Origin of the sequence: Clostridium estertheticum (assembly GCF_018861295.1) — a bacterium.
Lineage (GTDB): Bacteria > Bacillota > Clostridia > Clostridiales > Clostridiaceae > Clostridium_AD > Clostridium_AD estertheticum_D.
This window is the reverse complement of record NZ_JAHLDM010000002.1, coordinates 57,672-115,342: the sequence shown is the minus strand read 5'-3', so window position 1 is coordinate 115,342 and position 57,671 is coordinate 57,672. Positions and strand designations below refer to the sequence as shown.

Genomic DNA, 57,671 nt, shown 5'->3' with positions numbered 1-57,671 from the left:
CACACACAAAATTTCATTATGAAATTGATGGATAAAAATATGTCATCTGCAACTATAAATAGGAAAGTATCATCATTAAGCGCTTTGTATAAGTGGTTATTAAAGTACCAAGATAATTCTACAGGTATTCATATAATAGAATATAATCCATTTGGAAATCTCAAGGAAGAAAAACCAGTGATAAATAATAAAGAAACTGAGTTTTTAACAAAAGAAGAGTGTAAAATTTTATTAAGCAGTATAGATACATCCACTATATTAGGACATAGGAATAAAACGATATTAGTGCTTGCGTTAACTACTGCACTAAGAAAATCTGAAATTATAAATATTAAAATAAAACATGTTACTACATACACTGGTTATAATGTAGTAAAGGTGAGAAGAAAAGGCGGTAAAGAAGATATAGTAAAACTACAACAAAACGTTCTTACTATGATTAATGAGTATATTAATTTGACTAAGAGAAATAAGGTAACTAGTGGTGAGGAATATTTATTTATTGGTCATTCGACCAATGGGAAGAATAATGAAAAGTTAAATGCAAGCACTTTAAATTATATGATAAAAAAAGTGTGTAAAAATGCAGGTATAGATAAAGATTTACGGGTTCATTCTACTAGGCATACAGCAATAACACTCGCAATACTTGCAGGGGCTACGGTAGAAAAAGTTAGGGATTTTGCGGCACACAAAAATTTGGCAACTACTAATAGGTATATTCATTCAGTAGAAAAATTGAAAAATAATGCTGGAGATCTAATAGATATATTTTAATGACTTTTTAATTATTATAATGGAACTAAATATATCTACTAATAGCCATGTATAAGCAGGAAAAACATTAGGCTTCTATTTACACCTTTGACTTAGCTTTTCACTTTAAAGAAAGCGTAGATACTGTTTAAATGTGCAATAGGAGGTTAAGTATATATACGAAGGCTAAATTCGTGTAATTTAATATAAATTGAAAAAATTATAGGTAGAAGAAAATAGGAGTAGAAGAAAATATGAAAATAGGATATGCATGTATACCATTAACAATAAATGAAAGAACATCAAGAGGACTTACACTAAAGAAATTTTCAAAAGACATTTTTTTAGATGTGGTAAAACAAAATATAATAGGGTTAAAAAAAATTTTAGAAAACAATGAGAAACTTAATATAAAACTATTTAGAATAAGCTCAGATATAGTTCCACTTGGAAGTCATAGTATTAATGAAATTGAATGGTACAATTATTTCAAAAATGAATTAAATGAAATAGGCGAATTTGTAAAGAAGTGTGGTATGAGAGTTTCAATGCATCCAGGTCAATATACAGTGCTCAACGCTTTGAAAGATGATATTGTAGAAAATGCAATTAAAGATTTGGAATATCATAGTAAATTTTTAGATTCATTAGGTCTGAATTCAAGTAATAAAATAATACTTCATATAGGTGGAGGGTATGGCGATAAAAATGCAGCTGTAAACAGATTTATTGAGAATTTTAAAATATTATCATCTTCTGTTAAAAATAGACTTGTAATTGAAAATGATGGAAAAATATTTAATATTGAAGATGTTCTTTATGTGAGCAGTAAAATCGGTATACCAGTTATATTCGATAACCTTCATCATGAGTGTAACCATCAAAAAGATGAGTCTATAAAAGAAATAATGAATAAAGTAATAAAAACATGGAAAGAGAAAGATGGTAATGTAAAAGTTCATTATAGTCAGCAAAATTCACAAAAACAGGTAGGAGCACATTCAAATACTATAATGGTGAAAGCATTTTTAGAATACTATGATGAAGTAAAAGAGTTTAATCCTGATATTATGCTAGAGGTGAAAGATAAAGATGTTTCGGCTATAAAATGTAATCTCATAATTAATAACATAAATAATATAAATAAGAAAAACAATTCTACAATTATGGAAAAACAATGGGCAAAATATAAATATGTGTTGATGGAAAGAAATTATAAGTATTATAAAGAATGTAGCAAAATGGTAAAAGAAAAATGTAGTCTTAAGGAATTCTACGAGTATATGGATGAAGTAATAAATATTGATGTAGAAGATGGAAGCTTTATAAATACTGCAGAGCATGTTTGGGGGTATGTTAAAGACGATGTTACTGACAAAGAAAAAGTGCATTTTTCAAAACTTCTTTTGGATATGCAGCATAAAGAGAAGGCGAAGCTTTATTTAAGAAAACTATGTGATAGATATAATGCTGAATATATTCTTAATTCCTATTATTTTCATTACTAAAAGAACGTACGTTTGTATAGAAACTATTTTTATTGTCAATAATCTTAACACGTTATTTAATTACACAGTAAAAATAAAACTTATATTAAGTGTCGATTAATTAGCTAATGCAAATTATTAAGAAAAGAGGAGATAATTAATGAATACTGTATCGATCATTGGCAGATTAACAAGAGATTTGGAACTTAAAAGCTTTAATGAAGGAAAAGGGTTTTATACTAGATTTACATTGGCAATTAATAGGGTGCACCATAAAGATATGCAAGCAGAAGCTGATTTTATTAATATTGTCGCATGGAGTGGTTTGGCAGAAACTTTATGTAAATATTTAAAAAAAGGGAGTCGAATTGCTATAACAGGGAGACTTTCAAGTAGTAGTTATGTAGATAAAGATGGAAATAAACGATATAGTACAGAAGTTGTAGCTGAGGATTTTAAATTTTTAGATAATAAGCAGCAAATTGTATAACTTACATAGCATTATTACTGTGGTATAATTTATAAACAGTAATAATAAAAAGGTGAGGTGTTTTAATGAAAACTATAGTTGTAGCTGGAGGATGTTTTTGGGGTGTAGATGCTTATATGTCAAAAATAGATGGTATCGTTGAAACTAAGGTTGGGTATGCCAATGGTATAAAGAAGGACCCTACGTATGATGAGGTTTGCAGCGGAAACACCGGTCATGCAGAAGCTTGCTTAATAAGTTATGATGAAAAGGTGGTATCACTCGAAAAAATATTAAATAAGTTTTGGGCAGTAATAGATCCTACTGCTATTAACAGGCAAGGAGCTGATGTAGGTAGTCAGTACAGAAGTGGTATTTATTACTCTGATAAAAGTGATTTAGATATTATATTAAACACAAAAGATAAAATTCAAAGTAAATATGAGAAGATTATAGTTACTCAGATACAACCTCTTTCTTGTTTTTATGATGCTGAAGATTATCACCAAAAATATCTACAGAAAAATCCGGGAGGATATTGTCATATTGATTTAAATGCTAATTAGTACAAAAATATAAAAACAAGGTTGTGTAAAATATACACTTCCTTGTTTTTAATAATTTTGGTTACTATTTATTGATAAATAAAACTATCTATAAATTTAAAGAGTCTTTGTACATTTTTAGTATATCTTCTTTTCCTACAGGGGTGGGATGATTTTTTAATTTATCTTTGTTTAATGTCATGTTTTCCGCATAGGAACATATATCTTTATAACTTACGTTATCTATGCTTCCAAGCATATCATTTAAAAAGTCACCGAGTTCATCTAAATTTTCTATAGTTAATAAATATAAAATTTTTCTGACTCTGTGTTTATTTTCAGAAAATTGCAAATATGATTTTAAGAGCACTCCGTTTGCCATTCCATGTGGTATATTATGAAAATATGTAAGAGCATAACCCATTCCATGTGGAAGGGATGTGCCCGATTGTGCAATTACCATACCAGCTATGGTAGAGGCCAACATTAATTTTTCTCGAACAGCATAAGTAAAATCTTTTTCTTTTATCATATTTAAACATTCACCAAATAATTTCAAACCTTTTTCAGCTAGTGCATCGCTTATTGTATTTGATTTCGAAGATAAATAACCTTCTATTAAGTGAGATAATGCATCGATAGAAGTATTAATAGTTATTTTCTCCGGTAAAAACATTAAATATTTTATGTCTAGCATGGCGTAATCAGGAAATACTCTTTGACATATGCCATGTTTGGTTTTTAGTTTATTATCTGTAAGAATAGCATATGGTGTTGTTTCAGTTCCTGTTCCAGCTGTTGTAGGTACTGCAATCACAGGTATAGATTTAAGGCTAGGACTATCAAATAAATTATGAATTGTAGCATTTGTGTTATTTATTAACACACCAGCTGCTTTTGCAGAATCGATGGGAGATCCTCCACCAATACCTATAATAAACTTGGAATTTTGTGTTCTTCCAAGTTTTGAAATCTTCTCTACAGTTTCTAAAGAAGGATTTTCTTCTACATCATTAAAAACCTCGTAGACAATGCCTTCTTTATCTAATGCATTAGTAACATCTTTTAATGAACCGTTTTTGATTGATGAGGTCTTGCCGGTTACAATCAAAGCCTTTTTTCCATAAGAAGAAAATAGATTACTGTTTTTTAATATTACTTCTTTATCTAATATTATTTTTGTTGGCATATAGTAATTAATAAAATTCATTATATATCCTCCTTTTAGAATATTACATTCTGTATATATTATAACATTATGAACGTTATAATATATTATGATCTTGATTTTATATTTTTTTGTTTATTAGAATTAATTATAATTTATATTTTTATAGATTTATTTCCTTGGAAATATATTACAACCACTATCACAATTATAAAAGTAAAATGAAAAATGATTTATCAGCAATTGATTTTTTATTAATATACTTATATAATCCTTTATGAAGGCTTATTTATATATATTTCAATTTAAATTTTAAATCGTGTTTTTTATTTAGTAACAGATTATAAAATTGTCTTAAAATTATTTAACAAAAGAGTACATAAATAATTTTATAATAGAAAATTTATATTTATATAGTAACTAAAAATAAAATTAGGATGTGTTATAGTGGAAGAACGTTTGCAAAAATTTATGGCAAGATGTGGTGTTGCATCACGAAGAAAGTGTGAAGAAATAATTACTGCTGGTAGAGTAAAAGTAAATAATTTGGTAGTTTCAGAGCTTGGAAATAAAATTGACCCTGAAAAAGATAGTGTAGAGGTAGATAATAAAATTATTAATATAGAAGAAAATAAAGTTTACATTGCATTAAATAAACCAGAAGGGATAGTATCTACTGTAAAAGATGAGAAAGGCAGAGAGACTATTTTAGATTTAGTAAAGACAAAAGAAAGAATATATCCTATAGGTCGTTTAGATTATGATACATGTGGATTAATTATTTTGACTAATGATGGAGATATCTATAATAAGGTGATTCATCCAAGGCAGGCTATTAATAAAGTCTATATGGCAATACTTGAAGGTTGCCCAAATGAGGAAGAAATAGATACATTCTGTAATGGGGTGGATATTGATGGATATATTACTGCTAAGGCCGGTTTTGAAATTACTAAAAGAATCGGATTTAATTGCAGGGCTACAATTACAATACATGAGGGTAAGAACCGTCAAATTAGAAAAATGTGTGAGGTTATAGGCCATCCAGTTATTGCATTAAAAAGAATTTCTGTTGGCAATATTTTGCTCGGAAATATGGAAAAGGGAGAATGGAGAAATTTAACTTTTGATGAAATAAATTATTTGAAGAATTTATAATCTAAGGAATCATTATATGATGTATCTGAATAAGAAAATATTATACAAATGAATAATTCGTTGAAAATATCTTCAAAAGATGATAAAATGAAATAAAAAATTCATTTTATTATCTTTTGAAATTTTTATTTCATTTATTTGGATTAATATAGGAAGGATTGAGTTGATTATGGTAGATAGCAAACAAGATTTGATGAGGACTATTCAAATTAAATTTCCACGTTTAAGTAAAGGTCAGAAATTAATAGCAGAATATATTCTAAAACACTATGATAAAGCAGCATTTATGACAGCAGCTAAATTGGGAACTAGTGTAGGAGTAAGTGAATCTACTGTTGTAAGATTTGCTAATGAATTAGGGTTTAGTGGTTATCCTAAACTACAGAAAGCTCTTCAAGAATTAATTAAAAATAAATTAACTACTGTGCAAAGAATTGAATTATCAAATGATTTTATTACTCAGGAAAATGCGTTAAAAGGTGTATTAAAAGCTGATATGGAAAATATTCGCGCTACACTTGAAAAAATTAACCATAAAACTTTTGAGGATATAGTTAATTCACTATTTAAAGCTAGAAAAATATACATAATTGGACTTAGAAGTTCAGCAGCACTTGCAGAATTTTTAGCATTTCACTTAAATCTTATTCTAGATAATGTTAAAGTAGTTGCTTATGGTGTTAGTGATATATTTGAGCAGATGCTTTATGTTAATGAACAAGATATAGTTATTGGAATAGGGTTTCCTAGGTATACAACAAGAACAATTGAAGCATTAGCTTTTGCTAAAAGTAAGAATGCAAATGTTGTAGCAATTACAGATAGTTTATTATCTCCTTTAGCTACTAGAGCAGATTACACATTAATAGCTCAAAGTAATATGGCGTCATTTGTTGATTCTTTAGTAGCACCACTTAGTGTAATAAATGCATTAATTATTGCTGTGGGCTTACGAGAAAAAGAAAAAATTTCAAGAACATTTTCTACTTTAGAGGACATATGGGAAGAATATCAAGTTTATTCTTTTAAAGATAAGGATAGGGAATGAAAGATAAATTCTTAATCAAATGGTTTGAAGAGAATCCTTTCATTGGGATTCTCTTTTGAGGTTGTGTTTTACATATAAAGAAAATGAGTTTAAATGTATTATAATAAATTTTAAATGTAAATATTATAAGGGAGTGATTGTGTGGCAAAAGTAATTATTATTGGAGGAGGACCAGCAGGCATGATGGCAGCTGTTACGGCTTCATCAAAACATGAGGTGGTTCTCATTGAAAAAAATGAAAGATTAGGAAGAAAACTTTATATAACAGGTAAGGGTAGATGCAATATTACAAATGCTAAGGATATTGGTGACTTTTTTGAAAATATACCATGTAATCCTAATTTTTTATATAGTTCTTTATACTCCTTTACGAATGAAGATACTATGAGCTTTTTTAAAGAACTAGGAGTTAACCTTAAAGTTGAAAGAGGGGATAGAGTATTTCCTGAGTCAGATAAATCTTCAGATATTATAAAAGCTTTTGATATTGCATTAAAAAGTAAAAAGGTTGAAGTGTTATTAAATTCAAAAGTGAAAAGAATAGTTCGAGATAATCAGAAAGTTATTGGTGTTGAACTCGCTTCTGGAAATAATGTATATGGAGATTATATTATATTATGTACTGGTGGGTTATCATACCCACAAACTGGTTCATCAGGTGAAGGATTAACTTATGCTAAGGTTTTAGGACATAATATAATTAAACCTAAAGCATCACTTGTACCAATCGAGCTTGAGGAGGATTGGATTAAGGATTTACAAGGACTTTCTCTAAAAAACGTAGAACTTAATATTACAAATAGTAAGAATAAGAGCATATATAAAGAGTTCGGAGAAATGATTTTTACTCATTATGGAATTTCGGGACCCATTGTCCTAAGTGGAAGTTGTTATGTAAAAGAAGGAGAAAAATTAAAAGCTTTTATTAATCTAAAACCAGCATTGAGTGAAATTCAACTTGATAAACGAATTCAAAGCGATTTCTTAAAGTACGCAAATAAAGATTTTAAAAATTCATTAACTGATTTACTCCCTAGTAAACTTATTAATACAATTATTCAATTGTCTAATATTGATGAAGATAAAAAGGTGAATTCTGTTACTAAAGAGGAAAGAAAAATTTTAGTTAATTTACTTCAAAATTTACCGCTCACTATTAAGAGGCTTCGCCCAATTGATGAAGCAATTATAACTAGTGGTGGGGTAGACACTTTACAAATAGATGCTTCTACTATGAAATCAAAACTAATAGACAATCTTTATTTTGCAGGCGAAATGATAGATGTAGATGCATATACAGGAGGTTATAATCTTCAAATAGCATTATCTACAGGATTTTTAGCTGGAAATAGTGTAGGGGTAGATTAATCATACTTAAAAGAGTGTTTTAATTGATGGAGGGTGAATTATAATGGAAATTTCTATTGCTATAGATGGACCTGCAGGTGCAGGAAAAAGTACAATAGCCAAAATGATAGGTAAGAAATTCAATTTAATGTATATTAACACAGGGTCAATGTATAGGGCAGTTACATTAAAAGCTATGGATGCAAATATATCAGAAAATAATGTTCATGATTTAGTTAAATTAGTGGGATCTTTGGAAATGCATTTTGTAGAGGATCGTTTATATGTTAATAATGAAGATTTAACAAATATGATAAATATGCCAAATATAAGTAACAATGTCTCAAAATATGCAGCTGTTCCTGAAATTAGAGAAATTCTTGTAAAATTACAAAAAGACATAGCAAAAAAGTTTAATGTTATTATGGATGGACGCGATATTGGTACAGTTGTATTAAAAGAGGCTCCTTTTAAATTTTATTTAACTGCTAGTAGTGAAGAAAGAGCAAAAAGAAGATATGAAGAATTAATGTCAAAAGGTATAGAAGTTGATTATAATACTATTTTAAATGATATTATTAAAAGAGATTTTATTGATACCCATAGAGAGGTTAATCCACTTACAAAAGCGTCAGATGCTGTAGAAATAGATTCTTCGGATTTAGACATTGATGGAGTAGTAAATGTAATAGTATCTTATATTAATTCAAATATTTAAAAAATACTTTATCTATTGAGGTGAAAAAATGAAAGAAATAACACTTGCAGATTCAGCTGGTTTTTGTTTCGGAGTTAAACGGGCAGTAGACAAGGCTTTAGAAATAAAGGGAAAATATAATAAAAAAATATATACACTTGGACCACTTATACATAATAATGATGTTGTAAACTTTTTAAAAGAAAATTTAATATATCCAATAGAACTTGAAGACATTACAAGTTTAAAAGATAATGACACAATTATTATAAGATCGCATGGTGTATCTGAACAAACATTAAATATTTTAAAGAAAACTAATCTTAACATAGTAGATGCGACATGTCCTTATGTAGAAAATATTCATAAAAAGGTAAAAAAATATTATGATTTAGGATATCATATAATTATTGTAGGAGATAAAAATCATCCTGAAGTTATTGGAATTAATGGATGGTGTAACGACTGCGCAGTAATACTTAAAAGTGGTATTGATATTGAGACTACCGCAAATAAAGTATGCGTAGTAGCTCAAACAACCGAAAGGCAAGCTACTTGGGAACATGTATTAACTAAAATTATAAAGGTTAGTAAGGAAATAGTTGCATTTAATACTATTTGTAGTGCAACAGAAGTGCGCCAAAAATCTGCAGAAGAACTTTCAAAGAATGTTGATGCTATGGTTGTTATTGGTGGATTTAACAGTTCAAATACTACAAAGCTTTATGAAATATGTAAACAAAATTGTGAAAATACAATTCATGTAGAAAACCTATTAGATATATCAGATGAATTTATAAAAGATAAAAATGTTAAGAAAATAGGGGTAACAGCAGGGGCATCAACACCGGATTGGATTATTAAAGAAGCTATTTCAAAAATGAATTAGAAAAAAACGTGTAGCATAAAATTATGTATACACGTTTCTTTACGATTTGTAGTCCGAAATAAGTTATTCATAAAGATCTTAGAAATTATGCATCTATTTTTAGAAATTACAGAATACTAAATTAAAAATAATAATATAATTTAATAGTACTAATGTAGGGAGACAAAAATAAAAACTTATTTAAAAATAAAAATTAATGGAGTAAAGCTAAATGTATAAGTCAATAGGTCTAACTTTAAAAAACATTAATAATTTTCGTGAAATCAATAAATTTAATACTAACTTTAGTTTATCAAATAAAGATTTTTTTGCTCTGTATGATAACAGTAATATTATTCAAAAATTATTTATGAGAAAGAATGTAAATCTACTAATAGAAGACAATAATTATATAGGATATATATGGTTTGAGAAGCAAAATAAATATCATAGCTGCATAAACTCAATGAATGTAATAGAAAATGGTAATTTGATTTATTTTTATAAAAATTTAATTGGATCAGTTATAAATAATAGTTTACTAACTTATGAATGCGAAGATAACAAAGTAAATATTGATATTTTAAGTAAGTTAGGATTTAGCAGGACTAAGGGATTTCGGGAACTCGAAAAACAGTGCTCTGAACATTTTAATGCCTTTGTGACCAGTGAAATTACTTTTTCTATAGTAAAAACAAATAAAGATGAAAAATTACGTTGTTTATTACAAAATGAAATATTTAAAAATGATGACAGAATTCCAATAGATATAGAAGATATATATTATGATGAGGAACAAGAATATTATTTTGACAAAGGCGCAATATTCATTAAATGCAATAATGAACCTATTGGTTATGGTCAGATTATAGTTGAAGAAAAATCAGCAATAATAGTAAATTTCGGTATAATAAGGAAATATAGAAATCTAGGATATGGAAAAATACTTTTAGAGTATTTGCTAAATATAGCTATGGATAACAATTTTTCTAAAGTATCACTTCGTGTTGATGCAGATAATATTGTTGCATTTAACTTATATAGCTCTCTAGGGTTTAGGATTAAAAAAGAATTTTATACATGGCAAAAACTAAAACTTAAAAATACGAAAGTGGATAGATGATGTATATCTATCCACTTTCGTATTTTTAATTATTTATTTAATTCAACATATTTCTTGATTGCTATACCCAAAATTTCCATAGCATCTTTTAATGCGGTAGTATTTAAACAATATGATAATCTAATTTCGTTTACTCCAAGTCCCTTCGTTGCATAGAAACCTTGCGCAGGTGCAACCATAACAGTCTTATTATTATAATTAAAATCTGTTAATAACCATTTAGCAAAATCTTCAGCACTTTTTATAGGAAGCTTGGCCACTATATAAAATGCTCCAGTTGGTTTCTCACAAACGACACCTGGTATTTTTAATAAGTATTTGTACAAAATGTTTCTTCTTTCCTCATATTCTTTTTTTACCTCTGTAAAATATGATTTAGGAGTGTTAATTAGGTTTGCAGCAGCTACTTGCTCAATAACCGGTACGCATAATCTAGATTGACCTAATTTAAGCATCTGGGCCATAAGATATTTGTGCTTTGATGCAACTAAGCCAATTCTAGCACCACAGGCACTGTAGCGCTTAGATATACTATCAATCAATATTACTTTATCTTCGATATCTTTCATGTATAAAGCAGAAGTATATTTTAAATCATCATAAACAAATTCTCTATATACTTCATCAGATATTAAAAATATATCATTTTCTTTAACAATATCTGCAAGCATTCTTACTTCTGCTTCGGTATATACTACCCCTGTAGGATTTCCAGGATTTGATACCATTATTGCTCTAGTTTTCTTTGTAATCTTGCTTGTAATCTCCTCTTTGCTAGGTAAATGAAAACCGTCTTCAGCTTTGGTGATAAATGGAATGACTTTAACTGAAGCTAAATCGGCAAGCCCATTGTAATTTGTATAAAATGGTTCAGGAATTATAATTTCGTCACCTGGGTCACAAATAGCCATAAAAGCGAAAAGGATAGCTTCAGAACCTCCATTAGTTACTAGTATTTCACTTTTATAGAGTTTTATATTCCATTCGAGATAATACTTTATAAAGCTTTCAATTAATGGATCCATTCCTTGGGAATTTTCATACTTAAGCACTTTATCAGTGAAGTTATTGATTCCTTCCATAAATGTAGAGGGAGTGTGTATATCAGGTTGACCTATGTTAAGATGATATACACTTATCCCTCTTTTTTTTGCATCTTCCGCAAAAGGTGCTAGTTTACGAATTGTTGAAAATTGCATTGATTCCAGTCTATTAGATAAATTCATAATATTTCCCCCCATCCCAAATTAAAAAACTAACTAAACTCTTTTACAATGATTTCGACAGGAGAAGAGGATGCTTTTATATTTATCATATTGTTGTTATGATTACACATACAAAAATAACTTCTATCTCCTATACAATTAAACTGCATATGTCTATCCTTAATGTTTTCATTCTTTTTTGCATCATACATATTAAATCACTCCTTTTAGGTAGGTTATCCTAAAAGCTGAAATTTATTAAAAAAAGAAAAAACCAAGTAATAGAGCATTTACATAATTAAAAACACACAATAACATGTATATTATTTGATATATTATAACACAAAATTATCAATTAATATTCTATTCTGATTTATTCATATATTTAAAGGGAAATAAATTTATGATTAATTATATCCAATTAGTAAAAATGACTTTAAAAAAGTTTATAAATTATATATAATGATAGATAGTGATATTTTTTTATAAAGGAGAATGAACTAATGAATGAAACAATTAAATACTATATAGAAACCTGGGGATGTCAAATGAATGAAGAAGATTCAGAAAAATTATCCGGTATGCTAATACCAGCGGGGTATAAAAAAACATTGGATAAGGGATCTGCTGATATAATTATATTTAATACTTGTTGTGTTAGAGAGAACGCAGAACAAAAGGTTGATGGAAATATTGGGGCTTTAAAAACAATGAAAAAAGAGAATCCTAAGCTTGTAATTGCGGTTATTGGATGTATGATGCAGCAAGATGGTATGGCAAAACATATAATTACTAAATTCCCATTTGTAGATATTATTATTGGGACTCATAATGCATATAAATTTCCAGAGTATTTAAAAAGAATACAGAGCGGAGAATCATCTATTGTTGAAATTTGGGACAAGGAAGAAAATATTATAGAAGGAATTCCAATAGAAAGGGAAAATACTTTAAAAGGTTTTGTTACAATTATGTATGGTTGTAATAATTTTTGTACTTATTGCATAGTACCTTATGTAAGAGGACGCGAACGTAGTCGAAAGCCAGAAGATATCATTAATGAAATAACAGCTATGGTTGGACAAGGGTATAAAGAAATAACCTTACTTGGTCAAAACGTTAACTCTTATGGAAAGGGATTAACTCCTGAAATAAATTTTGCTCAGTTACTTCGTAAAATCAATAAAATTGAAAATTTGGAGAGATTAAGATTTATGACGTCTCACCCAAAGGATTTATCTAATGAAGTAATAGAAGTTATTGCCGAGAGTGACAAGATTTGTGAACATGTTCATTTACCAGTACAATCAGGTTCATCTAATCTTTTAAATAAAATGAATAGACATTATGATAGAGAGCAATATTTGGAGTTAGTAAAAAACATTAGAAATACAATACCTAATGTAGGAATAACTACTGATATAATAGTTGGATTTCCAGGAGAAACCGAGGAAGATTTTGCGCAGACTCTAAGCTTAATGGAAGAGGTTAAATTTAATTTAGCGTTTACTTACCTTTACTCTAAAAGAAAGGGAACACCAGCAGATGAAATGTTAGATCAAGTACCAGAGGACGTTAAGCATGAGAGGTTCAATAGATTAGTAGAAGTTGTTAATAGAAATTGTGCAGAAAAAAACAAAGCATGCGTAGGGAAAATTGTAGAGGTACTTGTCGAGGGGTATAGTAAAAAAGATGAAAGTAAATTGACTGGTAGAACTAGAAATGGGAAAGTAGTGAACTTCGAGGGAAATGGCAATGTTGCCGGCGATCTCGTATCAGTGTTAATAACAGATTCACATTCTTTTTCACTTTTTGGTGAGGAAATATAAACTAACAAAAAAATTATAGTAACTAATTTAATATCTGTGATTATTTATAAAGATTCAATTTATGTGCTTAAGGCAATTTATATAATCACAGAGAAAAACAAAGGGGAATGGCAATGGCATTAACTCCAATGATGATACAATATTTTGAAGTAAAAGAAACATGTAAGGATTGTATTTTGTTTTTTAGACTAGGTGATTTTTATGAAATGTTTTTTGATGATGCACAGCTTGCAGCAAAAGAACTCGAACTTGTGCTTACTGGGCGTGATTGTGGGCTTGAAAAAAGGGCACCTATGTGCGGAATACCACATCATGCAGCAAACATATATGTAGGAAGGCTAATTGCAAAAGGATATAAGGTTGCTATATGTGAACAAGTAGAAGATCCAGCGCTCGCTAAGGGAATCGTTAAAAGAGAAGTAATTAAAATAATCACTCCAGGAACTTACACTGATTCTGGGTTTTTAGAAGAAACTAAAAATAATTATATTATGAGCATATATATTAATAAAGAGAATAATTTTTGTGGTTTATGTTTTTGTGATGTATCAACAGGTGAATTTACGTGTACTGAGACTAAACTTAACATTGTCACCATATTAGATGAAATTTCAAAGTTTACACCAAAAGAAATTATTGTCTCAGAAGATATAGCTGATGAAATACTAAAGGTTATAAAAGAAAGATTTAATGTGTCATATTCTGCATATCCTAATGACTTTTTTATTATTAAAAATGATAACATAATAAAAAATCAATTTCATAATTATAGTGAGAAAACTTTCTCACAAACTTTAATAAGTAGTATTTCAGGGCTACTTAGTTATATTATAGATACACAAAAAAAATCGCTTTCTCATATAGATACTATAGAATACTATGATATTTTAGATTATGTAAGTTTAGATGCAAATTCTAGGAGAAACTTAGAGCTAACAGAAACTTTAAGAGATAAAACTAAGAAAGGTTCTTTATTATGGGTGCTAGATAGAACTAATACTGCGATGGGAGCTAGAAGACTACGTAAGTGGTTAGATCAACCTTTAATAAACAAAAAGTCTATAGATGAAAGATTAGAGGCTGTAGAAGAAATTAAGAATAATACAACGCCCCATGAAGATTTAAAAGATGTGCTTGTTGATATATATGATATAGAAAGGTTAGTTGGAAAAATTTCTTCGAAAAACGTCAATGCCAAAGAATTGATTTCTCTAAAAAACTCTATAGAAAAAATACCAAAAGTAAAATCAATTATATCAGTGTTAAATAGTAAATTAATGAATAAAATATATTTAGAATTGGATGATTTGCAAGATATACATAATATATTAGATAAGTCTATTATAAATAGTCCAGCTATTTCCATTAAAGAAGGGAATATTATTAAGGAAGGTTTTAATAGCGAGATAGATGAGTTAAGACTTGCTAAGGCTCATGGTAAGGAATGGATTGCTACTTTAGAAAGTGATGAAAAAAGAATAACTGGAATAAAATCACTAAAAGTTGGGTACAACAGAGTGTTTGGTTATTATATTGAAGTAACTAAATTAAATATTCCATCTATTCCAGAGGGTAGATATATAAGAAAACAGACTTTATCTAATGCAGAAAGATATATTACTCCTGAACTTAAGGAAATGGAAGATAAGATTCTTGGTGCACAAGATAAGCTAGTAAATATAGAATATGAGATATTTACAGGTATACGAGAAGAAATTGAAAAACATATAGAAAGAATGAAAAACACAGCAAAGCTAATATCAGAAATAGATTGTTTAAGTTCACTTGCTACAATTGCTTTAGAAAACAATTATACCAGGCCTAAGATAAATAAAAAGGGCATTTTAAACATAATAGGCGGAAGACACCCTGTAGTTGAAAAAATGATGCCTACGAATACTTTTATTGAGAATGATACATATATGGATGAAAAGGATAACCAATTATTATTAATAACAGGGCCTAATATGGCAGGTAAATCTACATATATGCGTCAAGTAGCCTTAATAACTATTATGGCTCAAATGGGAAGCTTTGTTCCTTGTGCGTCAGCAGACATATCAATCTGTGATAAAATCTTTACAAGAATAGGAGCATCTGACGATCTTGCAGCAGGTAAAAGTACTTTTATGGTAGAAATGTGGGAAGTATCAAATATATTAAAAAATGCAACCAATAAAAGCTTAGTTTTACTTGATGAGGTAGGAAGAGGTACTAGTACTTATGATGGTCTAAGTATAGCTTGGTCAGTAATTGAGTACATTTGTAAAAATGCTAATTTAAGGAGTAAAACCTTATTTGCAACGCATTATCACGAGTTAACAAAACTAGAAGGAATAATTAAGGGTGTTAAAAATTATTCTGTAGCCGTGAAAAAAATTGAAAATGAAATTGTATTTTTAAGGAAAATTGTACCTGGAGGTGCTGATGAGTCTTATGGTATTGAGGTAGCTAAACTAGCAGGGTTACCAAAAGATGTAATAAATAGGGCGAATGAGATCCTAACTTCACTAGAAAAAAATAATACTAGTACGGAAATTAACTTTATTAACAAGAAACCTGAAAAAGTAGATAAATCTATTAAGTCAAGTGACAAAGTTAATGAGGAAAATATTGTGGAGAAAGAATCAGCGGTAACTTATGAAGCTGATATAGTGCAAGATGAGGTTACTCAAATAAGCTTTACAGATATAGAAAAGGATAATATATTAAAAGAAATTAAAAATATAAATATTCTTAATCTAACACCTATGGATGGTTTTAATAAGTTATATGAATTAGTTAATAGGGCAAAGTTGTTATAATGATAACGAAGCTACTATTATGATGTATGAGTTATTATAAGAGTAGCAAAGGATGTGATTTATTATGAGAATTAATATATTAGAAGTTGAAACCTCAAATAAAATTGCTGCAGGTGAGGTGGTAGAAAGGCCATCATCTGTAGTAAAGGAATTAGTTGAAAATAGTATAGATGCAGGTGCTAAAAATATTACTATAGAAATATTAGAGGGCGGTCAAAAAAATATAAAGGTAATTGATGATGGTTCGGGTATTCATGCAGATGATATAGAAAAAGCTTTTTTACCTCATGCTACTAGTAAAATAAAATATGTTGAAGACATATATAAAATACATTCATTAGGGTTTAGGGGAGAAGCATTACCTAGTATAGCTTCAGTATCTCGGACGTTGTTAAATAGTAGAACAAAAGAGTCTCCATTTGGCATGGAAATATCTCAGTCATCAAGTGATGTACTATACATTAAAGAAGTTGGATGTAATGTTGGGACAACAATAGAAGTTAAGGATTTGTTTTTTAATGTACCAGCAAGACAAAAATTTTTAAAATCACCACAAAGAGAATCTGCTTTAATATCGGATATTTTAGGAAGACTAGCACTCGCTAATAATGAAATTTCTTTTAAATTGTCAAATAATGACAAAAAGGTATTTTCTACTTTTAGTTCTACACAGCCTCGTGACACTATTAGATACATATATGGCAAAGAGGTTGCGGATAATATTACGAGTTTTGAAAAGTATAATGACGTAATGTCCGTACATGGGTATATTGGTAATGCACAGATAAGTCGTGGAAGCCGTAACAGGCAAAGTATTTTTGTTAACAAAAGGTATATTAAAAGTGGTTTAATTACCGCTGCTGTGGAAAATGCTTTTAAATCTTTTTTGACTATTAATAAATTTCCGTTCTTTGTTATATTTTTAGATATTTTTCCGGAGTATATAGATATAAATGTTCATCCACAAAAAACTGAAATTAAATTTCAGGAAGATAAAGCAATATTTAAGTTTGTTTTTGATGCAGTTCATACAGCAATTGCTGATAGTCTAAGAGGCAATTTTGACGTTACAGAAGATGATGATAAAAATAATGATAATAATGAAAAAAGAAATGAGAATGAAAACAATAGTGCAAAAGAAGTTGAAAAGAACACCATAAAAAAAGATGTTTATGATTTTAATAGAATAATTATAGATGAAAAAGTCAAAGAGGAACTGGAAAAGAGTGTTCAAATTCCAATAGACTTTAAATATAAAAGGCAAAATAATGAAAATGAAGCAGATAGTTTTATGGAGTCTTCTTATGCACATTCAAGCATTCCAAAAGTTACAAGTAATTTAGATAGTGAATTTGTAAGTGAAGTACAAAGCATAAGTGAAAATGTCAAAGAAAGTGGTAATATTAATCAGGAGACGGGTGAAATCACAACATCAAACGAAGTTTCTAAAATTTCAAAGTTTCCAGAGCTGCGAATTATAGGACAATTTAATAAAACTTATATAATTGGTGAGGCATATAATGAACTTTACCTAATTGATCAACATGCAGCTCATGAAAAGGTATTATTTGAGAAATATAAAAAAGAAATTAAAAACGCGCAGGTAGTGTCTCAAATTTTATTAGTACCAACTGTAATAGAACTAAGCGTGGATGATTATGCTTATTATAGTGAAAATGTAGTTGTGTTTAATAATACTGGTTTTAATATTATTGAATTTGGGGAAAATACAATTAGTATAAAGGAAGTTCCTATAATCCTTGGTAAACCAGATATTAAAGATCTTTTTAATGAGATATTAGATAACTTGAAAAATATGGGTAGTGGTGAAACAATACAAATTAAATATACTCGTATAGCAACGCTTGCATGTAAAGCGGCTGTAAAGGCTAATAATCTGTTATCAGATTTAGAAATGAATAAATTAATTAATGATCTAAGATACATCAATGAGCCTTTTACTTGTCCACATGGAAGACCTACAATAATAAAAATTACACTTAATGAATTAGAAAAAAAGTTTAAAAGAATACAATAGAAAAGGTGAAGATATGAAAGATTTATTTATTTTAGCAGGGCCTACAGGTATTGGTAAAACAGAAATATCTATAAAGCTTGCACAAGAGCTAAATGGGGAGATTATATCAGCTGATTCAATGCAAATATATAAATATATGGATGTTGGATCTGCTAAGATTTCATTTGAGGAGATGAGGGGAATTCCTCATCATTTATTGGATATAATAGAGCCAAGTGTTGCTTTTAGCGTAGCCGATTTTAAAGAAAGATCAGAGAAGGCCATTTGCGATATAACTAACAAAAATAAACTCCCAATGCTCGTTGGTGGAACTGGGTTTTATATAAATTCATTAATTTATAATTTCAGTTTTGCGGATACCAATAAAGATGAAGCATATAGAGAGCATCTTACAAAACTTGCAGAGGAAAATGGGAAAGAATATGTCCATAACTTACTTAAAGACATTGATGAAAAAACATACAATAAACTATATCCTAATGATTTGAAAAGAGTTATTAGAGCTTTAGAAGTATACAAGGTTAGTGGTAAACCTATGAGTGAATTTGCAAAGGAGCAAGACATTTTGGATATTCCTTATAATGTACATTATTTTGTATTAAATATGGATAGACAAAAATTATATAATAGGATAAATTTACGCGTAGATATTATGATGAAAAATAATTTAGTTGATGAAGTTATAAAATTAAAGAAAATGGGCTATAATGCAGATATGCAGTCAATGAAGGGTATAGGTTACAAAGAGATATTATATTACTTAAATGATGAAATATCCTTAAATGAGGCTGTAGAGAAGATTAAACAAGGAAGTAGAAATTATGCTAAAAGGCAACTTACTTGGTTTAGAAAAGATCCAAGAGTAAACTGGATTAATAAAGATGATTTTACTAGTGATGATGAGATTGTAGACTACATAAAGAGTAAGTTAACCCTTTTGAATTAGTCTTAATGAGCTGTTTTTATAAAATTAAAATACAATTGTGGAGGAACATTTGTGAGCAAATTTACTAATAATCTGCAAGATATATTTTTAAATGAGGCAAGAAAGAATAAAATACAAGTTACTTTATATCTGATAAATGGCTTTCAATTAAAGGGCAATGTAACTGGTTTTGATACGTTCACTGTAGTATTAAACTGCGACGGAAAACAAATGATGGTATATAAACATGCTATTTCTACGATAACTCCACTTAATCCAATATTACTAGGGAGTGAAGAAATTTAAAGTTATAGTATGTTGTTTAATTATCTCCTGGGTCGCTGCAACAGCTTCGAAGAAGATGCATTAACGACTTCAGAAGGAAATTTATACTACCACTGAAGTTTTATTTCTGCTAAGATAGTTAATTCCCACTTATAGAAGTAGGAGACTTTCCTTCTGAAATGTCGTTAAAGGCCTAAGCTTAGAGTAAACTAGCTTGAGGCTTTATTTTTTAAAATGGTTAATTTATAATATAAATACGAAAGAGGTAAATGATGATAAATGAAAAGAATATTAAAACTTTAGGAACACATAGTGGTAAATTTCATGCAGATGATGTTATGGCTACAGCTATACTTAGATTATTATTAGGAGATATAAAGGTAATCAGAACAAGGGATGAAGAGGTACTTAAAAAACTAGATTTTGTTTATGACATATCTCTAGGAGAATTTGATCACCATCAATTAGATAAAGAAATAAGAGAAAATAATATTCCATATGCCGCGTCAGGACTAGTTTGGAGAGAGTTTGGTTCTAGAGTAATACAAAAGTTTAATTCCGAGTTTGATGAAGATGATATAATATCAATTTTTGATTATATTGATAAGACTTTAGTGCAGGGGATTGATGCTATAGATAATGGCATAGATTCTAAATCGGAATTTAAAGTAACTTCAATAAGTGATATTATACAAAATTTTAATCCTACATGGGATGATGATTCATCCAAAGATGATGCATTTGAAGAAGCAGTAGGATTTGCAATTGTTGTTATAAAACGGATAATAAGCAGACAGGTTTCTGTTATAAAAGCAAGGGATATAGTAAATAAAGGATTTCAAAATAGAGAGGTTAATGAAATAATGGTTTTGAAAAATGGTTGTCCTTGGCTTCAACAGTTACTTAAAATAGATATAAACTGTGAGGTACTGTTTGTTATTTCGCCTGGGGATAATAACGCGGAGTATAAGATTCAAACTGTAAAGAAAACTGCGGGGACTTTTGAAGCAAGAAAAGATTTAGTTGAGTCAATTAGAGGAAAATCAAGTGATGAGATAAATTCAATAATAAAAATAGATGATGCTATCTTTTGTCACAAGGCAGGGTTTATAGCATCAACTAAAAGCCTCACGAGTGCTTTAAAAATAGCAAAATTATCAATTTAAAATTTATATAATGAACCCAATAACAACTAGGTGTTATTGGGTTTATTTTTTATATAATAGTTAAATTAAGAGCCGATTTCTAGCACATAAAAATTAAAATTATTATTTTAATGTACCAGATCTCTCTATAAGTGCATAAGCTATTAGTAAATAGCATTTTATTGTGGAGGGGATTAGGCGTTGGAATATTATATTCAGGTAGAACCAGATGTTAAAATTTTTGTTGAAGATTTAAATCCAAGAGGGAAGAAAACAATTTTGTTTATACATGGTTGGCCATTAAATCATAAAGCATATGAATATCAGTTTAATGTACTTCCTAAAATGGGATATAGATGTATTGGAATTGACACTAGAGGGTTTGGTAAGTCGGATAAGCCTATAAGTGGATACGATTATAATACATTATCAGATGATATAAGAGGTGTAGTCGAAGCTCTTAATTTAAAAAACTTCACTCTTGGTGGACATTCTATGGGGGGAGCAACTGCTATTAGATACATGGCTCGTCATAAAGGTTATGGGGTATCCAAACTTGCTCTCTTTGGGGCAGCGGCGCCTAGTTTAACTAAGCGTCCAAATTTTCCGTATGGGTTGCCTAAGGAAACGGTAACAAAACTTATTCAAGAAACATATAATGACAGACCTAAAATGCTAAGAGATTTTGGAGATATATTTTTGTTCCAGTACGCTACTCAGCCTCTACAAGATTGGTTTTTTAATTTAGGTCTTGAAGCAGCAGGATGGGCAACGTCAGATTGTGCCACAACTTTTAGAGATGAAGAGTTGTTTTGTGATTTAGAAAAAATAAATGTCCCAACATTAATTCTTCATGGTATACATGATAAAGTTTGCTTATTCCAGTTAGCTGAAGTTATGAAACAAGGAATTAAAAATGCTAAACTTGTACCATTTGAATATAGCGGACATGGATTGTTCTATGAAGAGCGTGACAAGTTTAATAAAGAATTAATACAATTTATTGAGAAATAAATTATTTAAACAGCTAAAGCCCTAAATTTTAATGGGCTTTAGCTGTTTAATTTTATAAATATTAAATTGTATATATTTATAAAATATTATATAATAAGTAATATATATTTAATATTGTAATTTAATTAAAATATAGTAAAAAGGAGTGAATTGCTGTGAAAAAGAAATTATCTTTTATATTTATATTTATTTTTGTACTCTCTATCGTTGGGTGCTCAAGAGCTACATCAACTACAATAAAAAAAACAAACCCTGTTAAACCAACTGTTGTAGCTACACCTGTAACTGTAGCTAAACCAATTGAAACATCTACAATACCTGGGTTTGACAATACTACTGATATTAAACCTTATGGGAAGAGTATCCCGGTTCTAGAGTACCACTCAATTAGCTATGATAAAGGTAATCCCATTTGTATTCCAATTAAAAAATTTGAGGAGCAAATGAAATATTTAAAGGATAATGGTTATTATACTATAACACTTACAAATTTGTATGGGTACCTTATGAATAATACTCCAATACCTAGAAAATCGGTAGTCATTACTTTTGATGATGGATATGATAATAATTATACTGCTATGTTTCCTATTCTAAAAAAATATAAATTTAAAGCAACAATTTTTGTTATTACTTCTCTTACTGATGTACATAGCAACATGCTAACATCTAAACAACTTATAGAAATGGATAAATATGGTATGGATATAGAAAGCCATACTGTACATCATGATAATTTAAAATTGATTTCTAAGGATAACCAACTAAAAACGTTAATTCAATCTAAAAAATATCTTGAAAAAACATTAAATAAAACAATAGATTTTTTTGCATATCCTTATGGTGGGTACAACAAAAGTGCAATTGAGGCATTGAAAGAAGCCGGTTACAAAATGGCTTTCACCACTGAAAAGGGATGGTCCTCTAAAAAGAATGGTATACTTTCATTACATAGGGTATGGATAAGTGCTTCAGATAGTACGAAAGCATTTAAAAGTAAAATTTCTAATCCTAGAACAGATTAAAGCACTCAACTGATTAACAGTAAAAGAACATTTGCAATTATGATAGGATAATATAAATGAACTCCCCTTAATTAAAGAGGGAGTTCATTTATAATATTTCCTTTCTTTCCATTACATTTAATTGTATAAGTTACATCCTCATCTTTACTAAAACCCGAACCACTCCCACCACTGTTGCCAAAACTTTTATAAACTTCCCTATCAAGCCTTGAACCCGTTGAGCCCCCTTCACCTGAAGTGGTTTATGATAACTAAATATTTAAACTACATTTCTTATGAATTAATTAGTATATGATACATATTACATTGACACACGTAGTAATATGCGTTAAAGTATAATTACGAGGTGAACATAATGAATAAAATCAATATCAGTAGTGAATTAATTCGTGGTAACATTGATTCAATAATACTTCGAGTAATATGTGATGGAGATAACTATGGATATGAAATCATTAAAGCTATTTCAAAAAATAGTGAAGGAAAATATGAATTAAAAGAACCTTCATTATATACAAGTTTAAAAAGGCTTGAATCACAAAAACTTGTTGAGTCTTATTGGGGAAGTGAAAGCCAGGGTGGCAGAAGAAAGTATTATAGGATTACAGAACTTGGTAAAGAAAATTATGAAAAATCACTTTCAGATTGGAAGATAGCAAGAGATTTAATAGATAAACTTATTAAAAGGGAGGGATAATGGGGATGAATAGTTTAAAAAATCATGTTGATAGTATTTTTAGCAACTATAAATCAAGTAAACAGATTAATGAATTGAAATATGAGGTTTTGAGTAACCTTGAGGCAAAGGTTGATGATTTAACTGCAAATGGCATAGATCACAGCGAGGCTATTAAAAAAGCCAAAGGAAGCATTAACAGTATAGATTACCTTATTGACGGAAACATAAAAATATATATAAATAAATATAATCTTGAATATATACAAATAGGTTTACTTTATTCTATAATAGCATGGATAATAACAATACCTGGTTTAATTATTAGAGTAGGATTTATATTAAATATATTTCTATTTATTTGCAGTATTGCAATTGGAATAAAGTATTTCCTATTAAACTCAAAAAAAGAATCTGAATATCGTAAGTGTAAATCATTTATTAATATACAATCGGCGTTTAAAGTTAAAAAAATTGCTTGGATTATGTGGTTATTGTTTATTGTAGTTTATACTCTTTTTATCACTGCAATCCAGTTTGGAAGTAACATTTGGTTCTCAAGACCCATTAGTATAACAGGTCCATACCAATTTGCTGAATTGGCAATAGGATACGGTATTCCACTTATTTCAATCATAATTCCATTGATTTTTAATTTAGCCCCAAAACTAATATTAAAATATGAGGTGGGTGAAGACAATGAAAACGAGGAATAATATAATAATTGGTTTAGCAATAATAGGGATAGTTTTATTTGGACTGGTTCAGTTTATTGTTATACCAAAGAATAATCAGAAAAATAATCAGTATATGCTGCAGCAGCAAAATCCTATAACACATGACTTAAATAGTGTTATGAAATATAAAAGCAAATATATGGGTAATTCGAGCAATATAACTAATTTATTTCACAAATTGCCATTAAGTAATATTAAAATGTCTTTTGAGTTATTTCCAAATAAGTTAACAGCAGAAGTAAAATATAATGATACTATAGCAAATATTAATGAAAATAAGGTGAATAAAGCTTTGATATACAATTCTACTGTTGCATTTGCTCTGATTGAGAATCTTCAAGTAATAAATTACAACTTTACTGGTTCAGCATATAAAGTCTCACGCTTGGATGTTGAAAAGTGGTATGGGCGAGAGTTACCGGGTTTATTAAAAAAAGAGGAATGGAAAAGTAAAGTACAGGATAAGCTTGAAGATAATAACTACGTTAACAATTGTATAAAAGCAGTATTGATGAAGTAATAACTATCTTAAAGGATTCGAATAAAATATTCTAATGTAACAGGTTATTTATCGTACAGCTGATACATGTGTAAAAAAAGAATTCTCCATAAAGGCTTAGCCTAGTTACGTCATCAAGAAACGTAATTAGATAAGCCTGTTTTTTTTGAGCTTTTATTTTAAGGCTTACGTAAGGTTCATTAATATAAATATTCTAGTATGCGCTTTTTACTCACGAAATTTAATGCTGGGAAATGTATACTTATAAATACGAACACTCCCATAATATTAGATCATAGAAACATTCAGGTCGTTGATACTTTATGGAAAATTAATTAAGCGTTAATTGTAAAAAAATTATCATTAAAACTAGAAAGTAAGGGGAAATGACTATGACAACATTATTAACAGCTAAAGAAGTTACAAAAATTTATGACAATAATCAAAAGCCAGCATTAAATAAGGTTTCTTTACAAATTGAGACTGGAGAATTTATTGCTATAATGGGGGCTTCAGGATCAGGAAAGACTACTTTATTAAATGTATGTTCAACTATTGATACTTTTACAAGTGGAGACATTATTATAAATGGTGTAAATATTAATACACTAAATGATAATAGTGCTACTGATTTTCGAAAATGTAATTTAGGATTTATTTTTCAAGAATATTTTCTACTGGATAGTCTAACAGTTACAGAAAATATAGCAGTACCACTTACTTTACTACATAAGATTCCAAAAGATATTGAATCTTCTGTGCATCAAATAGCCGAGCGTTTTGGTATAAGCGATATATTATCTAAATATCCAAGTGAATTGTCTGGGGGACAAAAGCAACGTGTTGCTGCAGCAAGAGCTATCATAAAAAATCCTAGTGTTTTGTTTGCAGATGAGCCTACCGGTGCACTAGATTCAAATTCTGCCACAGCGTTGCTTCATAAATTAGAGGAAGTGAACAAAGAATTAAAAACTACTATTCTAATGGTAACACATGATGCGTATGCTGCAAGTTATGCAAGTCGTATTATTATATTTAAGGATGGACAAATCGTTAGAAAATTACAAAAATGCAGGAACGAAAGAAAGCTTTTCTTTGAGGAGATTTTAAAAGAAGTTGCAAAACTGGGGGAAAACTAATGATGCTACATTACACGAGGAGGCAATTAAAAATATGAACTTATTAAGTATTGCGCAGAAAAATATAAGAAAGAATTTTTTGTTCTATTCTCTTTATTTATTTTCAGTATCATTTGTTTTTATGGTGTTTTTTAGTTTTATTTCTTTTGCCATGAATGAAGTCATAATGGAACGGATATCTACTGATGGCAGAGTAGAAATGATGTCCAAAGCTGTAGCAATATTAATCATGGGATTTGTATTGTTTTATATGTCATATGCCAATACTTTTTTTATGAAAAGACGAATGAAAGAACTTGGAATTTATTCTTTATTAGGATATAGAAAGTCTACAATGACACGGTTGCTTTCATTTGAGAATTTTTTTATTTGTATCAGTGCACTTGGTATAGGAATATTTTTTGGATCATTTCTTCATAAAATCATTATTATAGGGATTGTACATCTTTTAGATTTGCAAATAGATGCTTCAAAAATACCGTTAATTAATTTAAACGCTGTTTACGTTGCCAGTGGATTCGTGTTGGTTGTTCTATTTGTTTTATTTTTATCAAATTGGAAATTTTTAAAGAAAAGTTCATTACTAACACTAGTTCGATTGGGTAAAAAAGTAGAACAACAAATAAAGGTAAAAATATGGCTAGCAGTATTAGGAGTTATATTATTAATACTTGGTTATGTAACAGCGCTAGATATAACAAGGGGAAAGGATTCGTTTTGGGTTACAGTAGGATTCGGACCTATGGCTATGATTACACTTATATCTGTAGTCGTAGGAACAATATTTTTTATACATTCTTTCATTCCTTATGCTATATTAAAATTAAAAAAGAAAAAAGGATATTTTTATAAGGAAACAAATATAATTACAATTCCAAAATTTATTTATCGTATACGATCAAATGCAAAAGCATTAATTATATTGACATTACTATCAGCGGCAACATTGAGTATACTAGGTTCGGCAATACTCTCAATATATTATCCTTATGCTGGCCTTTCACGTGTAATTCCTGCAGCTATTGAATTCCATATCAAAAGCGCAAATCAGGTAGATAAAGTAATTGATATTGTGAAAAAAACAGTAGGAGGAAAAAATATAGATTATAAAAAAACTTCTTTAATTCAAGTAACTTCTTCAACTGATAACCTTCCTTTTGAATATAGTGCTAAGCAACAACACAGTTTTGATTTAATTTCTAAATCCGATTATATTAATTTGATACAGTTACAAGGGAAAAAGCTATCTATTAAAAATATAAGTGGGAACGATTGTACTCTTGTTAAATATACATATGATAAAAAAAATATAGACATAGGAAAAGTATATTCCTTAAATCTTGCAAATCATAAAACCATAAATGTAAATGTAGTGGAAACCACATTGATAAATCCAATTGGATTTGTCAACAGTCTAGGAACACTTGTTATTTCTGATGAGCTTTATACAAAAACCTCTAAATTGAAACTACATACGAATGAGATTATGAGCGTTTTCGGAAAAAATATGAGAAATAATAAAGAAGTATATGAGCAACTTGCCCCTATGTTTAAGAATAATAACAATTTTGTCAGTTCATACCAAAAACAATATGAATACATTAGTGCTAATAGTGTATCCCTTTTGTTAATTACATTTGCTACAGCAATCTTTTTTATTGCTACAGGAAGTATTTTGTATTTTCATAGTATTTCAGGGATTACAAACGATAAAAGAGAGTTTTACATTCTAAAGAAAATGGGATATAAAAATAAAGAAATAAAAAAAATTATTAGTAAGCAAATTTTAGTGTTTTTTAGTATTCCGTATTTATTAGGCGTTATTCATAGCATTTTTGCTTTAGAATGTTTTGTTGCTTTAATACCAAATTTACTAGGGAAAAGCAGTACATTTATACTACCCATACTTGCTTCAATTGGCATATTCACAATAATATATGTTATATATTATATAATTACAAAGTATTCATGTTATAGAATAATATTAAACAATAAGGAGTGAAATTGTGCTTTTCACTCATGAAACACCTAACCATAATATATTGTACAATTTAAATAACAATTGTATAATAAAACCAAGATAGTGATTATATTATCAATTTAACTGTGAGGATAAATTTATGAAATCGAGATATCAGAGAAAGCAGGTATTTATTTTACTGAATCAATTATTAATAATTTTATTTTTGTGTCATGAATATTTACAAAATATTGATAAGGAAGCATCTAGCATTATGCCATTGACTATTATTTCATTGATGCTTCTTTACTCCATTTATATACAGTTTATTAACTTAAAAGGAAGTTATGTTTTATCACAATTTTCTAATCTATTATTATTCCTTTCTTGGGTTTTTTTATTACTTAGAAGTAAAGAAAAAATATTTATTTTTTTAGCAACACCATTATATGTTTTTTTACCATATGAGATAATTCAGTTTTTATTGATGTTTATTTTTCAAGATTGTGTTTATAACAATAAAAAGCGAATAAATATTATTTTGAAAATATGCTGTTTTCTAACATTGCTATCTATGTTAAATACTAAACTTTTTTATGTTATGTTTATGTTACAATGGATTTTAAACTTTGTTTGTTTTATTTATGTATTATTTAAAAATAGAAGCAGGTTCTTTTTTGTTTTGAAACAAGAGCGTAAACATTTGATTTCTTCTATATCTACCATAATTGTTCCATATATGATTTATGTATTTATTTTCGCAAAACAAGCCAATTACGTGGAAAATTGTGGTCTTTATATAATTGTAGCTTTACCGTTGTTTAGTGTTCATGGTATAGTAAAAAAAAATCATATTAATTTAAATGGTTATGTATTAAATTCTAAAATAAATATTTTATTATCTGTTTGTTTGCTGTGTTTTGCAGTTATTATAGGAATTATATTGCATTTTAGCATATTGAGTTATTTTCTTTTGCTGCATTGTGTTGTTTGGTTTGTTTCATTTTATTTAACTTTGTTATATAGTGAAATAAAGCAAAGATTTTTAAATGGAGAAACTAGAAATTCTGAAATGACACAAGAAAATTTTTATATGAACAATATTATACAAATATACAAAGAAGAAAACATAAAGAATGATTTTTCTAATTATCTACATGATGAAGTGTTGCAGGATTTATTATCAATCAAAAACATGATATATAAATTGGATAAACCGCAGGTAAAAGAAATAGTAGTTGAAACGCTTGAAGCTTTAAATAATTCCATTAGAGAAGAAATGCAAGAATATCATCCTATTATGTTAAAAACACTTACTTCAAAAGAAAATATTAGTAATTTACTAGAAATGATAAAGGAAACATATCATAGAAAAAAGATTTCTATTTCATTTGTTTGCGATGATAATCTATTTTTGGTAGAACCATATAACTTAATTCTATATCGCATGTTAAGAGAGTTAGTGAGAAATGCTTTTAAACACTCAAAATGTATACAAATAGACGTGTTTTTATCTCAAAAAAAAGAAAAAGTAGAGCTTGTTGTAGAAGATAATGGAATTGGATTAGATAATATAGAGAATGTAGATATTAAAAAGCATAAAGGATTGGCTTCTATTAAGGAGCAAGTACGATTACTTGGTGGTTGTATACAAATAGATTCAAAAAAACCTTCTGGACTACGTATTACTATTCAGATTACTATGAGAGGGGATAATTCTTATGAATATTTTATTAATCGATGATCATGCATTATTTGCTAAAAGTTTAGAAATTGTTTTTCAGGATTATAAAGAGATAAAAAGTTTTTATTCTTTGCAAGATATTACACAAGTTACATCAATTATACAAAAAAAACAACCAGATATTATTTTAATTGATATAAATTTGAGCAATATAAGTAATGAAGATGGATTAATACTTGCTAAATCTATTCTTACTAATTTTCCTGATAATAAAATTGTAATGTTGACTGGTTATGATTTGCCGGTTTATCGATATGAAGCCAAAAAAATTGGGGCAAAAGGTTTTATAAATAAGAATATAATGCCGGACAATCTTTTAAAAATATTAGTTGATATAAATAATGGAAAGAATTATTTTTCTGCAAATATAAAATATATAGAAAAATTAACACCGAAAGAAATACAAATTCTACAGTTATTATGCTATCCATATAAGCGAAATGAAATTTCTAATATGCTTCACATTAGTGAGCGTACTATTTCTAACCATATACAGCATATATTTGATAAATTAGAGGTTTCTTCATCATTAGAGGCTGTTATAAAAGGTATCAATCTTGGGTACATACAACCTAACTATAAAAGCAGTTAAAAAAGATAATTATAATTTCTGAATATAATAGCAATTAACATTATTTTAAATGATTTTAACTAAGTAAACGTATTATCGTCAATTTGAATATTTGCTAAGCTCTTATAGGTCATAGTATAATTTTATCTTAGGTTAAAAGTTAAAATTATGAGACGTTTTAGGAGATGAAAGAATTATATGGGATCAGATATTATAGTAGGAGTTATAGGCAGTGCTTTAATAGCAATGGGAATAATGGAATTTATAAAAGAAATGACATTACTAAAGATAGAATGTGAAGGAACAAAGATAAAAAATGAAAAAACTAACACCTGTAATTGGCCAAAAATATTATCTGTATAATGGTTTCAAGTAAAAAAGTTTAGCGATTACGCTAAGCTTTTTTATTTTTTATAACTATAGTAAGTATGTATTGATATGCCACATTAATTGTTTGCCATATTCAAGTTTGTGTTTTAGAGTTTTTAAGTTGTCTGACGGACCCATGTATATCCTATTTATTCTATATGGGTTATCTAATCTTGAAGTGAATCCTTCATTTGTGGTTAGTCCTAAGTTGCATCCTGCTGCATGGGCTGCTTTAATTGTATTAGTATTATACGAACCACATGGATACGCCAAATACATCACTTTTCTTCCTAATAATTTTTCTAATGATGTTTTTGCAGCCCTTATTGCATTTAGTTGTTTTGCATAGGGTAAGCTGCCCAAATTTTCATGCCAATCTGTATGGCTTTCTACTCTAAATCCGTTAATATCCATCTCTAGTAGTTGTTTAGCATTCATTGAATCAGATGTTCTGCCTACTTCATGGGATATCATAAATAGCGTAGCCTTTTGCTTATTCGCCTTTAATATAGGATATGCTAATTTATAATTACTTATATATCCATCATCAAATGTTATTAGGACTGATTTCGCGGGTAATATAATTTTTTTAGACATGCTAGCATAAAATTGGTCCATTGTTATCGTAGTATAGCCATTTGTTTTTAGATAGTTCATTTGTGAACGGAATGCTGATTGTAAAATTGTTAAATTATTTGTTCTATGAGAGTCAGTTGTTAACATGTGATACATAAATACTGGTATTTGTTGAGTTTGTGACTTGGCAGGTGCTATTTTACAACTTAAAATTATTATTAATGTTAATACAAAAGCTATTTTGTTTTTCATAAGTTACCTCCGATATAATTTTTAGTTTATTTATGCGAACTACAGTTTAGCCTTACATATATGATAGGCTTGTCCACATTTCTATTTTGGATAAATCACAATCTGTAGTAATAACCCACCTTTATTCTTTTTTATGGTTTTATCTTCTACATATTATCAAAACTAGTCAATTCCAATTTTTAATTATACATCTAAACATGGAGTTATATTGTAAGAATATGTCGTGATTAGCGATAATCATTCTGCAAATTTCGACATTGCATTCAATATGAAACAAAATGTAGTTTATAGAAAAGACCTATAGATTAATATTGATGATAAAATGAATTTTAAATTCTGAATATGAGCCATTGAAACTAGTAATTGAAACTGATATTATTAAAATTGAGAGAAATGCAATTGTTTTTGCAGTTTTGGAGGGAAATGAAAATGAAAATCGCAACAGCACAGATAATGAGAAAGATTGATCGTTATTGTATAGACGTTTTAGGGATTCCAGGTATTATACTAATGGAAAATGCAGCACTAAAGGTAATGAAAAATATACCAGCAAATAATAAAAAATTCGTAATTGTTTGCTCTAGTGGGAATAATGGTGGGGATGGTTTTGTTGTAGCAAGGCATCTTTTAAATAAAGGGGATTATGTGGAAGTATTTTTTCTTGGCTCAGATGAAAATATGAGTGCAGATGCACTGGTAAATTTTAATATTATAAGAAATATGGGTGCGAAAATAATAGAAGTAAATAACAATGAGGAGCTTGAAATTTTAAAGGAAAGCATAATTCAATGCGAAATTACTATTGATGCAATTTTTGGAACCGGATTATCTAGAGAAGTTAGAGGTATTTATTCTTTAGCAATTACTATTATGAATGAGAATAGTAAGTATATTTTATCAATTGATGTCCCATCAGGATTTGAGTGTAATAGTGGGAAAGTGATGGGTAATTGTATTAGAAGTAATAAAACAGTTACATTTGAACTTTATAAAAAGGGTTTTATTTCATATGACGCGGAGACCATTACTGGAGAAATCGTTATTGAGAAGATTGGAATACCAAAAGCTGTAGTGGATAAATTTCATGAGGATGAATACATAATGGATATAGACTTTATTAAAGGGTTAATTAAGAAAAGAAATAAGTATTCACATAAAGGTGATTATGGAAGAACACTTATTTTGGCAGGATCACCAGGTTTTACAGGTGCTGCGTATATTTCAACTCAGGCTGCTGTCCGAAGTGGTGCAGGACTTGTTACGTTAGGATGTGATAGCTCAATTCGAAATATACTAAGTGGAAAATTAGTTGAAGCTATGACTGCATCAACTAATGATGAAATAAGATTAGATTCCTTAATAACTAAAAGTGATTCTATTGCAATTGGTCCAGGACTCGGGAATAATAAGTGCACTTTAAATTTACTAAATAAAGTTTTATTGAACTCTAAATGTCCTGTTGTAATTGATTCGGATGGTTTAAACGTACTTGAAGGGAATCTTGAAATTTTTAAAAACAATAAATGCCAGATAGTTCTTACACCTCACATGGGGGAAATGGCAAGAATATCAGGGTTTTCAATAGATGAAATAAATAAAAACAAAATAGACATAGCAAAAGAATTTGCAAAGAAACACAATGTTGTTTTGTTACTTAAAGGATTTAATACAATAATTACAGATGGTAAAACAGTGCAAATTAATCCTACTGGGAGCAGCGCAATGGCATCAGGTGGAATGGGGGACTGTTTGACGGGTATTATAGCATCTTTTATATCTCAAGGTTATGACATAATGACTGCAGCATGTATTGGTGCATACATTCACGGATACTCTGGGGATAAACTTTCAAAGAAAATGTTTTGTGTAAATGCAAATCATATTATAGAGGCACTTCCTTCTATAATAAAAGAAATTCAAGATTTAAAATAATATATTTATATTATTGCACTTTTGCTGCAACTAAAAGGTTATGAGAAGCGTTTATAGTATGGTATAAATGTGAAATTCTAATCAGTCTTAGGGTATTAACTATTGTAAAACTGATTAGAGTGGTGGGAGTGCATAATATGAGAAGTATGAGAAATAAAAAAACTATTATTTTGGCAATTATTGGTATGATGGTAATTGGAGCTAGCATTGGTTATAAAATAAAGTCCAATGCTATTATTAAAAAAAATTCTTTAATAGTATCAAGTAGTAAGACTAAGACTGTTCATAAAACTAAAACTAAAGCTGAACTCGATAGTGAGAGACCAGATAAATCTATAATAAAAGCATCTGATAAGGGGGAAGATGTTATAAGGATACAAACTAGGCTAAAAAAGTACGGTTATAATGTTGTTTTGGATGGTGATTATGGTGAAGGTGTAATCTACGCAGTTATGGATTTTCAACAAAGACATAATCTTATACCTAGTGGTAAGGCAACTGCTGAAACAATAGATGTTATGTACAAAACGCCTACAAAGGACAATATGTACAAGTCAGCCACTCAATCGCTACTAAGCGTAAATGATGTTGATGTAAAATCGACTTATGAAAGTAAATTAAATAGTGGTGAGAATACAAGTTCTACGAATAATTATATTTTAGTAGATCTATCGCAGCAAAGAGTTTATGTTTTTTATGGATCAATGCATAATTGGAAATTAATTAATACCTTTTCTTGTGGTTCTGGTAAAGCTGAAACTCCAACTGTAACTGGGTATTTCCGCGTTGGTATTAAGGGACTAAATTTCAAATCAGGTACGGACGCTGCACCTGTTTATTGCAAGTATTTTACTCAAATTAGCGGTAATTATTTATTCCATAGTATTTTATATGACAAAAGCGGAAACGTGATAGATGGTAATTTAGGGGCAGTTGAATCACATGGATGTATAAGGCTCGCCCTTGAAAACGCAAAATATATTTATGATAATATACCTATAGGATCTACAATTCACGTAAAATAAATATTTATTATTAATACACTCCGAGACTAATAGCTCGGGGTTTTTAATATGTCGTTAAAATATAAAAAGGTAATTATAGTTAATGCTAGATTATGTAAATAAATGTTATAAATAGAAATAATAATCGTAAATAAAAAAAATATTGCACTAATAGTGATTTTAACAAGTATAATAGAATGAATTAGTTTTCCTTTTGAAGGAGGTATTATTTATGAAAAGAGAATATTTAGAATTAAAAACATGTCGTACAGAAAAAGCTGAATTTATAAAAGAAAAGGAATATATTGTACTTGATACAACAACTGAATATACATATGAATATGACTTTAATACATTACCTTGCTATAGGGTTATAAATGAAAAAGGTGGAGTTGAAATAGTTGTGCCTGATCAAATTTTTTATCCAACGCATAGGTTAATGCAATCTATAAAAGATGTAGTGTATATAGGCGTTTTAGATATAGATGATTTAGTAGAAGGTGAAGTATATTCTGTCTTTAAAATGAATGAAGAAAAAGAAGAACCTATTTATACTATATTCAATGATTCAAATAAACTAATGACATATTATGCTTCCTTATTTGTAACAGAAGATAGGTATCTTAAAATGACTAAAGAGGAACTTTATGATTTTAAAAAAGTGAAAAAAGAAGAATTATTACAATTTGATGATAAGAGAAAAAAAGAGGCCCAAAAGTTATTAGATCAACAATTAGAAGTTGAAAATGCTAAAAAAAAGGATATCCAAAATTCTTTAGATGAAAAAGAAAGGCTACGAAATATAAAAAATTCGAATAATCTAGAGATAGAAAAATTCAAGGAGCTTATAAAAATCTTAAGACCAAATAAAGTAGAAAATACTACTAATACTTTGATGTTTGAAATCAATAAAATAAAAAATAAATTTAATAAACTTTCAGTATTTTTTATTAGTGGATTCGGTATAACGGTAGTTTCTTCAATATTTGGCAATGGCTTGTTAAGTTTAGTAATCAATATAATATATTTAATAACAGGGGTGTCGGCCTACTTATATTTAAAAAACAATTCATTTGAAAGCATAATTAAAACTATACCTACAAGTAAGAAATTAGATAAAGAATCGCTAAATTTAATGGTTTCCTTTAGTGATGATATATTGCTGAAATTAAAAAAAATTGAATTGAATTTATTAATATTAGAAACTGGAGCTACAATAAGTAGTGGTACTGTTTCACTAATAAGGGAATCGGTATCCTTTTGTTTAGAAAGTTATAAAACCAAGGATACTAATTTACTAAAAGACATATGCGCATTTTTAGATAAAACGCTTGAATATATATATAGCTTGATAGATGGAGATAATTCAGCAGAAGAATATATAGAAAAGCAGATTTATGAAAATGTATCATCTATTATAAAGAGAAACACTGATATTTTCGAACTTATGATTTCAGATAATAAAGAAATTAAAGAAATCATGAAGAAATCAAATTAAAAAGGGGTTTTAAAAATGGAAATGATATTACTAAAGAATGATTTTAATGGTGCTCTAAATGCTTTATTAGAAAATATGGTAGACAATCATATTAAAGAATGCAAAGAGAAATATCCAACAGAGACGAAAGAACAGTTTAAAGCTGACATTTCATCAAATGAAGACTTAACAAAAGAACTTGAGAACATAGAAAAAATGATAAGTAGAGATTTATCCACAAAGGAAATAGTTATATTTAAATACCTATTTAATCACAGCTTAACAAGAAAAATGTATTCAAGTGACAAACTCGTTACAATACATAAGCATAACCTAAAAGAATGGGAAATAGATGGGTTAGGCAATTGCTTAGAAGTATATGTTAATAATGAAAATTATGTTGCAGCTAAATGTGAACTAGGAATAATTTATTTATTAGTAGAAGGAAATATAGGTGAAGATAGATATATTTCAGTATCAACTGAAAATAGAGATACAATCTCAGACAATGTTTATCAAATTGAAGGTGGTGTGCAGGTTGCAAATATAGATATATGTACATCCGAAGGTACCATTACTTTTACCAATGGTAAAAAGCTACATATAAAGCTAAATAGGGACATTAATCTTGTAGATAGTGATGAGTATAATAGCACAGTAAAAGGTATTATAACTGAATTTAACTAGCTATTTAAAATGGGAAGATAAAAGAATTATCATTATCACTGGAAAGGAAAAAAATGGTCCTATGAATTATGCAGAGAAATTACATGAAGTTTTTGAATTTGGAAAAAGTATTAAGTGAAAATATTCAGAAATGAATTATTTTAACATAAAATGTGTTACCATGTAATTATTAACAATAACGGGGTGCTAAGCTGTTGTTAAATTTATATTTTTATAGCTTTCATTGCGTCTTTATTCGAAGGCATAAAGATATATATAAAACAGGAGGGTTTTATTAATGAAAAATTTTAAAAAAATTATGATAATGGGGTTTGTGTTATTGATAGTTACGCTGTCAAAACCAGTAATGGCAATGGGATTAGGTAGCTTTACCGATGTTCTAAATTTCTCTGTGGTAATAGGAGATAGTATGTATACGCTAGATTTTGTAAATAATCCAGCAAATGCAAATCAAATTAGTGACTTAGTAGCTAAAAACAAAGGTGATATTTTTATAAAAACAGACGATAGCGGTTGGATAAAAAATAGTGATGGGACACAAGTGAATAAAGAGTATGTAGATATTTCAACTATTAAATATAATAATGGTCAAGTAATTGGAGATACATTAACTTCATCAGTAGGTAAAATTGATTTGATCTCAACTAAATTAACAAGAACAGCAGCAAATAAAGCTACATTTAAGTATAAAATATTAGACAAAGCTGGTAAGGATATTACTGGGACAGTCCCAGCTTATGAGATGATGATGAAAAATTTCTGGATAAATTCCACATGTGGTTCAATAATTTTAGATCCACTAACAGGAACCGGTACAATAACATATGACTTCTCTGATACTGACCAATTTGTTACAATAGACTTATTAGCATCTAATGGAGCATATGCAAAATCAACCTTATCTTTAGGTGATGCTAAAGCGGAAGATGTTTTAGGTATATCAGATATTAGCATTGTAGCACCTGACGTAATGACAATTCATTATAAAATTCAAAATAATGCTAACTTAACAAAGACTGGACCAAACACAACTACATTCCAATATAAAGTTAAAAATATATACGGGTATGATATTACTAAAAAAATTCCAGCTAGTCAAATAGAAGCGATTGCATCTGTAAGCTCAACAGTAATCTTAGATCCAAAAACATCAATTGGTACAATAACGTATAATTCTGCTGCTGATGTTAATAAAACAATTAATATTTTACTAAAAGATAAATTAACTGGCGTAAAGGCAGACTCAGTGTTGTTTACATCTGAGGCTGCAGCTGAAAGTCCCAAGGTAAGTAAGATTACTATAACTTCAGATAAAATGGAAATTGCTCCTTCAATAGGAATTGGTTATACAACATATAAGGTATTTAATCAATATGGATTTGACATTACAGATTCACCTCTTAGTGATAGTGTAACCTTCAAAAGTGAAGCTGGTACAATTGTATCCAAGGGTGGTATAATTACAATGACAGCCAACAAAGGTACTAATTTTAGTACTCTTAAATCAGCAGTAATAACCGGTAGTGATTCAATTACTGGGACTTCAACAAGTGCTACATTGAATTTAAAATAATACAATATAACTAAACAATTATTGAAGATGCTGTATTATTTAGTAGATGAATTTAAAACCAGTTTGGATATAAAATATGAAAAGATAGGGCACATTATGGAAATTAATTCCAATATGTGCCCTATCTTATTTCAATAACTTATTATGGTATAATGTTATTTGTAGTTATACTTATATTTACTGCTTAGGTATACTTTGTGAATTGATTGATTTTAAAAAATATTGTAGCAATACATAAAAATCGGTTATTTTATCAGTGATGGATACTATTTTAATTAACAGGAGGTAACGGTGTGATAATTAAATCAGAAACAAAAATAACTGGAGTCGGAGGGTATGTTCCAAAAGATATTCTTACCAATTATGATTTGCAGAAGTTGGTAGATACAAGCGATGAATGGATTATTAGACGCACAGGTATAATAAAAAGACACATTAGTAGTGAAACTGAAAATGCAAGTGATTTAGCTATCAAGGCTGTTGAAAATTTAATTGAAGTTTACGGGGCTGACTTATCTGATGTAGATATGATAGTGGTTTCAACAACTAGCCCCGACCACATTGTCCCAAATGTAGCCTCATTAATTCAGGGTCATTTTGGCATCAGAAAAACAGGCGTTATGGATATAAATGTAGCTTGCACAGGATATGTCTACGCATTATCGGTAGCAAATGCATTTATTACAATTGGTCAAAATAAAAAAATTCTAGTTGTAGCAACTGAGGCAATATCTAAACTTATTGATTATACAGATAGAAACACATGTATACTTTTTGGTGACGGGGCATCAGCATTTTTATTAGAAAAAACTGATGGAAAAGGCGCCTTCATTGCTACAAATTTCGAAACAAATGGTAGTGGGGCTGATAGTATTTATTGTAGCAATCATTCAAAAAACATTGGGGAATCATCTGTTATAAAGGAACATCGTATTGTTCAAAATGGTGGTGAAGTATATAGATACGTTATGAAAAATGTAGTAGATGGTATTAAAACACTTTTAGAAACCTCTCAGCTATCACTTTCAGATATTAAGTGGTTTGTACCTCACAGTGCAAATTTGCGTTTGATTGAAGGAATATGCAAACGTCTTGAGTATCCTATTGAGAAAACTTTAGTTAGCGTAACAGAATTCGGAAATACTTCAAGTGCATCTATTCCTCTAGCTATTTGGCTAGCGTTAAAAGAAGGCAAAATAGCAACAGGTGATAAGATACTACTTTACGGATTTGGCGGGGGACTTACTCATGGCGGAATTATTATTGAATGGTAAGAAGAAATTTAATTTATATACATAAGTACAATGAAGCAGAGCTGCTGTTTGAGATTATGAAGATTGTTTTACTTAAATAGCTGCTTTCTGTTCCATTATTACCTTCTTCTGCAATTTTACCACCATTAAATACCAAAACTTTGCATAAAATAAATTATTTTTTCATTTCTAATATATTGGATAATCCTGAAACTATAGGCATAACATTATACGCATATTTATTGCTTAGTATAATAATTACATACCTTTTGTTAATATCTTTTCCTAAATATGATGTATAGCCTAGTGTACTTCCATTATCCCAAATCATTATATTCCCATTAGCCTTTTTGGTTATAATTAATCCATATCCATAACTATGTAGATGTGGTGTAATCATTCCATTTAATGATTTTTTATTAATTAATTTTCCATCAAGTAGCGCATTATACCAGGTATATAAATCATCAACTGTTGAATAAATACCTCCAGCGGGGGGTAATATGGATCCTTCTTTATCAAATGACGATTTATATTTATCTGTTTTTTCAGGACGATAATATCCATTTGCTTTGCCTTTTATTATAGCTTTATAAGTTAAAAATCCGGTATCAATTAATTTTAAAGGTTTAAATATATTTTTGTCTATATACTCCTCATAGTTAATGCCAGACACCTTTTCTATTATATATCCAAGTAATATATAATTTGAACTACTGTACTCGTACTTTGTTCCAGATTTAAAATGACGTGGCTTATTTTTAAATAGCTTAACACTTTCCTTTAGAGTATAGGTATGCTTACCGTTTATTGAGGATATAGAAGATTGATTATAATCAGGAATTCCTGAGGTGTGAGTGAGTAGATTATAAATTTTTATTTTATCGCCATCCGGATAATCTGGAATATATTTGTCAACTGTGTCTTGGACATTTAAAAGTTTCTTTTCTTGTAACATTAAAATTGCTGTAGCAGTAAATTGTTTTGTTAAGGATGCAATTTCGAAAGCTGTTTTAGGGTTATTAACAATTTTTTTATTATAGTCGGCCATTCCATATCCTTTATCTGCTAATACCTTATTATCTTTAGCAACGAGAATGCTACCACTAAATTTATCATTTGGAGAATAAGAATCTATATATTTAGATATCTTAGATCCAATTTCACTATCATCTATTTTCACGCTATTATCTATTTTTGGACTATTATCTGTTTTAGCACTATTATTTGTTTTTGGAATATTAAGTGTGGAGGTTGTACTTTTACCACAGCCTGTTGTTATTATTATGAATGTAAATAATAAAGAGGTTATCTTTATTATATTTTTTTTTGTCATTATTATTTCCTCCCAAATTATTCATATGGCCACTTGCATATGGATCAAACTAAAAATGCAAAATGGTCTAATTATATTTTTAGTATATATTAAAAAATACAAAACAGAAGTTACAAGTATGGTGTAATGTATTTATTTAATTATACTGTAAATTTTATATAAATACTTAAAAATTTGGATATAAGTTTTAGGTTTAAAGAATATTCGGATGTTGCTCACTATAGTAAAAGTTCTAATTATTTGATTGCTTAATGAATAAGAATACTTTAAAAAATCATTCAAAAATTGAATAGTTCTGCGTCACTGGGTATAGATATGGAACATATATGAATAAGAATGCAATATATACTTTACAAATAGAAATATATATTGTATGATGTTAGTAATTTGAAAATGAAAAGAGGGGTTTTTATTATGAAATCTAAACCAAAAGACGAACGGATAGTAAAGAAATCCAATGAAATTTGTGCACACTTGTATCCGTTAATTATTATTTTAACAATAATACAAGTTGTTTTTAAATATTTGTTATTAACACAAAATATTACAGACTACATTTTAGAAATAATTGCAATACTAGGTTCTATTGGTTATTTGTTTATTAGAACCTATGTTACTGGAATACCATTATTTAAACATTCTGATAAGTGTATCCATGAGATTCAAAATCGTTATATAATGCATAGTTTTTATATTTGTTTTATTACCTATGTTTTTGGTGAATTTATTTTGATGTTCGCATTTGATAAATTGATTTTATCGTCTACTTATGTTCTAGTTTGGATTATACCTGCTTGTATATATACTTTTAAGATAGTAAAAAATGGCTTATTTGTTTGGGGTAGCAAAAAAGCAGAGGTAGCTGGAGTAAAATCATTTAAAGTGAGAGTAGCAATTGGAAGCATTTTCTATGGTGTTGTTATGGAATGGAAAGTACTATTTAAAAATAATAATTTTCATCCAATTGGGTTGATTTTGGTTATTATAATGGCAATTGCTTGGGGTATACCATTTTATTTCATCATGAAGAGTATTAGAAATAAATCGGAGCGACATTCAAACAATGAGTTGACGGAAATGGAACAAGAAAATAAAAATGACATGTAATATGCTAGGAGGAAAATATGAAGAATAAAAAAATGAAAATAGCTAGAATTGAATGTGACTTATCTCAAGAACAATTGGCGGATAATGTAAGTGTTACAAGACAAACAATTGGGCTTATTGAATCTGGAAAATATAATCCATCTATTAAGTTATGTATTGCTATATGTACAACCTTAAATAAAACCTTAAATGATTTATTTTGGGAAGATGAAAGTATCTAATGGTAGAATATTCTTAAAAAATACATTGCGATCGTATAAAAAGGTTAAATGAAAATTGTTTATATTATACGATAATAGGAGCTAACCATTTTGACATATACAATGAGGTTATATCAATTGAGGCAGATGTTGAAAATGGAATTGAAGGAGTTTTTATGATGTAGGTGTTGGACTCCTTCATGTTTAATTATAACGGGTGTTAATATTTTTATCTAGATACTTACTATTGTGGGGTAAGCGTTTATTATGATATAAATTTCTCTTTAAATTTTTTTTATCTTGGAGTCGTTTTTTTCATTTAAATCCACTCCAATTAAATCTAATACGAATATAACAATTGGGATGCCAAGTAACAGACCCCAAGTTCCCATAAACTGTTCTGATATTATTAATGTTGTAAAAGTAAAAAATATTGGGAGATGGGTTGTATCAGACATAAACATTGGGTTTAAAACATAACTTTCAATAGTATGAATTACCAAGATCATAATAAGTACAAAGACTACTTTAATTAACCCTCCTATTTTAAAGGCAATTAGACATAAGGGGATTAAAGAAAAAAACACTCCGACTACAGGTACAAGACTTAAAATAAATATCATAAATGCAAGGGCGAACAATGCTGGAAAGCCCATTATAGTAAGTCCTATAATTGATAATATTGTATTTGCAATAGCTATCATTATTTGAGCTCGTATTACTTTACCAAAAGAATTTAAAAAATTATTACCAAAACAACTTAAATAATTGTATGCTGAAGATACTCTACTATGTTTAAACTTATATAGAAATTTTAATACACTAGCTTTCTCTAATACAAATACCAAACTTAATAGAAGTGCCATAAAAAAATTCAAGCCACATTTACCAAAATCAGTTATAAAAATCATAATACTTTGAATCCCCGTTTTAGCATAACTTGCTATGTTGATTTGATGAAATATAGGTGCGAAATACTTCATATTTCCTTTTGTATCTATCACGAAATTATTGTATTCCATTCTACGTAAAATATGTAAACTTTGAGAAATGGCAAGTGGTATATATTTCAATGCTAGCAGCACTACAGTTATTGTCATAAACATGTATATAATTATAGTAATAATAGCTGGGTTTACCTTTATAACCTTGTTGATTTGCTCAGTTAATAAACTTTGTAGACTATTTGCTAAATAAGAAATCATAAAAGTTAATAAAACCAAATTTAAAATAGATCTGATTAAGAAAGCGAATAATACTAAAGCTGCTATTAATAATACTTTTATTACCGATTCTTTGTGAAATAATTCTATTATTGTTTGCATTTAAAATACTCCTTCATCTTGTTTTATTAGAATTTGTCATATGTATTTAAATATTTTACCATATGTTGTTATTATAATAAGTTATTATCTTATTTGTTTATTATAGCAATTATTTAGGGTGCACGGCAAATTATAATTGCAATTAATAAGAATAATTATAATTAAAGTTTGGAATTAGCTCTAATTTTAAATGAATTGATAATATATATAAATGTTTCCATTTTATTAATTTTAATAAAAGTCTTTATATGGATGTAAAATTATGGTATATTATAAAAAATAAACTATATACTTTGAGGAGGAATTAAATTGAAAAACATTAAACTTTTAACCCAATTAAAAAAAGCTTCATTAAAGAAAAAGGCGGTTGTCGCTACTATTATTATGGGGATCGCATTAGTATCTATAGGTATAAACCATGTAAATTATAATAACAGTACAAGCAGTGCAAATAAATATGTACAAGTATTAGGTAGTGTAGTTAAACAACCAGTAGTAGCCAAAATACAATATGGTGTAACGACATCTATTGTAAACATAAGAACTGGAGCATCAACTACATCTTCTATACAAGGGAAATTAGCTAACAAAACCCAAATTAAAATTCTTGAAAAAAAAGGTGGTTTTTATAAAGTAAGCTACAGCGGTAAAACAGGATACGTAAGTAGTCAATATGTAAAAATAACAGCTAAACCAGCTGCGGTAGTAACGTCCCAAACAGTATCTAAAGTACAAGATGGTGTAACAACATCTATTGTAAACATAAGAACTGGAGCATCAACTACTTCTTCTATACAAGGAAAATTGGCTAACAAAACTAAAGTTAAAATTATGGGAAAAGTAGGTGGTTTTTATAAGATAAGCTATAGTGGTAAAACAGGATATGTAAGTAATCAATATGTGAAAATAACAACTAAATAAGTATTATATATTGAAACTTAAAAATCCATATCGATTATGATATGGATTTTTAAGTTTCAAAGTCTTATTTGCTGTCCATATTGATATTAATGTGATTAGAATGATTGCTACCAATGATGATTTATCTTCCATTAAAATATCTCCTCACACCATAATTATGGTATGATATAAATGTATATTATTGGTCGAAATTGTAATCAATATCTAAGCAAAGATTAAATATAAAACATTAATTTAAATGGATTTTATAAGTTATGGAGGTTATTATGAAAATTAGAGATAAAATGAAAAATGGTATGTTGTATATAGATGAAGGAGAGGGTCTTAACGAGGAACGTAAAAAGTGTAAGGAATTATTATATGATTATAACCATACACACCCAAGTGAAGAAAAAAAAATGAAAGACTTGCTCAGAAAATTATTAGGAGATATGGGTGAGAATATTTGGATTGAACCACCAGTACATATGGCATATGGTACAAACGTGCATATTGGTGATTATTTTTATGCTAATTTTAATCTTGTAATTATAGATGATATTGATGTTTATATAGGCGAACATGTAATGATAGCCCCTAATGTAACAATAACCCCAACAGGACATCCCGTTGATTCAAATCTTCGCAGGCCAGGTACTCAGTTTTCAATTCCTGTAAGAATTGGTAACGATGTATGGATAGGTTCCAATGTAGTGATTTTACCAGGCATCACTATAGGAGATAATTCAGTTATAGGTGCTGGAAGTGTTGTTACTCATGATATTCCTGAAAATGTAATTGCTGTAGGAAATCCATGTCATGTATTAAGGAATATAGATGAACGTGATAAAGAATATTATTATAAAAACAGAAGAATCGAATAATTGTCATTAAAATCATTAATTATTTTAATGACAAGATAAGTATATAACCTGCATTTACAGTTATATACTTATCTTGTTGAATGGACTTTAGCACATATATTAGTTTAAAGAAAGAAGCAGGAAATTTAACGATATTATTAGGTGATGATTATAGGAGGGGAGAATAACATTAATGTGGAATATTTTAAAAAAGAAGAAACTATTAATAACTGATGATTGTTCTATAGATATGAATAATATTCCTAAACATATCGGAATTATTATGGACGGAAATGGAAGATGGGCAAAAAAACGGAAATTACCTAGAAATATAGGTCATAAAGCAGGGGTTGAAGCTTTAAGGGATGTAGTAAAAGAATGTAGTAAAATAGGTGTGAGATATTTAACATTATACGGGTTTTCAACGGAAAACTGGGGAAGACCGGCTGATGAAGTAAATGCTTTAATGAAGTTACTTGTAGAATATCTTAAAAGTGAGTTTGAAGAGTTATATAAAAATGATGTTGTAATAAACAATATCGGTGATATAACTAAACTTCCGTTAATATGCCAAAATGCATTGAATAATGCATTTGAAAAGTCAAAGAATAATAAGGGGTTAGTATTAAATTTAGCCTTTAATTATGGTGGTAGAGCTGAATTGATTATGGCCTTTAAAAAAATTAATGAAGATATTGAGTATGGAAAAATAAATAAAGTTGATTTAGATGAAAAATTAGTGGCTAACTATTTATATACGGCTGGAATGCCTGATCCAGATATTATTATAAGGCCCAGTGGAGAACAAAGGCTAAGTAATTTTCTGCTGTGGCAAAGTGCTTACTCAGAGTTCTGGTATTCAGATATATATTGGCCTGATTTTAAGGCTAAGCATTTACATATGGCAATACATGATTATCAAAAACGAGATAGACGCTTCGGTGGAATTTAGTTGACAGGAGATAATATTATTATTTAATTAATTTTGTTGTAGAGGCAAGAAACTACGTATTGGGAAATAATTGTAGATATACTTAATTTAAATAATGGAGGTAATAAATGTATAATTATATTATATTTGATATTGATGGTACTATTTTAGATACTGAATTTGCAGTTCTTTCATCACTTCAAAAATTAGTGCTTGAAGAACTTAATAAAAAGTTTAGTTTTGAAGAACTAAGATTTGCATTAGGTATTCCAGGAGAAGTAGCATTAAATAAACTTGGAATAACTAATCTATTTCAGTCTAATGAGAAATGGAATAGATATTTGAAAGACTATCTTAATCATGTGAAAGTGTTTGATGATATTAAGGATACTTTAGTCAAATTAAGCGAAATAGGGATTTTAGCAGGTATAGTTACATCAAAGACTAAAGCAGAGTACATAAGTGATTTTGTACCTTTTGGGTTGGCCGATTATTTTAAATTAGTAGTTTGTGCAGATGATACAGAAAGACATAAGCCTAATGCAGATCCAATTTTAAAATTTATTGAATTGTCAGGGGTAGATAAATCAAAGACTATATATATCGGTGACACTAAGTATGATATGGAATGTGCATTTAGTGCTGGTATAGATTTTGCATTAGCGTTATGGGGTGCTAAATCATCCATTGGAATTAATGCAAATTATATTTTGAAAAATCCCAAACAAATACTGGAACTTATATAAGTTTAATTATCAATTAACTCCTTAAGTAAGAGACATTCAAATATTTACTATTAGGTTGACTGTCTCTCTCAAAGAATTATTGCAACATCGTTAGTTTTTAAATTTAAGCCCTTAAAGATATATTTTCTTCAGATTCAGATTCAGATTCAGATACAGACTCATCTTCATCTTTAACAATAATATTTACGAACTTTTCTCCATACGGAAGACAAAATTGTATACATGGGCCTGTTAATAATGCAGATATTATTGTACCTATTCCAAATACTCCGCCGAGTGCAAAGCCCATTACTACAAAGCTAATATCTAACACCATACGAATCCAACGATATTCTAAATTGATCTTATCTTTTATAATAAATGGAACAATATCATTTGGTGCAACACCTAGATTGCTTGCTTTAAGTATAGAAAATCCAATTGCAATTAAAACACAACCTAATACAACTAAAAGTATCTTTGCACCAATATTTAAAGATGCAATTGGGAAAAACGAAACAGCCTTTACTCCAAGGTCAATAATAGGTCCTACTCCAACAACGCATATAATTGTTCCTATCTTTATACGACGTCTTTCAACTGCAAGTATTATGCAAAACAATACAAATAAAATAACCATATTAGCATTTCCGGGTGTTTTATTTAATAAAGATGCTATTCCTTGAGTGAATAAAGTAAATGGATCGGAACCAATATTAGTTTTTAAAAATAATGCTACTCCAATCTGTATAATACTCATTCCTACAAAAAATATAGTTAGTCTTTTAAATAGATTTAGTTTTTTAGTCATATTTTCCATCCCTTTCTTTATATCTTATAGTTTCTTAATCTGCAACACGTTTATCTGTGTTCGTTTATGTTCGATTTATATTTCGTTTGGCTTCACTTGTTTTATTTTACTGTATTTTGTAAACGGCGTCAAGAGCATAACCAATTCAAAGAGTAACAAACATCAAAAATAAAAATAAAAGGTAAATAAACATCAAAAATAAAAGGTATATATACAATTTAGTCTGAAATGTGTTAAAGTAAATGAATAATAATTGGAATTAGGAGGCGTATTATGAATAAAATACTATGTATTGGTGAATTGTTAATTGATTTTATTTGTTCGGATATTAATAGTGGTTTAACTAAAGGGGAAAATTTTGTAAAAAAAGCAGGAGGTGCACCAGCTAACGTATCAGCAGCTATATCAAAGTTAGGAGGCCAGGCATATTTTGCAGGGAAAGTTGGTAATGATAACTTTGGTATGTTCTTGAAGGAAACATTAGAGGAAGCCGGAGTAGACACTTCTATGCTTATACTTGATAAAAATTCTAAGACGACTTTAGCATTTGTTTCGTTAAATGAAGATGGAGAAAGAGATTTTATTTTTAATAGAGGTGCAGATGAATTATTAACTTTTGATGAGCTAGATCGTGATAAGCTAAAATCTTTTAAAATAATGCATTTTGGTTCTGCAACTGCACTTTTAGGTGGGCCTTCAAAGGAAACTTATTTAAAAGCCATGGAGCTTGCTTTTGAGAATGAAGTTTTTATTTCTTTTGATCCTAATTATAGAATAGATTTGTGGAAAAATAGATTGAGCGACTTTGTAGAAATATCAAAACAATGTCTTAAATATTCAGATTTTGTTAAAGTAAGTGATGAAGAAATAAAAATAATTTCAGGTAAAGAAAATTTAGATGAAGGTATTAAGTTGTTTCATAGCTTAGGTGCAAAAGTCGTAGCTGTTACACTTGGAGAAGCAGGCACATTAATTTCTACCAATGAAGGAAGTAGTATAATCAATAGTATAAAAATTAAATGTATTGATTCAACAGGAGCTGGTGATGCATTTGTAGGTGCATTTCTTTATAAACTTGCACAGCTAAAGAATCCAAAATCATTTATGAATAATCCTGATACTATTAAAGATATAATAACTTTTAGTAATAAAGTTGGCGCTATTACATGTACAAAACTCGGGGCTATAGCATCTCTACCAACGCTCGAAGAAGTACAAATGTTAAAATAGTTTAAATAAGTAACAAAACAAGGTTTAAGACTAGTTACCTTATATTAATATAAATATGAAAATTATGGAGAAGGAACAATTAATTTTGTTCCTTTTTTAAAATGTAGAGAAAGATAGTAGCATAAACATCACAAGTTTATCTTATGTTATGCTTTTAAAGATTTAATGCATGTTATTAAATCCAAGTAACATCTAATGGGTTACGATCTACCAGACGTTTATAGACATATTGAGGATAACCAACCATAACTGCACCTGTTAACACCTTATTCTTCGGAATATTAAATAACTCTAATAGTGGATAATAATTAGCAAATGCACACATTTCAAGGAGTCCATCCCAACAGCTACCTAATCCGAGAGTCGTTGCAAACAATTCCAAGTAAGCAAATGAAAAGATTGTATTTTCTCTGCCATTTTTCATTTCTTTTGGAGCCATTGCTAAAATTAAATTTGGAGCATCACGTAATATTTGATCTATTCCAGTTTCTCTATAAGCACGAATATGATAAGGAAAACTCCAGTGTAAAGGATTTTCACCTTGTGATTCCATCCACTCTATGACAACCTCTGTAGCTTTTTTTAGTATTTTTTTATCATCAACAATTATATATGATATTCCTTGCTGATTACTAGCAGTAGGTGCAAAACGTGCAATATTAACTAATTCGATTAATTGCTCTCGTTGTACTGCCATATCTTTGTAACATCGGATTGATCGTCTAGACCTAATAAACTGTTTAGCAGTTTCTTGATTTATAACTGGGAACTTTTTTAGATTGGTCTGTTTATTTAAGGGGGTTTTGATATTGTCAATTGCACTGTTAGGGCATACAGCAACACATTGCCCACAGGCTATACATCCTTGTGGCTTAATTGCTATAGGACCATTTTCATTCATATCCAAGATTTTTGGTGGGCATACTTTCGTACAAATTCCACATTTAACACACTTTAATTGATTTACTTTAATTAATTCCATTAGTTTTCACTCCTATTTTTTTATTCTATAATTCCAAAATATGTTTCTATTGGTATAACTATATGACATAGTGCTATTATTTGCAAGTACATACATATTAGTGACTTAGTACCAATTTACATACCTAATATGCCTAATGCATCTAACATATTTAAACTATATTGTATATTAAGTGTAAATATAGTATTATATAATTAGAAATAAAAACACAGTTTTGGTTGGTAGTCCAAACCTATCTATATGAACGTAGATAGCAGTAACCTTCCCTCCTGGGGTCGTCCATTCTCTATAATTAGTTTTCTATATCAGGAGGAGATTTAAAATGGAAGTTAGTATTAAGCTTACTGTATTTTTTGAAGGTATGTTTTGGGTAGGTGTTTTTGAGAGAATATCCGCAAAAAAATATGAAGTTTCAAAGGTTGTATTTGGTTCTGAGCCAAAGGATTATGAATTATACGATTTTGTATTAAATGAATTTTGTAATTTAAAGTTTAGTAACTCATTATCAATTAATGAATTTAAAGATAAGAAGATAAATCCTAAAAAACTTCAAAAGCAAATAAAGAAACAAACTGAAAATAATGGGATAGGAACCAAAGCACAACTTGCTATGAAATTACAGCAAGAAACAAATATTGTAGAAAGAAAAAAGAATTTAAAAGATGAAAATGAACAAGAAAAAGAAAGGCAATTTGCAATACATGAGTTGAAAAAGAAGGAAAAACATAGAGGTCATTAATTCATAGTGACCTCTATGTTTTTCCTTCTTTTAAATTCAGTATTAATAATTTTAAAAGTGGATGTACTATTTTTGTTATAAGAATACATTCCTAAATACAACACCTATTATATTAAATGGTTACGATTTAAATTTGTTTTTCGCCCCACGCACACATATCATTAACAATTGGCATGAGACTTTGCCCCTTTTCGGTAAGAGAATATTCTACTTTTGGAGGAATTTGAAGATACTCTTTTCTCAATATAATATTTTTGTTTTCTAATTCTTTTAATTGTGAACTTAACATCTTATGAGTAATCCCTTCAATATTTTTCTTTAAAACCCCATATCTTACAGTACCCATACAAGCAAGTAAATAAATTATTTTTAACTTCCATTTTCCACTTACAACTGACAAAGTGTATTCAAAAGGTTCTTTATTACTGATATAACATAATTTTTCTGACATATCTTCACTCTCCTTTTTGAAAGTATATCACAAAAAAGTGCATACTATTATTTTTTGGAAACTAATCTATAATAAGGGTGAGTTGCAACTCAAATTAGAAATAAGAAGGAATGATATATATGGTTATTGATGGACATTCACATGTTAATTTACCAGTTGAACAACATATCGAAATAATGGATAAGGCAGGTGTTGAAAAAACGATTCTGTTTTCAACATCAATACATCCAGAAAAAGCGGATAATTTAGAAGGTTTAAAAAAAGAGATGAAAATTTTAAATGATATTGTATCTGGGAAAACAAATTTTTCATTAGATGAAAAATATAAGTCTATAAATGAACTCAAACAAATAATTCAAAGGTATCCATCTAGATATATTGGATTTGGTTCTGTACCCGTTGGATTGAATGAAAATGATACTAACTTATATATTGAAGAAAACATAGCAAAAAACAAATTTGCTGGTATTGGTGAATTTACACTTCCAAGTGGTCAAATAAAAATATTAACTACCATTTTTAAGTCTTCGATGATATTTGGGAAATTACCAATTTGGATACACGCGTTTAATCCTTTAGTATTAAAAGATATTAAGGAAATTGCTGAACTAAGCAAAAAATTTCCTGATATTCCTGTTATATTAGGACATATGGGAGGAAGTAACTGGCTAACAGCAATAGAACTTGCAAAAGAGATGCCAAATTTATATCTTGACACATCTGCTTGTTTTTCTACACTTGTTTTGAAAATAGCCATAAATGAAATTCCATTAAAATGTATATTTGGTGTAGATATGCCCATGGAGATTTGCAGTTATCAAAAGAAGCTATTGAAAAATTATGCAATAAATCATATATTAATGATGTTTTAGGGGATAACATGGCAAAATTATTAAAGCTTTAAATATTTTATTTTATAAATATAAAATAATTTAATTATTGAATAATATGGTATAATATGATATATAAGGGTTGCTGTTTGAGGAGTGATTGTATGAAAAAATGCATTGTAATAATGGAATAGGCATTAAAGTATCTTAATACAAAGGAGAGATTCAAATATGACTATTCCAAATTCAAATAAAATATATCCAAGAAGTAATGACAACCAAACAATATATCTTAAAAACGTAATTACAAGAGATAATATAAAAGTTGGAGATTATACAATATATAATGATTTTAATAATGATCCAAGGGATTTCGAAAAAAATAATGTATTATATCAGTATACTGTAAACAATGATAAATTAATAATTGGGAAGTTTTGTTCAATTGCATGTAAGGCGAAGTTTCTCATGACAAGTGGAAATCACACAATGAAATCACTATCTAATTATACATTTCCAATATTTTATGAGAAATGGGGTTTACCCGTCAGCCATATAACTGATGCTTGGGATAATAAGGGTGATATTGATATTGGAAATGATGTGTGGATAGGTTATGACGCTATAATCATGTCAGGGGTGAAAATTGGTGATGGTGCAATTATTGGAACTAGAGCAGTAGTTACCAAGGATGTTCCTCCATATACTATTGTTGGAGGAGTACCCGCAAAAGTTATAAAGAAAAGGTGTGATGATGAAACAATTTCTAAATTGCTTGAAATTAAGTGGTGGAATTGGACATATGAAAAAATCCAAGCAAATATTAAATATATTCAATCAGGAAACATTGATAAGTTAAAGTGAACAAGTTGGTATTTTGTGTCTCATTCTTCACAAGTAAAGTCATATCTAATGATATGGCTTTACTTTATTAGTGAGTATATTACTTTCACTTTGAGGTTATTTTTCATTCTTAAAACATTAGAAAACACTATATTTTCAAAAGTAAAGGCGATATTGGTTTTCTATATTTCTTTATGATGTTTAGAAAAAGACGCCACTCAAATAGGAGGCAGGTTATCTATGAAAACAGAAATATTAAATGTTAAAGATTTAAATATTAATTACAAAAATATTGTAAAAGGTGCAGAGTATCTAAGAAATGGTGAGGTTATTGCAATTCCAACAGAAACTGTTTATGGATTAGCTGCAGATGCTTTTAATGAAAATGCAATAAAAAAAATATTTGAAGTTAAAGGAAGGCCGCAGGATAATCCATTATTGGTACATATATATAAATTGGAACAGGTTTACGATATATGCAAAGATATTTCAAAAGAGGCAGAGACAATGTTTGGTAATTTTTGGCCCGGATCAGTAACTTTAATTTTTAATAAGAAAGATTGTATTTCTGATACAATTACTGCAGGAATGAAAACTGTAGGAGTTAGATTTCCCAAAAGTGAAATAGCAAGGGCTATAATTAAAGAAAGTGGAACTTTATTAGTAGCTCCATCTGCAAATTTATCAGGAAAGCCATCAACTACTAGTGTAGAGCATTGCTATAATGATTTAAATGGGAAAATTCCTTGCATTTTAGATGGAGGGGCGTGTTCAATTGGGTTGGAGTCAACAATTATAGATATGTCTACTCCAGTCCCAATACTTCTAAGACCAGGAGCAATAAGCTTGGATGACATATGTAAGGTAATACCAAATCTTATATACAAAAAAGATTTATTAAGCGTGAAAGAAATGGATATTCCAAAGGCTCCAGGAATGAAATATAGACACTATGCACCAGATGCACCTCTAACATTGGTTGAGGGAGAGTATATAAAAACGTCTAAATGGATTAAAGAAAATGCAAATGAGAACGATGTTATAATTTGTTTTCAAGAATTTTTAAATGATTTTAAGGATTATCAACATATATATAGTTTAGGAAGTTTTAAAATGTTAAATATAGCTGCACAAAAGATATTTGATTTGATTAGAGAATGTGATAAATTGAATGTAAGTCATATTTATGTACAAGCTCCCACTAATAGTGGTTTAGGGAATTCTATAATCAATCGATTAGAAAAAGCAAGTGCAGGAGACATTATTCATATATAAATTATATAGATGATGGCAGGGATATTGCAACAAAAGGATATTTAATTGTAAAATCATATTAATTGATAGGATGCTTGTATTCTTTTTTTAGAATATAAAGGAAAATTATGAATGTCTGTTGAATTGTGTAAAGATATCATTATCATTAGTGAAACAGTTAGGTATTAAAAAGGCATTGGTTACGTGTGACAAAATAAATATAGCTTCAGCAAAAACTATATTAAATAATGGTGGAGTATTAGAGAATGAAGTTATTGAAGAGGGTGAAGTAACTCAGAGATATTGGATAAATATTAAATTATAAAATACTCTGTGATTTTAATTAACTGCGTCAATATTGTAGAATAATGTTTTTAGTAAAGGGTTATTTATATAACGGAAGGAGAATTGATGGTTTCAGTTGAGTTTTAATATGTTGAAATCCTGAATGTAGTATAATGTGAAAAAATATATATTATAAGAGGTGAAACTAATGAAAACTGTAGTAATATACAAGTCCAAAACAGGTTTTACAAAAAAATATGCAGAATGGATTTCTGAGGCGTTATCAGCGGATATTTTTGATGTTTCAAGGGTTGATATAAATGTAGTTACAGATTACGATACCGTGATTTATGGCGGCAGTTTGTATGCTGTTGGTATTATTGGAGTAAAATATATAACAAAAAATCTCGACAAATTTAAAGGTAAAAAAGTCGTTGTTTTCGCAACGGGGGCATCACCATCGAGTGAAGAGGTAATACGTGAAGTAAAAGATAAAAATTTTACTCCCGAGGAGCAGAAGTCTGTACAGTTCTTTTATTTAAGAGGTGGATTTGATTATAGTAAAATAAAGCCTTTTGATAAAGCACTTATGACATTACTAAAATGGAAGATTAAGATGAAAAAAGAATTAACACCTGAGGCAAGAGGCATGCTAGCCATGTATGACAAGCCAATAGATTTCACAAGAAGAAAGAATATAGATGAAATAATAACTTATGTTAATTCATAAGATTTATAATATGTAGAACTATCAACGGAGTTACTAAGATGATATATACATAAAATTTAAAACAGGAAAGGAAGTGAAAATTTAGTGGGTTTGTATACTTAAAGTACACTATCTCACTAAAGATAATCTATGGAAAACAAACTTAAATATCGTTTAATTACTGGAAAAGATGATGCGAATTTTTGTAAGAAAATTTCTGAATTACTTGATGAAGGGTATAAATTATACGAAGCTCCATCATGTACTTTTAATGGGCAAGATGTAATTGTGGCACAGGCATTAATTCTTAATGAGTGTGACAACCTTGATATTGGTTTCAAAAGAACAGTTAAATAAAGGTGAAAAATATATTCAGTTTAGTTGATACGGATTGTTTTTTGTGTCCTCTCAAGTACCCCCATATCATTAGATGTGGGGGTTTAATCGTTAAGCATTACTAGTAACAATAATGATTGCAATTGAAATGATACTATACTATACATTTTCTTTTTATTTCGAAAGATATCTATAATTTATTTCCAAAGGGTATTGACTCTAACGTAACGTCATAGATTATTATAAATTTGTAGGGAAGATTAATAAAGAACAAAGGAGTTGATTTTATGTCTTATAAAATAAAAGAAGTAGCTGATATGGTTGGTGTAAGTGTGCGTACACTCCATCATTATGATCAGATAGGCATCTTAAAGCCAAAGTCTGTAACAACGGCCGGATATAGACTCTACACTGATGATGACCTTGAAAGATTGCAACAAGTTTTGTTTTTTAAAGAGTTGGATTTTACCCTTCTAGAAATAAAAGAAATTTTAGATAATCCAGACTTCGATAGAAAACATGCATTAAAGACACATAGGGAGCTATTGATAGAAAAAAAGAAGAGACTCGATAAGATTATAAAATCTGTAGATAAAACTATAGATTACATTGAAGGAGGAATAGATATGAATAAGAATGAAATGTTTGAGGGGTTTGATATAAGCGAAATAGAAGCTCATAAAGAAAGATATGCAGAGGAAACGAAGCAAAAATATGGCGACACTGATGCCTACAAGGAAAGTATGAAAAAAACATCCAAATACACAAAAGAGGATTGGGCTAGGATTAATGCAACTAATGGAAAAATCAACGAGAAAATTATAGCTAACATGGATAAAGGAATAGGCAATTCAGAGGTTCAAAAGGCAGTTGCTGAATTAAGACAACACATTACTGATAATTTTTATGATTGTACTATAGAAATATTTAGAGGCCTTGCTGATTTATATGTTAATGATGAACGTTTCACGGCTAACATTGATAAGCAGAAAGAAGGTTTAGCTAAGTTCTTAAGTGAGTCAATGATTTACTATTGTGATAATGTAAAATAGGTGGCGCCCAAGTTGTAAGTCTGGTTTTTCTATAATTTCGACAAAACCTACGCTAAGACATAAAATGAATAAATATCATATAGGTTAGCAGGGTATGAGCGATTTAAAATTATTGCGTAATTGCAAATTATTATTCAACAAATTTGAGGAGGAAAGAATGAGGTTTTTAAGAAAGGTTATTATAATATTATTAATTTTAATAATATTTATTGGAGGAGTTATTATAACTCATATAACTCCTTCAATATCTATTAGAACACATTTATTTGTAACTGGACATCCAATTGGGGCATTTAAAGTAAGCGTACATGTTAATAAAGGTCAATATGAAATGGATAAAGAAATTCTTGATAATGAAAATGCTATGATTTATAGAACTGCTGATTACAACTTATATGATGGAGCAACAGGAAATCCAATAGGCAATTATAAAGTTGAAAAATCGTGGATTTTATATTTCGCTCAGCAATATGGAGAGGCATAATTAAGTCATATCCTAGGTCGCTGTAACAGCTTCAATGGAGTGTATGCACTTTATATTTATCAGAATCTATTGGAATAACAATCCTTATTTATCATTATACAACACCCGAGACAGTTGAGTTATTAGGCCTTAAAAAAAGCAGAAAGATTGCTAAAATTATAGCTATTGCCATTATGACGTTAGGTATTGCTTTTTACGCAGATATAGTTTTAATTTGATAATTTAAGGGATACCCATTTAGCAAGCACAGAAGATAACAAACTAAACTATATCATAACAATATGCTTATCAATGTATTGTCTTATAAAGCGGACAAGGAGTGGGAGGAAATACAGTGTAGAGTATAGGGAAACTAAAAATGATAAAAATAAAACTATTTGGTATTTACTTAACGACCTCTTTATAGATTGTATCCACTAATTATTGATATATTTATACTAGATTAGATAATTCTAAAAAAACTGATATTGACAACATTAACAATTTTTGATATATTTAAAAACAATAAATATTATTTAAAGTTTTATAGGGTTCTGCAGTTTAAAATTAATAACTGGTGGTCCAAGATAAAACGCACAGTTTAACTGTATTCATGGAAGGACAAAAGCCTTGGAGGTATTTTAAAACATTACCCTTGGCTTTTTTATTTTTAATAAATTTATAAGTGGGATAGAACCCATAAAAAAGGGAAGGGTGAAAACAAGATATGTCAGAAAAAATATTAACAATGAAATTGTTAAACGAAAAATTTGCTGTTTGTAGATTAAATAAAAATGAGTCAATGCCTAAATGGGTAGAAGGTAGCAGTTTTTATTCTATAACAAAAACATCAGATGAATTATCAATTGTATGCTCTCAAGATAGTATACCGAGAAATATAAAGTGTGAAAAAG

General features: G+C 28.8%; 57 protein-coding genes, 2 pseudogenes and 1 riboswitch (2 of these 60 cut by a window edge). Of the genes and pseudogenes, 49 read left to right on the top strand and 10 right to left on the bottom strand.

Annotation, left to right across the window (positions count from 1 at the left end; all coding sequences use genetic code 11):
- From KPL54_RS02945 to msrA, 4 genes are all read left to right on the top strand, one after another.
- Positions 1-777 carry the 3' portion of a tyrosine-type recombinase/integrase gene (locus tag KPL54_RS02945; protein WP_216104543.1) on the top strand. Its footprint begins 201 nt before the window's first position, so the window shows 777 of its 978 coding nt (coding positions 202-978); the start codon falls outside the window, past its left edge; it ends in the stop codon at positions 775-777.
- 233 nt (positions 778-1,010) lie between these two features.
- Positions 1,011-2,264 (top strand): UV DNA damage repair endonuclease UvsE, encoded by a 1,254-nt coding sequence (gene uvsE / locus KPL54_RS02940; protein ID WP_216104541.1) that lies wholly within the window; start codon positions 1,011-1,013, stop codon positions 2,262-2,264.
- A 139-nt stretch (positions 2,265-2,403) separates the two neighbouring features.
- Positions 2,404-2,733, top strand: a complete 330-nt coding sequence (locus tag KPL54_RS02935; protein WP_216104539.1) for a single-stranded DNA-binding protein — start codon at positions 2,404-2,406, stop codon at positions 2,731-2,733.
- Positions 2,734-2,798: 65 nt separating this feature from the next.
- Positions 2,799-3,278 carry a peptide-methionine (S)-S-oxide reductase MsrA gene (gene msrA / locus KPL54_RS02930; protein ID WP_216104532.1) on the top strand — a complete coding sequence of 160 codons (480 nt, stop codon included), beginning with the start codon at positions 2,799-2,801 and terminating at the stop codon, positions 3,276-3,278.
- Between the two features lie 88 nt (positions 3,279-3,366).
- On the opposite strand, the gene KPL54_RS02925 is transcribed toward msrA, so the two are convergent.
- Positions 3,367-4,467 carry an iron-containing alcohol dehydrogenase family protein gene (locus KPL54_RS02925; RefSeq protein ID WP_216104530.1) on the bottom strand — a complete coding sequence of 367 codons (1,101 nt, stop codon included), beginning with the start codon at positions 4,465-4,467 and terminating at the stop codon, positions 3,367-3,369.
- Between the two features lie 405 nt (positions 4,468-4,872).
- On the opposite strand from KPL54_RS02925, the gene KPL54_RS02920 reads away from it, so the two are divergent.
- The 6 genes and pseudogenes from KPL54_RS02920 to KPL54_RS02895 all read left to right on the top strand — a co-directional run bounded on the left by KPL54_RS02920 (position 4,873) and on the right by KPL54_RS02895 (position 10,666).
- The gene (locus tag KPL54_RS02920) at positions 4,873-5,583 is read left to right on the top strand and encodes a pseudouridine synthase (protein WP_216104528.1); all 711 of its coding nucleotides are present in this window, start codon (positions 4,873-4,875) and stop codon (positions 5,581-5,583) included.
- 169 nt (positions 5,584-5,752) lie between these two features.
- Positions 5,753-6,631 (top strand): MurR/RpiR family transcriptional regulator, encoded by an 879-nt coding sequence (locus KPL54_RS02915; RefSeq protein ID WP_216105015.1) that lies wholly within the window; start codon positions 5,753-5,755, stop codon positions 6,629-6,631.
- A 141-nt stretch (positions 6,632-6,772) separates the two neighbouring features.
- The gene (locus KPL54_RS02910; protein ID WP_216104526.1) at positions 6,773-7,999 is read left to right on the top strand and encodes an NAD(P)/FAD-dependent oxidoreductase; all 1,227 of its coding nucleotides are present in this window, start codon (positions 6,773-6,775) and stop codon (positions 7,997-7,999) included.
- 43 nt (positions 8,000-8,042) lie between these two features.
- Complete coding sequence (gene cmk / locus KPL54_RS02905) at positions 8,043-8,696, top strand: (d)CMP kinase (protein ID WP_216104524.1); 654 nt, start codon at positions 8,043-8,045, stop codon at positions 8,694-8,696.
- 28 nt (positions 8,697-8,724) lie between these two features.
- Positions 8,725-9,561, top strand: a pseudogene (locus tag KPL54_RS02900) (4-hydroxy-3-methylbut-2-enyl diphosphate reductase); the annotation flags it as partial.
- Positions 9,562-9,775: 214 nt separating this feature from the next.
- Positions 9,776-10,666, top strand: coding sequence for a GNAT family N-acetyltransferase (locus KPL54_RS02895; protein ID WP_216104520.1), 891 nt, complete (start codon positions 9,776-9,778; stop codon positions 10,664-10,666).
- Positions 10,667-10,695: 29 nt separating this feature from the next.
- On the opposite strand, the gene KPL54_RS02890 is transcribed toward KPL54_RS02895, so the two are convergent.
- Complete coding sequence (locus tag KPL54_RS02890; RefSeq protein WP_216104512.1) at positions 10,696-11,892, bottom strand: pyridoxal phosphate-dependent aminotransferase; 1,197 nt, start codon at positions 11,890-11,892, stop codon at positions 10,696-10,698.
- A 29-nt stretch (positions 11,893-11,921) separates the two neighbouring features.
- Positions 11,922-12,083 (bottom strand): hypothetical protein, encoded by a 162-nt coding sequence (locus tag KPL54_RS02885; RefSeq protein WP_153882472.1) that lies wholly within the window; start codon positions 12,081-12,083, stop codon positions 11,922-11,924.
- A 291-nt stretch (positions 12,084-12,374) separates the two neighbouring features.
- Here KPL54_RS02885 and miaB point away from each other — a divergent pair, with 291 nt between their 5' ends.
- The 16 genes from miaB (at position 12,375) to KPL54_RS02805 (ending at position 30,625) form a co-directional block, all read left to right on the top strand.
- Positions 12,375-13,700: a tRNA (N6-isopentenyl adenosine(37)-C2)-methylthiotransferase MiaB gene (gene miaB / locus KPL54_RS02880; RefSeq protein ID WP_216104510.1), complete on the top strand. Its 1,326-nt coding sequence runs from the start codon at positions 12,375-12,377 to the stop codon at positions 13,698-13,700.
- Between the two features lie 113 nt (positions 13,701-13,813).
- Positions 13,814-16,504 carry a DNA mismatch repair protein MutS gene (gene mutS / locus KPL54_RS02875; protein WP_216104508.1) on the top strand — a complete coding sequence of 897 codons (2,691 nt, stop codon included), beginning with the start codon at positions 13,814-13,816 and terminating at the stop codon, positions 16,502-16,504.
- A gap of 64 nt (positions 16,505-16,568) precedes the next feature.
- Positions 16,569-18,542, top strand: a complete 1,974-nt coding sequence (gene mutL / locus KPL54_RS02870; protein WP_216104506.1) for a DNA mismatch repair endonuclease MutL — start codon at positions 16,569-16,571, stop codon at positions 18,540-18,542.
- Between the two features lie 13 nt (positions 18,543-18,555).
- Entirely contained in the window at positions 18,556-19,488 is a 933-nt protein-coding gene (miaA, locus tag KPL54_RS02865) for a tRNA (adenosine(37)-N6)-dimethylallyltransferase MiaA (RefSeq protein ID WP_216104504.1), read from the top strand.
- Between the two features lie 51 nt (positions 19,489-19,539).
- A complete protein-coding gene (gene hfq / locus KPL54_RS02860; RefSeq protein ID WP_216104502.1) occupies positions 19,540-19,773 on the top strand; it encodes an RNA chaperone Hfq in 234 nt (77 codons plus the stop codon).
- Positions 19,774-20,024: 251 nt separating this feature from the next.
- Entirely contained in the window at positions 20,025-20,918 is an 894-nt protein-coding gene (locus KPL54_RS02855; RefSeq protein ID WP_216104500.1) for an MYG1 family protein, read from the top strand.
- Positions 20,919-21,098: 180 nt separating this feature from the next.
- Positions 21,099-21,911: an alpha/beta fold hydrolase gene (locus KPL54_RS02850; protein ID WP_216104499.1), complete on the top strand. Its 813-nt coding sequence runs from the start codon at positions 21,099-21,101 to the stop codon at positions 21,909-21,911.
- A 155-nt stretch (positions 21,912-22,066) separates the two neighbouring features.
- Complete coding sequence (locus KPL54_RS26700; protein WP_216104497.1) at positions 22,067-22,936, top strand: polysaccharide deacetylase family protein; 870 nt, start codon at positions 22,067-22,069, stop codon at positions 22,934-22,936.
- Positions 22,937-23,291: 355 nt separating this feature from the next.
- Positions 23,292-23,633: a PadR family transcriptional regulator gene (locus KPL54_RS02840; protein ID WP_216104495.1), complete on the top strand. Its 342-nt coding sequence runs from the start codon at positions 23,292-23,294 to the stop codon at positions 23,631-23,633.
- A 5-nt stretch (positions 23,634-23,638) separates the two neighbouring features.
- Entirely contained in the window at positions 23,639-24,328 is a 690-nt protein-coding gene (locus KPL54_RS02835; RefSeq protein ID WP_216104493.1) for a hypothetical protein, read from the top strand.
- A complete protein-coding gene (locus KPL54_RS02830) occupies positions 24,312-24,869 on the top strand; it encodes a DUF4825 domain-containing protein (protein ID WP_216104491.1) in 558 nt (185 codons plus the stop codon). Before KPL54_RS02835 ends, KPL54_RS02830 begins: the two co-directional genes overlap by 17 nt.
- Positions 24,870-25,240: 371 nt before the next feature.
- Positions 25,241-25,987 (top strand): ABC transporter ATP-binding protein, encoded by a 747-nt coding sequence (locus KPL54_RS02825; RefSeq protein ID WP_216104489.1) that lies wholly within the window; start codon positions 25,241-25,243, stop codon positions 25,985-25,987.
- A 34-nt stretch (positions 25,988-26,021) separates the two neighbouring features.
- Positions 26,022-27,989 (top strand): FtsX-like permease family protein, encoded by a 1,968-nt coding sequence (locus KPL54_RS02820; protein ID WP_216104486.1) that lies wholly within the window; start codon positions 26,022-26,024, stop codon positions 27,987-27,989.
- Between the two features lie 640 nt (positions 27,990-28,629).
- Entirely contained in the window at positions 28,630-29,691 is a 1,062-nt protein-coding gene (locus KPL54_RS02815) for a sensor histidine kinase (protein ID WP_216104484.1), read from the top strand.
- Positions 29,669-30,283, top strand: coding sequence for a response regulator transcription factor (locus KPL54_RS02810; RefSeq protein ID WP_253203325.1), 615 nt, complete (start codon positions 29,669-29,671; stop codon positions 30,281-30,283). Before KPL54_RS02815 ends, KPL54_RS02810 begins: the two co-directional genes overlap by 23 nt.
- 177 nt (positions 30,284-30,460) lie before the next feature.
- Entirely contained in the window at positions 30,461-30,625 is a 165-nt protein-coding gene (locus KPL54_RS02805) for a hypothetical protein (protein WP_169829597.1), read from the top strand.
- A 54-nt stretch (positions 30,626-30,679) separates the two neighbouring features.
- Here the strand turns inward: KPL54_RS02805 and KPL54_RS02800 are convergent, their stop codons facing one another.
- Entirely contained in the window at positions 30,680-31,459 is a 780-nt protein-coding gene (locus KPL54_RS02800) for a polysaccharide deacetylase family protein (RefSeq protein ID WP_216104482.1), read from the bottom strand.
- 429 nt (positions 31,460-31,888) lie between these two features.
- Between KPL54_RS02800 and KPL54_RS02795 the strand changes: the two genes are divergently transcribed.
- The 6 genes from KPL54_RS02795 (at position 31,889) to KPL54_RS02770 (ending at position 39,406) form a co-directional block, all read left to right on the top strand.
- Positions 31,889-33,391: an NAD(P)H-hydrate dehydratase gene (locus KPL54_RS02795; RefSeq protein WP_216104480.1), complete on the top strand. Its 1,503-nt coding sequence runs from the start codon at positions 31,889-31,891 to the stop codon at positions 33,389-33,391.
- 137 nt (positions 33,392-33,528) lie between these two features.
- Positions 33,529-34,416, top strand: coding sequence for a L,D-transpeptidase family protein (locus KPL54_RS02790; RefSeq protein WP_216104478.1), 888 nt, complete (start codon positions 33,529-33,531; stop codon positions 34,414-34,416).
- Positions 34,417-34,627: 211 nt separating this feature from the next.
- The gene (locus tag KPL54_RS02785) at positions 34,628-35,893 is read left to right on the top strand and encodes a hypothetical protein (protein WP_216104476.1); all 1,266 of its coding nucleotides are present in this window, start codon (positions 34,628-34,630) and stop codon (positions 35,891-35,893) included.
- 15 nt (positions 35,894-35,908) lie between these two features.
- Complete coding sequence (locus KPL54_RS02780) at positions 35,909-36,559, top strand: hypothetical protein (RefSeq protein WP_216104474.1); 651 nt, start codon at positions 35,909-35,911, stop codon at positions 36,557-36,559.
- A gap of 277 nt (positions 36,560-36,836) precedes the next feature.
- A complete protein-coding gene (locus tag KPL54_RS02775; protein WP_216104472.1) occupies positions 36,837-38,132 on the top strand; it encodes a hypothetical protein in 1,296 nt (431 codons plus the stop codon).
- Positions 38,133-38,425: 293 nt separating this feature from the next.
- A complete protein-coding gene (locus KPL54_RS02770) occupies positions 38,426-39,406 on the top strand; it encodes a ketoacyl-ACP synthase III (protein ID WP_216104471.1) in 981 nt (326 codons plus the stop codon).
- 154 nt (positions 39,407-39,560) lie between these two features.
- On the opposite strand, the gene KPL54_RS02765 is transcribed toward KPL54_RS02770, so the two are convergent.
- Positions 39,561-40,721, bottom strand: coding sequence for a serine hydrolase domain-containing protein (locus tag KPL54_RS02765; RefSeq protein WP_216104463.1), 1,161 nt, complete (start codon positions 40,719-40,721; stop codon positions 39,561-39,563).
- A 414-nt stretch (positions 40,722-41,135) separates the two neighbouring features.
- On the opposite strand from KPL54_RS02765, the gene KPL54_RS02760 reads away from it, so the two are divergent.
- Positions 41,136-41,828, top strand: a complete 693-nt coding sequence (locus KPL54_RS02760) for a DUF6773 family protein (protein WP_216104461.1) — start codon at positions 41,136-41,138, stop codon at positions 41,826-41,828.
- Positions 41,829-41,845: 17 nt separating this feature from the next.
- Positions 41,846-42,049 carry a helix-turn-helix transcriptional regulator gene (locus KPL54_RS02755; RefSeq protein WP_216104459.1) on the top strand — a complete coding sequence of 68 codons (204 nt, stop codon included), beginning with the start codon at positions 41,846-41,848 and terminating at the stop codon, positions 42,047-42,049.
- Positions 42,050-42,312: 263 nt separating this feature from the next.
- Here KPL54_RS02755 and KPL54_RS02750 read toward each other — a convergent pair whose 3' ends face one another.
- Positions 42,313-43,353, bottom strand: a complete 1,041-nt coding sequence (locus tag KPL54_RS02750; RefSeq protein WP_216104457.1) for an AI-2E family transporter — start codon at positions 43,351-43,353, stop codon at positions 42,313-42,315.
- A gap of 309 nt (positions 43,354-43,662) precedes the next feature.
- Between KPL54_RS02750 and KPL54_RS02745 the strand changes: the two genes are divergently transcribed.
- Entirely contained in the window at positions 43,663-44,274 is a 612-nt protein-coding gene (locus KPL54_RS02745; RefSeq protein WP_216104455.1) for an SH3 domain-containing protein, read from the top strand.
- A 3-nt stretch (positions 44,275-44,277) separates the two neighbouring features.
- Here KPL54_RS02745 and KPL54_RS26420 read toward each other — a convergent pair whose 3' ends face one another.
- Positions 44,278-44,406, bottom strand: a complete 129-nt coding sequence (locus tag KPL54_RS26420; protein ID WP_268037712.1) for a hypothetical protein — start codon at positions 44,404-44,406, stop codon at positions 44,278-44,280.
- 134 nt (positions 44,407-44,540) lie between these two features.
- Here KPL54_RS26420 and KPL54_RS02740 point away from each other — a divergent pair, with 134 nt between their 5' ends.
- From KPL54_RS02740 to KPL54_RS02730, 3 genes are all read left to right on the top strand, one after another.
- The gene (locus KPL54_RS02740) at positions 44,541-45,137 is read left to right on the top strand and encodes a maltose acetyltransferase domain-containing protein (protein ID WP_216104453.1); all 597 of its coding nucleotides are present in this window, start codon (positions 44,541-44,543) and stop codon (positions 45,135-45,137) included.
- Between the two features lie 172 nt (positions 45,138-45,309).
- Positions 45,310-46,068, top strand: a complete 759-nt coding sequence (locus KPL54_RS02735; protein WP_216104450.1) for an isoprenyl transferase — start codon at positions 45,310-45,312, stop codon at positions 46,066-46,068.
- A gap of 107 nt (positions 46,069-46,175) precedes the next feature.
- Positions 46,176-46,793 (top strand): HAD family hydrolase, encoded by a 618-nt coding sequence (locus KPL54_RS02730; RefSeq protein WP_216104448.1) that lies wholly within the window; start codon positions 46,176-46,178, stop codon positions 46,791-46,793.
- A gap of 103 nt (positions 46,794-46,896) precedes the next feature.
- Here the strand turns inward: KPL54_RS02730 and KPL54_RS02725 are convergent, their stop codons facing one another.
- Complete coding sequence (locus KPL54_RS02725) at positions 46,897-47,583, bottom strand: YczE/YyaS/YitT family protein (protein ID WP_216104446.1); 687 nt, start codon at positions 47,581-47,583, stop codon at positions 46,897-46,899.
- 273 nt (positions 47,584-47,856) lie between these two features.
- Between KPL54_RS02725 and KPL54_RS02720 the strand changes: the two genes are divergently transcribed.
- A complete protein-coding gene (locus KPL54_RS02720) occupies positions 47,857-48,813 on the top strand; it encodes a carbohydrate kinase family protein (RefSeq protein ID WP_216104444.1) in 957 nt (318 codons plus the stop codon).
- Between the two features lie 175 nt (positions 48,814-48,988).
- On the opposite strand, the gene KPL54_RS02715 is transcribed toward KPL54_RS02720, so the two are convergent.
- The gene (locus KPL54_RS02715) at positions 48,989-49,795 is read right to left on the bottom strand and encodes a nitroreductase family protein (RefSeq protein ID WP_216104442.1); all 807 of its coding nucleotides are present in this window, start codon (positions 49,793-49,795) and stop codon (positions 48,989-48,991) included.
- A 322-nt stretch (positions 49,796-50,117) separates the two neighbouring features.
- Here KPL54_RS02715 and KPL54_RS02710 point away from each other — a divergent pair, with 322 nt between their 5' ends.
- The gene (locus tag KPL54_RS02710) at positions 50,118-50,534 is read left to right on the top strand and encodes a YjdF family protein (RefSeq protein WP_216104440.1); all 417 of its coding nucleotides are present in this window, start codon (positions 50,118-50,120) and stop codon (positions 50,532-50,534) included.
- Positions 50,535-50,661: 127 nt separating this feature from the next.
- Here the strand turns inward: KPL54_RS02710 and KPL54_RS02705 are convergent, their stop codons facing one another.
- Positions 50,662-50,985, bottom strand: a complete 324-nt coding sequence (locus tag KPL54_RS02705; protein ID WP_216104438.1) for a winged helix-turn-helix transcriptional regulator — start codon at positions 50,983-50,985, stop codon at positions 50,662-50,664.
- A gap of 119 nt (positions 50,986-51,104) precedes the next feature.
- Between KPL54_RS02705 and KPL54_RS02700 the strand changes: the two are divergent.
- The 9 genes and pseudogenes from KPL54_RS02700 to KPL54_RS02660 form a co-directional block, all read left to right on the top strand.
- Positions 51,105-51,889, top strand: a pseudogene (locus KPL54_RS02700) (amidohydrolase family protein).
- Positions 51,890-52,046: 157 nt separating this feature from the next.
- Positions 52,047-52,679, top strand: a complete 633-nt coding sequence (locus tag KPL54_RS02695; RefSeq protein WP_216104436.1) for a CatB-related O-acetyltransferase — start codon at positions 52,047-52,049, stop codon at positions 52,677-52,679.
- A gap of 219 nt (positions 52,680-52,898) precedes the next feature.
- Positions 52,899-53,933, top strand: a complete 1,035-nt coding sequence (locus tag KPL54_RS02690; RefSeq protein WP_216104434.1) for an L-threonylcarbamoyladenylate synthase — start codon at positions 52,899-52,901, stop codon at positions 53,931-53,933.
- A gap of 118 nt (positions 53,934-54,051) precedes the next feature.
- Positions 54,052-54,237 carry a GNAT family N-acetyltransferase gene (locus KPL54_RS02685; RefSeq protein WP_216104432.1) on the top strand — a complete coding sequence of 62 codons (186 nt, stop codon included), beginning with the start codon at positions 54,052-54,054 and terminating at the stop codon, positions 54,235-54,237.
- Positions 54,238-54,405: 168 nt separating this feature from the next.
- On the top strand, positions 54,406-54,927 hold the full coding sequence (locus KPL54_RS02680) for a flavodoxin domain-containing protein (protein WP_216104430.1): 522 nt from the start codon (positions 54,406-54,408) through the stop codon (positions 54,925-54,927).
- A gap of 129 nt (positions 54,928-55,056) precedes the next feature.
- Complete coding sequence (locus tag KPL54_RS02675; RefSeq protein WP_216104428.1) at positions 55,057-55,263, top strand: DUF1737 domain-containing protein; 207 nt, start codon at positions 55,057-55,059, stop codon at positions 55,261-55,263.
- 266 nt (positions 55,264-55,529) lie between these two features.
- Entirely contained in the window at positions 55,530-56,294 is a 765-nt protein-coding gene (locus KPL54_RS02670; protein WP_216104426.1) for a MerR family transcriptional regulator, read from the top strand.
- A gap of 157 nt (positions 56,295-56,451) precedes the next feature.
- Positions 56,452-56,778: a hypothetical protein gene (locus KPL54_RS02665; protein ID WP_216104424.1), complete on the top strand. Its 327-nt coding sequence runs from the start codon at positions 56,452-56,454 to the stop codon at positions 56,776-56,778.
- Between the two features lie 514 nt (positions 56,779-57,292).
- A riboswitch (guanidine-I (ykkC/yxkD leader) is annotated at positions 57,293-57,395 on the top strand.
- 89 nt (positions 57,396-57,484) lie between these two features.
- Positions 57,485-57,671, top strand: partial view of an ACT domain-containing protein gene (locus tag KPL54_RS02660; protein WP_216104422.1) — the beginning only. Its footprint extends 206 nt past the window's final position; only the first 187 of its 393 coding nucleotides appear in the window; its start codon is at positions 57,485-57,487; its stop codon lies off the right edge, out of view.

Excerpts from the sequence above, each read along its gene's own strand:
- uvsE (WP_216104541.1), top strand. The coding sequence starts at position 1,011 with ATGAAAATAGGATATGCATGTATACCATTAACAATAAATGAAAGAACA.
- KPL54_RS02935 (WP_216104539.1), top strand. The coding sequence starts at position 2,404 with ATGAATACTGTATCGATCATTGGCAGATTAACAAGAGATTTGGAACTT.
- msrA (WP_216104532.1), top strand. The coding sequence starts at position 2,799 with ATGAAAACTATAGTTGTAGCTGGAGGATGTTTTTGGGGTGTAGATGCT.
- KPL54_RS02925 (WP_216104530.1), bottom strand. The coding sequence starts at position 4,467 with ATGAATTTTATTAATTACTATATGCCAACAAAAATAATATTAGATAAA.
- KPL54_RS02915 (WP_216105015.1), top strand. The coding sequence starts at position 5,753 with ATGGTAGATAGCAAACAAGATTTGATGAGGACTATTCAAATTAAATTT.
- cmk (WP_216104524.1), top strand. The coding sequence starts at position 8,043 with ATGGAAATTTCTATTGCTATAGATGGACCTGCAGGTGCAGGAAAAAGT.
- KPL54_RS02895 (WP_216104520.1), top strand. The coding sequence starts at position 9,776 with ATGTATAAGTCAATAGGTCTAACTTTAAAAAACATTAATAATTTTCGT.
- KPL54_RS02890 (WP_216104512.1), bottom strand. The coding sequence starts at position 11,892 with ATGAATTTATCTAATAGACTGGAATCAATGCAATTTTCAACAATTCGT.
- KPL54_RS02885 (WP_153882472.1), bottom strand. The coding sequence starts at position 12,083 with ATGTATGATGCAAAAAAGAATGAAAACATTAAGGATAGACATATGCAG.
- miaB (WP_216104510.1), top strand. The coding sequence starts at position 12,375 with ATGAATGAAACAATTAAATACTATATAGAAACCTGGGGATGTCAAATG.
- mutS (WP_216104508.1), top strand. The coding sequence starts at position 13,814 with ATGGCATTAACTCCAATGATGATACAATATTTTGAAGTAAAAGAAACA.
- mutL (WP_216104506.1), top strand. The coding sequence starts at position 16,569 with ATGAGAATTAATATATTAGAAGTTGAAACCTCAAATAAAATTGCTGCA.
- miaA (WP_216104504.1), top strand. The coding sequence starts at position 18,556 with ATGAAAGATTTATTTATTTTAGCAGGGCCTACAGGTATTGGTAAAACA.
- KPL54_RS02855 (WP_216104500.1), top strand. The coding sequence starts at position 20,025 with ATGATAAATGAAAAGAATATTAAAACTTTAGGAACACATAGTGGTAAA.
- KPL54_RS02840 (WP_216104495.1), top strand. The coding sequence starts at position 23,292 with ATGAATAAAATCAATATCAGTAGTGAATTAATTCGTGGTAACATTGAT.
- KPL54_RS02835 (WP_216104493.1), top strand. The coding sequence starts at position 23,639 with ATGAATAGTTTAAAAAATCATGTTGATAGTATTTTTAGCAACTATAAA.
- KPL54_RS02830 (WP_216104491.1), top strand. The coding sequence starts at position 24,312 with ATGAAAACGAGGAATAATATAATAATTGGTTTAGCAATAATAGGGATA.
- KPL54_RS02825 (WP_216104489.1), top strand. The coding sequence starts at position 25,241 with ATGACAACATTATTAACAGCTAAAGAAGTTACAAAAATTTATGACAAT.
- KPL54_RS02820 (WP_216104486.1), top strand. The coding sequence starts at position 26,022 with ATGAACTTATTAAGTATTGCGCAGAAAAATATAAGAAAGAATTTTTTG.
- KPL54_RS02810 (WP_253203325.1), top strand. The coding sequence starts at position 29,669 with ATGAATATTTTATTAATCGATGATCATGCATTATTTGCTAAAAGTTTA.
- KPL54_RS02805 (WP_169829597.1), top strand. The coding sequence starts at position 30,461 with ATGGGATCAGATATTATAGTAGGAGTTATAGGCAGTGCTTTAATAGCA.
- KPL54_RS02800 (WP_216104482.1), bottom strand. The coding sequence starts at position 31,459 with ATGAAAAACAAAATAGCTTTTGTATTAACATTAATAATAATTTTAAGT.
- KPL54_RS02795 (WP_216104480.1), top strand. The coding sequence starts at position 31,889 with ATGAAAATCGCAACAGCACAGATAATGAGAAAGATTGATCGTTATTGT.
- KPL54_RS02790 (WP_216104478.1), top strand. The coding sequence starts at position 33,529 with ATGAGAAGTATGAGAAATAAAAAAACTATTATTTTGGCAATTATTGGT.
- KPL54_RS02785 (WP_216104476.1), top strand. The coding sequence starts at position 34,628 with ATGAAAAGAGAATATTTAGAATTAAAAACATGTCGTACAGAAAAAGCT.
- KPL54_RS02780 (WP_216104474.1), top strand. The coding sequence starts at position 35,909 with ATGGAAATGATATTACTAAAGAATGATTTTAATGGTGCTCTAAATGCT.
- KPL54_RS02775 (WP_216104472.1), top strand. The coding sequence starts at position 36,837 with ATGAAAAATTTTAAAAAAATTATGATAATGGGGTTTGTGTTATTGATA.
- KPL54_RS02765 (WP_216104463.1), bottom strand. The coding sequence starts at position 40,721 with ATGACAAAAAAAAATATAATAAAGATAACCTCTTTATTATTTACATTC.
- KPL54_RS02760 (WP_216104461.1), top strand. The coding sequence starts at position 41,136 with ATGAAATCTAAACCAAAAGACGAACGGATAGTAAAGAAATCCAATGAA.
- KPL54_RS02755 (WP_216104459.1), top strand. The coding sequence starts at position 41,846 with ATGAAGAATAAAAAAATGAAAATAGCTAGAATTGAATGTGACTTATCT.
- KPL54_RS02750 (WP_216104457.1), bottom strand. The coding sequence starts at position 43,353 with ATGCAAACAATAATAGAATTATTTCACAAAGAATCGGTAATAAAAGTA.
- KPL54_RS26420 (WP_268037712.1), bottom strand. The coding sequence starts at position 44,406 with ATGGAAGATAAATCATCATTGGTAGCAATCATTCTAATCACATTAATA.
- KPL54_RS02740 (WP_216104453.1), top strand. The coding sequence starts at position 44,541 with ATGAAAATTAGAGATAAAATGAAAAATGGTATGTTGTATATAGATGAA.
- KPL54_RS02735 (WP_216104450.1), top strand. The coding sequence starts at position 45,310 with ATGTGGAATATTTTAAAAAAGAAGAAACTATTAATAACTGATGATTGT.
- KPL54_RS02730 (WP_216104448.1), top strand. The coding sequence starts at position 46,176 with ATGTATAATTATATTATATTTGATATTGATGGTACTATTTTAGATACT.
- KPL54_RS02725 (WP_216104446.1), bottom strand. The coding sequence starts at position 47,583 with ATGACTAAAAAACTAAATCTATTTAAAAGACTAACTATATTTTTTGTA.
- KPL54_RS02720 (WP_216104444.1), top strand. The coding sequence starts at position 47,857 with ATGAATAAAATACTATGTATTGGTGAATTGTTAATTGATTTTATTTGT.
- KPL54_RS02715 (WP_216104442.1), bottom strand. The coding sequence starts at position 49,795 with ATGGAATTAATTAAAGTAAATCAATTAAAGTGTGTTAAATGTGGAATT.
- KPL54_RS02710 (WP_216104440.1), top strand. The coding sequence starts at position 50,118 with ATGGAAGTTAGTATTAAGCTTACTGTATTTTTTGAAGGTATGTTTTGG.
- KPL54_RS02705 (WP_216104438.1), bottom strand. The coding sequence starts at position 50,985 with ATGTCAGAAAAATTATGTTATATCAGTAATAAAGAACCTTTTGAATAC.
- KPL54_RS02695 (WP_216104436.1), top strand. The coding sequence starts at position 52,047 with ATGACTATTCCAAATTCAAATAAAATATATCCAAGAAGTAATGACAAC.
- KPL54_RS02690 (WP_216104434.1), top strand. The coding sequence starts at position 52,899 with ATGAAAACAGAAATATTAAATGTTAAAGATTTAAATATTAATTACAAA.
- KPL54_RS02680 (WP_216104430.1), top strand. The coding sequence starts at position 54,406 with ATGAAAACTGTAGTAATATACAAGTCCAAAACAGGTTTTACAAAAAAA.
- KPL54_RS02675 (WP_216104428.1), top strand. The coding sequence starts at position 55,057 with ATGGAAAACAAACTTAAATATCGTTTAATTACTGGAAAAGATGATGCG.
- KPL54_RS02670 (WP_216104426.1), top strand. The coding sequence starts at position 55,530 with ATGTCTTATAAAATAAAAGAAGTAGCTGATATGGTTGGTGTAAGTGTG.
- KPL54_RS02665 (WP_216104424.1), top strand. The coding sequence starts at position 56,452 with ATGAGGTTTTTAAGAAAGGTTATTATAATATTATTAATTTTAATAATA.